This window comes from Natroniella sulfidigena (assembly GCF_023223645.1).
Taxonomy (GTDB): Bacteria; Bacillota; Halanaerobiia; order Halobacteroidales; family Halobacteroidaceae; genus Natroniella; species Natroniella sulfidigena.
The window spans coordinates 1-47837 of sequence record NZ_JALKBY010000018.1 but is presented as its reverse complement, the minus strand read 5'-3'; the positions used below and the strand labels follow the sequence as shown (position 1 = coordinate 47837).

Sequence of the window (47837 nt, the reverse complement as noted above, 5' to 3'; positions counted from 1 at the left end):
CTCCTAACTGGAGTTCTGAATGAAAAGTATTCAAAGAAATTTTTAATTAAATGCGACAACTTACTTGACAAACACCGAAACTAAATTCAATGATACTTGGAATGCAGAACTATTATTCTATGGCTACAATGGTTTCACATGATTTTAGAGATATAGCCTTCTTAGTTAATAAAAATATCGAGAACCGACTTAGCTCGGATTTAAGTGAAAAAGGTATTGAATCAAGAGCTTTCAAAAAGTTTTATGGAAAGTATAACTATAAACCTTATTATGTAGCAGGAATCAGAATATTTCCAATTACAGGTGTAACCTTTAATATTCCTATGCACTTTTCACAGAGAATATGTGATTACACCAAAGAAGGAAGGGAAAAGATACACAAGAAACTTAAAAGTGTATCACCAGTAGTACAAAAATACTTAGTAGAGAATCCAGTAAGAGGTGAAACTACTAAATACAATGATAACCGAATTGCCAGATACTCTGGTCAAAATGGTTGTTGTTTTATTACTAGATTTCCTTTGTTTATTGGAGATATAGAGTGTCATCACAAGAAACCACGAAAATTAGGTGGTAAGGACACTTATAGAAACTTGTGTCTAGTTAAGAAAGATATACACAAGTTAATCCACGCTACTAAAGAAGAAACAATTAAACTCTACTATGATAAGGTGAAAGGGATTCTTGATGAAGATGCCCTGAGTAAACTCAACAAACTTCGAGCTAAGGCAGGAAATGATTGTATCGAACTAACTTAGACTATGATGGAACGCCTAGTGAGTTTGAAAATCTCACGTTAGGTGTGAAGAGGGGGAAAGGCTGGAAATAGGTAATATTACTATTGAAGGCTTACCTATCTCTATTACAATGCTTGAGTATAAAGGGAAATGGTACGATTGTATCATACATAAAGTAGATAGGTTTTTTGGTAGTAGTCAAATTTGTAATGAGTGTGGTACTAAAAATCCAGAAGTTAAAGACCTATCAGTTCGTACTTGGAGTTGTGAGTGTGGTGCAATCCACGATCGGGATGAAAATGCTAGTTTAAACCTTTTAAAGCAAGGCAAATTAGAATTAGGTATAAGATAGTCTATATACTGTCGGGCGGACAGGAATTTACGCCTTTGGAGAGAGCATAAGACCTGCTTAATCTACCATTGGGTATGCTTTAAGTGGGCAATTCTCTACGAATAAGGAATCTGCGTGGGCTTGCCCCGCAGAGCGTCAATAGCAGCAGCTAATCGAATTAAGAATCAATTTATTGGTCAGAAGGTAGACTTATGTTCAATAGTCAATGCTAAATCAGGTAACTGTTCAGAGGATTGTATCTTCTGCTCACAATCTGTTCATTATGATACTACAGCAACTACTTATCCTTTATTAGAAGAAGATGAGGTGTTAGAGCGAGCTAAGAAGATGGAAGAGAGTGGAGCAGAACATTTTGGATTAGTCACTAGTGGGTGAGGTATGATTCAAAAAATCATCATAAATTAGACACGATTTAGCTGAATAATGTATATTATAAATAGAAAATCAGTCTTGACAAACTAAAATTTAACTGTTAAAATAAATAGCAACATAAATGATAATGATTGAGCGAACAAATAAATAATTTAAAAGCGAAGAAGGGGTTAAGTAGATTAAAGGTTTTTCTTGTAGAGAGGAGATGTCATCGGCTGGGAGCATCTCTAAGAAACTTTGATTGAAATTTCGCTCTGGAGCTGTATAACTGAAATTATTAGTAAGTTATACCGGTAATCAAATCGTTACTTAAACTAGTGGATCAATAATTATTGATCAATTAGGGTGGTACCACGGAACTTAAACCTATCTTGTTTCGTCCTATACGGATGGCAAGATAGGTTTTTTGTATTTAGCTCTGAATTAAGACTGGGGTGTTCTTTAATTGTAAATTGTAAACTGTCAATTATAAACTGTAAACTAGTAAAGGGGAGTGGATTAAAAATGTTGAGTAATTTAGAAGTCGAGAATAAATATGATGTGGTTAAGATAGGCAATGATTTGGAGATTGGTGGTAAAGAGTTGGTAGTTATGGCTGGCCCGTGTGCTGTAGAGGGTAGAAAACAGTTATTAGAGACGGCAGAGGAGGTCAAAAAGAATGGAGGACAGATCTTACGAGGTGGTGCTTTTAAACCTCGTACTTCACCACATAGTTTTCAAGGATTAGGTGAAGAAGGTTTAAAATTATTAGCAGAGGCTAGAGAGAAGACAGGGCTTAAGATTGTTACGGAGGTTATGGATTCAGAGGATTTAGAATTAGTTGATGCGTATGCTGATATTTTACAGATTGGTTCTCGTAATATGCAAAATTATGGCTTATTAAAGAAATTAGGGCAGGTAGATACACCTGTGATGTTAAAGCGGGGTTATGCTGCTACGATTAAAGAGTGGTTATTAGCAGCCGAATATATCATCACTCACGGCAATCCGAGAGTAATCTTATGTGAACGGGGGATTAGAACTTTTGAAACTGCCACGAGAAATACTCTTGATTTAAATGCGATTGCTTTAATTAAAGAAGTTACTAATTTACCGATTATTATTGATCCAAGTCATGGAACTGGTAAGAGAAGTTTAGTAAGTCCTTTAGCTAAAGCAGGGATTACTGCTGGAGCAGATGGAATTATTGTGGAGATTCATCCTCATCCTGAAGAGGCTTTATGTGATGGACAACAGTCTTTATTACCACAAGATTTCGGTGATTTAGTTGGAGGATTAAAGAGGGTTGCACAGGCTATTGATAGAAAATTGGTTGGGTAAGGTACTAACCATCAGGGGTAATGAATAAAGATCAGCTATAATAATGTGTCAGTTATGTGTGGGAGTGTGAGTGAGATCAAAGTCATAAAGGATAAGGTTTTTTTTACTCACACACACTTAAGGTTTTTTTTACTCACACACACTACTCACACTGACACTGTATATCAATAAAGGAGGAGTATTTTGCGAGAAATAAGTTATAATGAGTATTTAGAAGAAGCTATGGATGGTTTGGCTAAAGGAGCTTTCTTAACAGTTAAGTCTGGAGATGAATTAAATACAATGACCATTGGTTGGGGAAGTATTGGTTATATCTGGGGCAAACCTGTCTTCACAGTATTAGTGAGGAAATCACGTTATACCTATCAACTACTTGCAGAAAGTGAGCAATTTACAGTCAGTATTCCATTAGGAGAGAAGATGAAGCAAGAGATTAATTTTTGTGGTACAAAATCAGGGCGTGATTATGATAAATTTAAAGAGTGTAATTTAGAAATTATACCTGCTAATAAGGTGAAGGTTCCATTGATTAAAGGTTGTCAATTACATTATGAATGTCAGATTAAATTTAGACAGCAGATGGATGAAGATGATTTAGTGCAAGATTATCAAACCAAATGGTATTCTGATGATAATCAAGATGATTATCATATGCTCTATTTTGGAGAAATTTTAGCTACTTATCTAGATTAAGATTAATTAATTAATTTGTAGAAAGGGGTAAAAAATGCCGATTATAACAGTTGACGGGCCAAAGGTAACTAAAAAGCAGAAAAAAGAGTTGGTAAATTCGTTAACTAAGACTGCCAGTCAGATTCTTGATTTTCCAGAAGAAAGTATCATAGTTTTATTAAAAGAGACTGATCCTGACAATGTTGGGGTAGGAGGTAAGCTAATTTCAGAGCGAGAAGATAATAAAAATTGAAGAAATTTTTCACAAAAGGTAAAGGTTTAGTCCAAATTAAGCCTTTACCTAATTTTTTTAGAAAAATTTGATTTTATTGCAGGAATTATAGAAAGAGTACAGAATAACGTGTAATACAATAAAATTATGGAGGATTGGTCGGAAGGACCGCGTGGGCTCTAACCCCATGCAGCCGGGTGTAACACCCGGATCCTCCTCCAAAGTTATTAGATGGTCTGAGTCACTTTTCATATTTTAAATTTTCAGAATAATCAGAATAATATATATTTCAAATTAGTTTAAAATATCACTAACTGTAACTGTACAAGTACTTAAGTTTTAGAAAGGTGGTGAGATTATAAGCCTAGATAATTAATCAATAAGTTTTAAATTACAATTGATAAATAAAAAGAAAGGGGAGAAATCAAATGACAATAAGAAACTCAAGATGTCACTATCCGCATTAACTACAACTATGCCTGTTATGGAAGATACAGTTAAGTCTTTAGAAGAAGCAGGGATTAGAGAACAAGTAAAAGTAATGATTGGTGGAGCTCCAGTCAGTCAAGATTTTGCTGATGAGATTGGTGCAGATGGTTATGCTGCAGATGGAAGTGCTGCTACTGATTTAGCTAGAGAGTTTGTAAATTAGAGATTAATTTAAATAAGATAATAGATCTTTATGGAGGGTTGAGATAAAGGGGTGCTTACAAATATGAGTCCAAATAAAAAATTTCAACAGCCAAATTCTAATCAGGTGAAATATGTATTTTATAAGAAATCTGATCTATTTGTTCTATTAAAGAAGATTAAATTGTGGCCTTCACGTACTGGACTATTACATGGAATTAAATCAATTAATATTAATGGTAATTATGCTGATATTTTATTACATTGTGGTCATCGGTTGAGCGTTAAAAATTCTAAGAATAGTCGAGCAGCACGGTGGTTAAGAAATAAATGGATGGTTGAAGCGTGTCAGCAGTGTGCTGTTCCTGATTGGAAATTAGATAAGTATGCTAATACGAATTTCAAATAATTTACTGGAGGCAGAATGAATGAAATTTACTCAAACTCAACAACAAAGAATAATTGAATTGGATTTAACAGGTGAATATGTACCTGAAGCTAAAGAGCGAGAATTTACTTCTGTAGAAAAGCGAGAAGAATTTTTTCAGAAAGTAGAGCAGAAGCTGATTGCAATTAATCAGGAACGTCTAATGGACTTTGTTAAACAAAGAGGTCGTTCTAGTTTGAGAAGGACTGAAACTTCATTGGTTGAATTATTAAACCAACTTGATTTTACAGAAGTTACGACACCAATTAAATTAGCTCAAGGTCATTTAAAGAAGATGGGGATTGAGCAAGAAGATCCATTATGGAAGCAGGTTTATTGGATTGATGAAGGGAAGTACTGTCTGCGACCGATGTTGGCCCCTAATTTATATTATCTATTAGGTTATTTTGCTAATTCTTTAGATAAACCTATTAGAATTTTTGAAATTGGCCCTTGCTTTAGAAAAGAGTCAAAGGGGAGTAAGCATCTATCTGAATTTACAATGCTTAATCTGGTAGAATTAGGGCCAACAACTGAAGATTTGACTGCTAGATTAGAGTCTTTAATTGAGCAGATAATGTCATTGTTGGAGTTGGATTATGAGTTAGAAGAAGAAGAATCAACTGTTTATAACAAGACGATAGATGTACTGGTCGATGGAGTTGAAGTTGGTTCAGCTGCAATTGGCCCTCATACGTTAGATCGAGCGTGGAATATTAGTGATCCTTGGGTAGGGGTTGGTTTTGGAGTTGAGCGGTTGGTTATGTGTAAGGAAGAATTTAATAATATTAAACGGATTGGAAGGAGTTTAATTTATCAAGATGGAGCACGATTAAATATTTAGTGATGAAGGTGTGTGAAAATGACTACAAATAATTTAGAGATCAAAAGAATTTTAAATAAAGCTCTAAATCGAGTTGAGTTAAAGCAGGATGAGATTTATCAGATTTTGAATCTTAAAGATCAAAATCTGATTGAGCAGGTATTTGCAACAGCTAGAAAGATCAGAAGCAGTTATTTTGGTAATAAATTATTCCTGTATGGATTTGTTTACTTTTCAACTTATTGCCAAAATGAATGTAGTTTTTGTTATTATCGTAATTCGAATCAACAGAGTCCTCGTTATCGTAAAAGTATAGCAGAAACAGTTGAAATCTCTAAATTACTAGCTGAGTCGGGAGTTCATCTGATTGATTTGACGATGGGCGAAGATCCTATCTTTTACCAGAAAGATAAATTTGAAGATTTATCTCAGCTTGTTCGAGAGATTAAAGTTGCAACAGGATTACCGGTAATGATCTCACCTGGCTTGTTGCCTCGTGATGAAGTATTAAGATTGACTGAAGCAGGTGCAGATCTATATGCCTGTTATCAAGAAACACATAGTCCTGAACTATTTAAGCAGTTAAGGGTTGGGCAGGATTATCAACAAAGATTAGAGATTAAGAAGTTTGCTCAACAAGAAGGGATGTTGATTGAAGATGGAATCTTACTGGGAGTTGGAGAAGGGATTGCAGATCGAGTTAACTCAATCTTAACGATGAAAGAGTTAGGTGTTCATCAAGGACGAGTAATGAGCTTTGTTTCGCAAGAAGGTACACCAATGGAGGATCATCAGACTCCTTCTCGAATCAATGAATTATTAGTAATTGCTGTTTTAAGATTAGTGTTACAGGACAGATTAATCCCAGCTTCCTTGGATGTAGATGGAATTAAAGGATTAAAGGATAGATTAATGGCTGGGGCAAATGTAATTACTTCAATTATTCCCCCTCAAGCTGGATTAGCTGGTGTCTCTAATTCAACTTTGGATATAGAAGAAGGATATCGTACAGTAACAGGAGTTAAGCAGATTATTGAGGACTTAGAGTTAGAGGTTGCTAGTAAGGATGACTATCAACAGTGGATAGCTAAAGAGCAGACCACTGAAAGATATATTAGAAGTTCGAGTTGTTAATGAATTTGGTTGGGAAAGGAGGTCAGTCTGTGAAGATTGCTATAGTTGGTGGAGGTTTACAAGGAATTGAAATTGTTTATTTAGCTCAGCAGGCTGGGTATGAAGTCCTACTAGTTGATAAAGATAAATCTGCTCCAGCATTGAATTTGGTTACAGAATATTTGATCTGTAATCTAGTGGAAGAGGAAGGTCAGTTTTTAGAAGGGGTTAAAGATGTTGATTTAATTTTTCCAGCTACGGAGAACGATGCTGCGTTAGCAACTTTAAGAAGAATTTGCTCTAAAATTGATCTACCTGTTTTATTTGATTGGCAAGCTTATCAGATTTCAAGTTCTAAGGAGCGATCTAAGCAATTTTTTATAGAGAATAATATTCCTCAAAGTAAGTCGTGGCCTGAAGCAGATTTTCCAGTAATTATTAAACCTTCGCAAGCTAGTGGTAGTGAAGGGGTTTATCAAGTAGATAATCAACAGCAGTTAACTGAGGTTTTATCTACCTTAGAAGAACCGATTATTGAGGAGTATTTAGTTGGCCCTTCCTATTCGATAGAAGTGATAGCTATTAGGGGACAAGTTTTTCCTTTAGCAGTTACTTATCTTGATTTTGATCAAATCTTTGATTGTAAGAGGGTTATTTATTCAGGACAGATAGAAGAATGGCTTGAAGATGAACTGGCTAACATATGTACTAAAATTGCTCAAAGACTTTCTTTAGAAGGGATTATGGATTTAGAGGTGATTGTTAGTAAGGAAGGGATAAAAGTATTAGAAATTGATGCTCGTTTTCCTAGTCAGACGCCGATTACTGTCTTTTATGGAACAGGTTTAAATATGGTAGAGATGTTAGTGGAATTAACTGTAGGTCAATATGAGGAAGTTAATCTTACTAATTCTGAACGAGCTGTGATTTATGAACATATTGAGGTTCAAGATAACAGATTGACTGTCTGTGGTGAACATATTATGGCTGAGGCTGATAACTTAATAATCAAAGATGACTTTTTTGGTGCTACTAAGGTGTTAACTAATTATGACCCTGAGGGTGGAGAGTGGATTGCTACGTTGATCTTTGTAGCCGATTCTCTTAATGAAGTATTTAGAAAGAGAAATCAGACTTTAACTGAAATTTTCAACCAACATCAGTTAGAAGAGTTTTCAGATCCAACGATCTTTGATTAAGTAAGAGTTTAAGTTGGGGAGGCGATAAATGTGACTCGATTAGTAACTGCTCAGATAAAGGATATACCAACTACAATGAAAGATTACGATCAGCAATTACAACAGATAACAGGATGTAGTTTATTTGAACTGGCGAATTATGCAGTTGAAGCAAGTTATCAACAGCAGGATTTGGCTGCTAAGAAGGCTGCTGTGATTCCAGTAACTGCGGGAGAGGGGTTGATTGAAGGCTTTAGTGAGGCAGTAATGGCAATTTTAGAGTTTATAGGATTTGAGGCTTTAATTACTGACCAGCCTGATCTTGGTGGTCTTGATCAGGCTTATCAGCTAGGAGCTGATATTGCCTTGATGGCTGATGATGATACTTTTTTAGCTTGGAATTTAGCTAACAGAAAGTGGGCCAACAATGACCGAGCAACTGCTAAAGGATATGTTGCTGCTTTAAATAAGACTAGTGGTGGTTTAACTGCTAAATCAGTCTTAGTCTTAGGTCTGGGATCAGTTGGAGTAGAGAGTGTGAAAGCTTTAAATGAACAAGGGGTTTCTAGCATTGGGGTCTGCGATCTAAATGTTGAAAAGATGGAGAGAATAAAAAAAGAGTTTGGCCCTTCAATAGAGTTAATTAAAGATTTAACTTATGGTTTGCAAAAGTATGATTTGATAATTGAAGCTACTCCAGCAGCTGAGATCATTAGAGCAGATGATGTAGATCAGAAGACGGTTATTGCAGCACCTGGTATTCCATTGGGCTTATCAGCTAGAGCTGTTACTAAAATAGAGCAGGGGTTAATTCATGACCCTTTGCAGCTGGGGGTAGCAGTAATGGGGCTTGAGGTTTTATAAGCAGATGTTATGCTTTGTTAAATTATCAGAAAATTCAAAAAGAAAGCACAGATGAGGACTGATAATAATGAAAAAAGTATTAGGAATTGATACAGGTGGGACCTATACAGATGCTGTGATTTATGATTATCAGACTGAGCAGTTAATTGATAAAAATAAAGCGATTACGACCCACTATGATTTGTTAGAAGGTATTACTGAAGTAATTACAAGTTTAAAGCAAGAGTTATTGTCAGAAATAGAACTGGTAGCTTTGTCCACTACTTTAGCTACTAATGCACTTGTTGAGGGTCAAGGAGCTAGGGTGGGTCTGTTATTGTTAGGTTATGAGCAAGAATATTTAGAGAAGTTTAAGTTTGATCAGCAAATTCCAACTAAAGAGATTAGGGTAATAGAGGGTAAGTTTGATATTAAAGGGATTGAGACAGAGCCACTTGCTGAAGAAAAGATTAAACAAGCAGGAATTGATTGGCAGGATAAAGTTGATGCTATAGCTATTGCAGGTTATATGAGTGTTAGAAATCCTGCTCATGAATTAAGAGCGGAAGAGATTTTAAGTGGATTGGTTGACTTACCGTTAGTTTGTGGACATCGTTTAAGTAGTAAACTTAATTTAATTAAACGAGCAACTACAGTAGTCTTAAATGCTAGTTTAATTCCCTTAATTAAAGAGTTGTGTCAGAAAGTAAAGCAGGTTTTAACTGCTAAGGGGATTGATGCACCGTTAATGATAGTTAAAGGGGATGGTTCAGTAGTTAAAGATGAGGTAATTTTGACTAAGCCGATTGAGACTATTTTATCTGGGCCAGCTGCTAGTATCATTGGTGCTAAGCATTTGAGTAGAATTGATGACTTAGTAGTTGTTGATATGGGAGGGACTACTACAGATATTGCTTTAATAGATGATGGTTCTCCTCAATTAGCTACTGATGGTGCTGAAGTGGAAGACTGGCAGACATGTGTTGAGTCGATTAAATTTAGAACAATTGGTTTAGGTGGAGACAGTGAAATTAGCTTAAATCGAGAATGTGAAATAAAGTTAGGGCCTCAAAGGCTGATTCCTTATGCAGTAGCTGCTACAAATTATGGCTGTATCATAACTGAATTAGAAGATATAGTAGAAAAGAAGTTAGAGTTTAAGCAGGGTCAATTTTTAATATTAAATAGAGATGCAGAGTATTTGGACTTAAATCAGCGGGAAAGAGAAGTTATTGAATTATTAGAGTCTGGCCCTAAATCGTTAGCTCAACTAAAGAAAGAATTAGAATTAATTAATCTGCAATTTTTGGGGGTTGAGCGCTTAGAGAGACTAGAAGTAATTAAGAGAATTGGTTTGACCCCGACTGATATTTTACATGTCTTAGGAGAGTATACTCACTGGAGCCAAGAAGCAGCTCAGTTAGGGTATGAATTACTGTTTTTAGAACTTAAAAATAAACTGCGTTATAGGTTAGCAGTAGGGGAAGCTAATTTAGAAGCAGAAAGATTTGCTATTGAGCTCAAAAATAAAGTAGTCAAGAAGGTAGCCCGAGAAGTTGGATTACAATTAGTTAGACAAAATTCTAAAGTGTCTCAGTACGATAATTTGGGAGAGGTGATAGAGCATTCTTTTGATAAATTTGAAAGATTTAATTGGGATTTTCAATTAGAGATACCAATAGTAACTATTGGTGCTCCAGCCCAAGCATACTTGCAGCACTTATCTCAGTATTTAACAGCTGAAATTATAGTGCCCCAGGATTATGAAGTAGCTAATGCAGTTGGAGCTGCAGTTGCTAAAGTCATTGTAAATGAAGAACTGTTGATTAAGAAGGTAGAAGGAAGTTATATTCTTTATTATAGTCAGGGACGAGAGAAGTTTAGTGGTTTAAATGAGGCACTTACAGCTGCTCAAGAGTTAGGAAAGAAAAAAGTACTTGAGCAAGCAGAGATTTCTGGAGCAAAAAGAATGGAATTTAGTTGTCAAGTACAACGAGAAGGACTTGGTAGTTTAGTAGCAGCCAAAGTAATTTGTAAAGTAGTTGGTGATGTGATTTAAGGATAGAATGGGATTTTAAATTGGTTTATTGAAAGGGGGTGATAAGTAGATTGGAGGTACTTTTTAAGGCTGATGAACTTCGGTTTTAAAAGTAAGATTAAAAAATTAAGTAAAGGAGTGAAATAAGATGGTTCAAACAAGGCTTGGAGATGGTTCAACGATAGAGATGACTGAAGAAGAGATTAAGGCTGATATAGAAAGAGGAATTGAGGATGCTGTTGATCGTGCCAAAGTCGATCCTCTTTCTGAAGATGAAATTGAGAAGTTGACAGATATATATACAAGACCTAGTAAATTTGTCAGTGTTGAGACTGGTAATGAGTTAGTTTTAACCTTTGATGAAGGTTCTGTAAAGTTAAAACGATTGGCTGTTTCAATTGGTAGAATTCCTGATTTACAAATTTATGAAAGGGTTTTTTGTTCTGATACTGCAGAGTTGGCCCATGTTGATTATAGTTTTAAGCCAGTAAAGCCGATTGTTGCTGAAGAACAAATAGAGATGGAACAGGCCTTATTGAGTACTGTCTTACCAATATATTATGGGGCAATGCCCAATCTGTCATTATATAGTCAGCCAGATGGAGCATTTCCAAATCCAGCAGAGTTGTTGCCAAAGGGAAAAATTAAAGAAGCGCGAGAAGCTTATGAAGGTATGATGGAGCATGCAATTAAGGATATGGTTTATGTAGGAAGTAAGATGTATGAAGCAGGAGCAGATGGGATTAACTTTGATACGACTGGCTCGGCAGGTGAGCCTGACTTTTTAGCTACATTAAAGGCAACTGAAAAGTTGAAGGAAAAGTATCCAGATATCAGTATTGAAATGGGAATGTCTGGGGAGTTTGTTTTAGGAATGCATGGTGATCTTGAGTATGATGGAACTAATTTAGCAGGTCTTTATCCTCATCAGCAGGTGAAGATGGCTGAAAAAGCTGGGGTTGATGTCTTTGGCCCGGTAGTTAACATTAATAGTAGTGAAACCATCCCTTGGAATATAGGTAGAACCGTAACCATGATGAAGGCTTGTGCTGAAGCATCTGATATTCCAGTACACGCTAATGTAGGGATGGGTGTAGGGGGTGTACCTATTGTTGAAACCCCTCCAGTTGACTCTTTGAGTAGGGCTTCTGCTGCACTAGCTGAAATTGGTAAACAAGATGGGTTGTAGGTAGGCGTAGGTGACCCTAACGGAATGGTCATCAGTCACGCATTAGCTTCGGGCATGGGCGGAGTACGTACTGCCGGAGATCTGGTAGCACGCATGCAAATGACCCGAAATATGCGTTTAGATGAAGCTAAGGAATATGTTGCTGGTAAATTAGGAGTAGATGTAAAAGAGCTTACCGATCCTGTAATTATGGATGAAGTAAGAGAAGAGTTAAATATTGGGCGAGTTCAGCCTGGTGCTGGTAATGCTAAAGGGATGGAAGCTAAGTTTAATATTGCTAAATTACTTGATATTAAGATTAATTCTGTAGAAAAATTCAAAAGCAAGACATCTTAAATGATAAATAGAGTTAAGTACTCTTTCGGCTTTAATTTTCTGAAAAAACTGATAATTACAAATAAATGTTAGGAGGGATTTTAATGAGTAATGAGTTGTTTGAGAAAGCGGCAGATGCTATTTGTGATGCTGATGTAGAGCGAGCAGAGGAACTTGCTCAGATTGCACTTGATGAGGGAATTGCTCCTTTAGAAATGATAGAAAAGGGATATACTGCTGGAATAAATGAAGTTGGTAGGTTATTTGATAGGGGTGAGTTATTTTTACCACAGTTAATGGGCTGTGCTGAAGCAATGAAGTCAGCTACTGCTATCTTAAAAGAAGCAGCTGCAGAACAAGGTTCAGAATCTGAAGAGAGTATTAAGGTTGTATTAGGAACAGTTCAAGGTGATGTACATGATATTGGAAAGGGAATTGTTGCTTCTATTTTAGAGGCAAATGGAATTGAGGTTCATGATTTGGGAACTGATGTTGCTGTAGAAGATTTTATTGAAACAGCCAAGGAAGTTGATGCAGATATTATTGGAACTAGTGCCCTATTAACTACAACTATGGGTGTTAGTGAAGAGTTATTAAAGACCTTAGATGAAGAGGATTTAAGAGGGGAATTTAAAGTAATGGTTGGCGGTGGTCCAGTTACAAAACGTTGGGCTGATAAGATTGGAGCAGATGGCTATGCAGAAAATGCAAATGAAGCAGTTAGTAAGATTAAAGAATTAGTAGATTAAAATTTAATTTATTTAAAAGATTCAGTGAAAAATTCAAGTAGTGCTAATATTAAATATTGGCACTACTTGTTCTATAATAACAAACTTTAAGGAGGGAGAATAATGATAATTATTGGAGAATTAATCAACACTAGTAGAGATGGATTAGAGTCAGCAGTTAAAGGGCGAGATGTAGAACTGATTCAAGATTTAGCTAAGAAGCAAGAAGAAGCAGGAGCAGATTATATTGATGTTAACTGTGGTACTTTACTTAAGGAGGAGCCTGAAGCATTAGAATGGTTAGTAAATATAGTACAAGAAGTAGTGGATGTGCCATTATGTGTAGATACACCTAACACTAAAGCATTAAAAAGAGGATTAGCAGCCCATGAAGGTAGAGCTTTAGTTAACTCTATTACTGCTGAAGAGGAAAGATTTGCTGAAACTTTAGAAATAATTAAGGAGCATGATGCAAGAGTAGTTGCTTTAGTAATGGATGATGATGGAATGCCTAAGGGAGCAGAAGATAGAATTAAAGTAGGTAGCAAGCTAATTGAAGATTTAACGACTTCTGGAATTGCTGAAGAAGATATTTTTGTAGATCCAATTATTCAGCCAATTGGTACTGATCAAGAAGTAGGACAGCATATTTTAGATGCTGTTGAAGAGATTAAAAAAGATTATGAGGAGGTTCATATTACTTGTGGATTGAGTAATATTTCCCATGGATTGCCTGAAAGACAATTATTAAATAGAACTTTTTTAATATTAGCAATGAGTAGAGGGCTAGATAGTGCTATTATAGATCCATTAGATCCAAAGATTATGGCATTATTAACTGCCGCTGATACTTTATTAGGTAATGATCAGTATTGTGCTAATTATATTCAAACTGTTAAAAGTAAGGAATAGTAAATAAGGGAGGAATGAGATGAAGGTTTTAGGGATTTCAGGAAGTCCTGTCAAGAGAGGAACTCATTATTTATTAGAAGAGGCACTGCAAGCTGCAAATAACCAAGGAGTAGAAACAGATATAATTCATTTGGCTGATTATAATTTAGAAGATTGTCAGGGGTGTAATCATTGTTTGCAAAAGAAGGAGTGTATATTAGAAGATGATTTAGAAGAGTTATCACAAAACGTTATTGAGGCTGATGGATTGTTGATTGCTTCACCATCTTATTTTGGAACGGTAACTGCTATTTTAAAGAATTTTATGGATCGAAGCCGTTGTTTAAAGATGGATGCTCATACTTTAAAGAATACCTTATTAGGAGCACTTGCAACTTCAGGTTTAAATCATGGTGGTGCTCAAAGTACAATTGAGACAATTCATCGTTTTGGCTTATTGCATGGGATGATAATTGTTGGCCCGACTGGTCAAGCTCAAACAGAATCTAATCTGGTAATTGGAACTGCTGAGATAGAAGATGGCTGGAGACAAATTAAAGATGATCATAAAGCGATTAATTTAGCTAAAAATTTAGGGCAGAGATTAGTTTTATTAGGCAATGAAATTTTGAACTGATTAAGTTAATTTTCAAAAGAAGAAAATATATAATAATTGGAATAGCAGTTAAAAGTAGAGGGATTGATTACCTCTACTTTTTTGATTTAATTATGTTATAATAATAGTAAGGGTTTTAAAACAAACTATAATATTTAGTAATTAATTATTGGATAGAAAGGAGAAATAGATGAAACTTGTAGGGAATCTAATCTGGTTTATATTGGGTGGTTGGGCAATCTTACTTGAATATTTAATAGGGGGAATTGCTTTATGCTTGACGGTAGTAGGTATTCCATTTGGGATTCAAGTTATTAAATTATCATTGGTAGCTGCTTGGCCTTTTGGAAAACGAATTGTTCCGACTAGTCATACTACAGGCTTTTTACCATTATTGATGAATTTGGTCTGGTTATTATTTGGAGGGATTTGGACTGCTTTGACCCATTTAATATTAGCAGTTGTATTTGGAATTACTATCATTGGTTTGCCTTTTGCCAAGCAACATTTAAAGCTTGCTTCTTTGGCTTTTACCCCATTTAGTAAAAGTTATAAAAGGTATTAATTTAACTATAAAGGAAAGGAGATAAGTTATGCTAGCGACATTTACTTTGACAGTTCCAGAATCGAAGCGATTGATTGCCAAGGCAGTTAAGGAATTGCCAGAGGTAAAGAAAGCTTTAAAGAGTCATAAAATTATTGTAGCTGGAGGAACAACTAATGGTTATGTAGCAGAAGAGCTAACAGGCAAGAAGTTAAGAAAAGAGTATTATACAGCAGGGACTATAAATCAAGGTCTTTCTTGTGTTACTGATCCTGAACAAAGAGTTAAGCCTCTTACTCTAGAAGCAGGTCAAGCGGGAGAAGAAGATTGGTTAGATTTATTAGATTCTTTTGGGAGTCAAGATGTCTTTATCAAAGGGGCTAACGCCTTTGATGATCAAGGAGTAGCAGGAGTATTAGCAGCTCATCCTGAAGGGGGAACAGTTGGTTTTTCACTAGGGACTTTAGTAGCTAGAGGTGCTCAGTTAATTATCCCAGTTGGTTTAGAGAAGAGGATAGATTCAGTCCAACGAGCCAGTAAAATGGTAGGGATTGAGCAGGTTGACTATTCGTTAGGAATGAAAGCAGGTTTAATTCCAATCAGTAGTGGTAAGATTATTACTGAATTAGAAGCATTGGAGGTCTTGACTGGAGTTAAGGCAGAGCAGATTGCTGCAGGAGGAGTGGGAGGTTCAACTGGAGCAGTGACTTTAGCTGTTGAAGGTTCAGAAGAAGAAGTCAAAGAAACTCTGGCTTTAATTAAAGGGCTCAAAGGGGAGCCAGCATTAAAGGATAATAAAAGGATTTGTAATTCCTGTGATGATCAGTGTAATCGAGTATTAAATATAGAGTGAATGCATGTTTTATTACGATAATGTGGCACTTTTGATATTGTGAAAACGTAAGGTCGACTCTCCGTGGTCGACCGTAGGGACAGGCACAGAGACCTGTCCTTACATGAGATCTTGCCTTTCTCGTAGGGGCGAACCCGTGTGTTCGCCCTTGTTAACCCGTGGTCAGACACATGGGTCTGACACTACATTTCAATTTAAAAAGTGACACTTTATATCAATATAGCTTAAAAATTTATAAAAAGTAAATACTGAGACCAATTAAAGAACAACTCAAAATCAGTTTAAGGTATTTATTATTGAGTCGATGGGCCAAATAACCACCGTTCAAGACGCCGATTAATTCTCCAGTTAAGAGTAAGATTGCTAATCTAATTTTAACGTTGTCTGCTAGCAAGTAGTTAGTTGTTCCAGAAACTGCAGCAAAAACGCTGACTACTTGGCTGACTCCTACTGCTGTTAACATCGGCCAACCTAATAAAACTAGAATGGGAACCAATAAAACAGGCCCTCCTACTCCTAATAATCCAGAGGTGATACCAACGCTGACTCCAAGTAGAGAAAAGGTTACTTTATTTAGCTTAGTAGTTAGTTGAGATGAGTAATTAGAATTTAGGATAGGAAATTTTTCTCTTGAAAGTATACTAAGACCAACTAAAGCTAGAAAAATAGCTAAAATTGACTGTAATACTTTTTCGGAAATAGCTAAATTGAGTTGAGATCCAATTATTGCTCCAATGATGCTAGTACTCCCCAATAATAAAGCAGCAGACCAGTTAATATTTCCTTCTTGATGATAGATATAACTTCCCAATAACCCAGTGCCGATAAAAGTGGCTAAAGAGGTTCCCATAGCAGTTGAGATTGGTAACTCAAGTAACAAGATTAATGTTGGAGTTAAAAATACCCCACCCATACCTATCATGCCAATTGATAAACCAATCAAGATTGAACAGATAAATAGGATGACTAGCATTTTGATCCCTCCTAGAGATTTTACTTAGCCTGTAAATAGAAAGAAAATTATGGGGTTTTAAATAAAAGTTAATTTATTCTTCTAATTCTGCAAGTGCCTGTTCTAAGTAGGACATATCAATCTGTTCTTCTAAATTGAAATCATCTGAAATGATGTCATGTTCTTGTAAGAAGGCAGTACCATCCTCTAAAACTTCTCTGTCTCTATCAGATAAATAAGCATCAACTTCACCAAAAGTCTCTAAACTTCTTTCAGCAATCCAATTAGAGTAAGAAGTATGTGGCTTAGATAGTAATTCAATAGCTTTTTCTGGCTCATTATTAACAATTTCTTGCATCTTTAAATGATTCTTTAACCAAGCAACGACAGTTTCTGGATTATTATCTAAAGTATCTGGATGAGCGACTACTACTGATAGATCTTCAAAATTTGGATAATCTTTTCCAGTGGATAAAACTTCTGCCTCGAAATCAGAAACTTCCTTGCTACGTTCTAGTATTTCAGATACGAATGGCTCCCACACAACTGCAGCATCAATATCACCATTTTCTAATTGAGTTAACATGGTATTAGGAGAACCATCTAATAAGTCATCGGGGTTTAGAACTTCAAACCCTTCATCTTCCATGACATGGAGCATAAAACGATGTGAATAACTGTAATGATTAACTCTGATTTCTGTATCTGAATTATCTAAATCTTTGACAGAGTCGAACTCTCCTTTACGAGTGACAATTGAAGTTGTTGCTCCTGGAGACCAAACATCTTTAGCAACAATTACCCCTTCTAATTGCTCATTATCTGCAGCTACTAATCCAGGCATATCTCCCATATAACCGATTGTTTGATCCTGGGCAATCATACTACTGATCATATCAGAACCGGATAAATAACTGCTGTAATTAACCTCTAGTTCATCATTTAAATGGTCGATATCCTGACTATTACTTAAAATCCCACTTGCAGCAGGATAGTAGTGAGGTTGAAAAGCAACTCCTAGCTCATCTTCAGCAGGTGCTCCACACCCAGCAGCAAGCAATAATCCTACAATTAAGATTAAACTCCACAACAAACTTGATTTATTAAATGAATTAAACATTATGCTCCCTCCTTTAGATAGTAGTCTTAACCAGCTAAAAGAAGAAAAGAATAACTTAAATAATTTGAGCTATCTTTTGCTGAGCAGCAGTTACTGATTCTTCATAAATTGCTTCTAAGACTTCATTTTTGAGGTTTCTAAATTCTTCGGATTCTCTTAATTCAAGATCACGGGGATAAGGCAAATTATTTTCCCAGCTCTGTTTAATAGAACCAGGGTGTGCTGTCATAACATGAATTGATTGGCTTAAAAATACAGCTTCCTCTACATCATGAGTAATAAAATAGATGGTTATATCCGATTCTTGCCAAATCTCAAGTAATTTCTCTTGTAATAATGTCTTAGTTAAAGCATCAAGAGCTCCAAATGGTTCATCCATTAATAATATATCGGGATTATTAGCTAAAGCACGAGCAATCAAGACCCTTTGCTGCATCCCTCCAGAAAGTTGGGCAGGATATTGTTCTAAGTGATCTAACAAGCCTACTAAAGCAAGATTTTTTTCAGCAATCTCTTTAGCTTCTGCAGGATCCTTACCACAGGCTAAAGGGCCAAACATTACATTTTCTTTAACCGTTTTCCATTCAAACAGAGCACTGTTATCTTGAAATACTACAGCACGATTGCTATTAGGTTCGCCAACTGGAGAATCGTCAATTAGAACCTCTCCACTAGTAGGTTTTTCAAATCCAGCTAACATTCTTAAAGAGGTAGATTTACCACAACCACTAGGGCCAAGTATAGTAACAAATTCTCCTTCATTGATTGTCAAAGAGATGTTTTTGACTGCTGGAAATGGCTCACCTTCAGGTGTTTGATAGATTTTATCTACATTTTTAAACTCAATCATAGTTATTTGTCACCTCCCTGAAATTTGGTCCAAGGGGTTAATTTAACTCCTAAATAACGGATGATTGTACTACACAAATAACCCAAGATTCCTAATAAGATCATACCAATTACAACTTGGGAATAATTTAAGGTATTATACATTGACCAGATGAAATATCCTAATCCATAATTTCCTGCAATCATTTCGGCAGCGACGATTGAAATCCAAGCAATTCCCATCCCAACACTTAAGCCAGTAAAAATAGACGGAAGGGCTTTAGGGATTACAACTTCTTTGAAAACCATCATTCCATCAGCACCTAAACTTTCAGCAGCTCGAACTTCAACTTCTTCGACAGAGTGAACTCCTAAAATTGAATTTAAAACGATTGGAAAGAAAGCACCAATGAAAGTAATAAAGATCATAGTAGTATTGGTTCCAAAAGCAATTAAAATTACTGGAATCCAAGCTAAGGGTGGAATAGGTCTTAGGATTTCAATAATAGGAAATGTTAAATCTCTAATGATTTGATTCCAGCCAATACCTAAACCTAAAGGAACGCCTAGAATTGCAGCTAAAATAAAGCCAACTAAGACTCGATATAAAGAACTCCCAATATGCCTAATCATAGTTGAGAGTTGTTCAGTAAGTAGGTTATGGCCAGCTTGAATTACTTGCCAAGCTGTTGGCCAGCGTGTGGTATCAAAGCCTAATAAATCACTTTTAAGACCAACTTCAGCTAATAGCCACCAAATTATAAATAAACAGACAATAGATGTTCCTCGCAAAATATTTTGTTTATACTTCAAAAAAGATTGGTTCATTTTTAAACCCTCCTTTTTTAAAATTAGTACTAACAAAACATTCTATGAGTTAATTAAGTTATTAAGTCAAATTTATTTATTTGACTATTACTGACTATTAAATTAAAAAAATAGATTAAGATTAATTAAGGGATGAATTAAACTCAGAGGATGAGTTAATTATGAAATGAATATGTATAATCAGAAAGACCACTATTGTTGGAAAATAGTGGGTAACAATCCATTAATAATTATAGGATAAAAGAATTTAATTGTCAAATTTTATTGGTGGACCCGGAGGGATTTGAACCCCCGACTAACCGGTTATGAGCCGGTGGCTCTGACCAACTGAGCTACGGGTCCACATTATATTAAGCAGTTTTACTAATCGGCAGTCACTAATCACTAGTCACTAATAAGTGCTTTGATTTCTGACGACATTTATTAGTATAACTAAAATAATTAAGAATGTCAATGAAAAAATCAAAAAAATTAAAAGTTTTTTTAGTTACGCTTCGGACACTTTTTAGTTTGAGTTGGAATATAAATATTAATAGCTTAATAGAAGAAAGGAGGAGAAGTAATGGGTAGAATGAGAGGAGCTTGGAGACGAAGAAGAGTAGCTCGGGCCAACATTAAAGGAGGTCCATTAGCACCACAGATTAGAGGGGTTGCTTACTTTAGGCCAGTAATAGGAGGAACTATGGTTTCAGTTGAGGTTAGAGGATTACCAGATTATCAACCAGCCACAAATGACAGACCTCCTGTTGGCCCGCATGCTTTTCATGTTCATGAAATTGGAGATTGTACAGTCACTGATCCAGATGATCCCTTTCAAGAAGCAGGAGGGCATTATGATCCAGATGATCAACCCCATGGTAATCATGCCGGGGATCTACCAAATCTCTTTTCTAATAATGGTTATGCTAAAATGACAGTCTTTACTAATCGTTTTATAGTTGATGAAGTAGTGGGTAGAGCAGTTATTATCCATAAGCATCCTAATGACTTTCGTACCCAACCAGCAGGAGCAGCAGGGCCAAGGCTGGCCTGTGGAGTGATAAAATACATTTAAATTAGTGACTAGTAATTGGTGATTAGTGATTAGTAATTAGTTGTAAGTTATAATCACTAAATCTCAGTTTTAAATCTTACAGTTTAGGATATACTATTAATTGTTAATCATTAAATATTGAGTAGTAATGGTTTTAAGGTTTCAATTTTATGTTTTTTAATTTAACTGAGATCATTAAAATCTTTTTATGGAGGGGTTAAAGTGTTAAGGAATAGAAAAGTTGATCAACCACAGGTTGCTTTAGGTGAGGGGCTAGAAGGAGATGTAATCTATAATTTACTCGATCTATTAGAGATGGATCAACAGTTAGGACAGTTTGGGCAGCAGGAGACGGTGACGATAATACCAAATTGGGTCAATACTAATGCTCCAGAGACAGGGACGGTTGTTGGCCCTGCTTCTTTACAGAAGTTGATTCAATATGTTAAAGAGCAAACGACAGCTCGAATCGTAGTGGCAGCTGGCTCAGGGGGAGCAGAGACGACTGATGTATTAGAACAGACTGGATATCAAGATATTATTGAACAAGAAGAGGTAGAATTTATTGATCTTAATTATGGACCCTATTTAGAGTTTGAGCTTGAACATGATCGAATTGAGACTATCAAACTGAATAAACTACTAGCTGAAACAGATTTTTTGATCTCTTATACTCAAATTAAGCATCATGAGGAAGCTACTGTTTCGTTAGGAATTAAGAATGTAGCATTATCTTGGCCCCCTGCTGAGCTGCATGGTTTTCCTAAGGCAGGCCAAGGGATTCATGAAGATTTACATCAATTTATCACTGCAATGGGTAAATTAATTCCAATTGATCTGACAATTTTAAGTGGAGATCAGGGAATGGTAGGGACTGGCCCGTCTAAAGGAAAACCGGTCAATGCTGATTTGGTTGTAGCAGGGACTGATCCAGTAGCAACTGATGTAGTAGGAGCAAGATTACTAGGCTTTAGACAACAAGCAGTACATTATTTACATAATCTAATTAAAGAAGAAGTAGGGGAAGGTGATCTTCAACAGATGGAATTAAAAGGGCTGCCCTTAAATCAAGCCGAGAAAAAATTCAGTCAAGCAGCTTATGGGCATGAGATTGTAATCGATAAGGATAAATTATTACCTCTTCATTTGAGGGCCAAGAGTAGTTAATAGCTACTCTTTTTTATCATTGATGATTGTTTCACTTATTCTTAAACTTAGATTTAGCTATGATTAAAGTTTATTTTGTTTTTATTTAGGAGATTATGCTTTTTAGAGGTTGTGGATGATTTTTTAATTTTATCATTTTTGAATTGGTTACTTAGACTCAGACTTAACCTTAACCTAAAATGGGCAATCGCCCATTTTATTCTTGTAGATTAGATAGCACGAAGTTAATCAATTAAGAATAAATATAAAGGGAGGAAGATAAAGGAGAGGAGTAGAAATGCATAAGTTATACTCTGAAGCTGATCTGATAGTTATTGAGGGAGGTGAAATTATAAACGGGAGTGAAGCAAAGGATATTTGTGCTAAGGTAGAAAAGCTATTAGAGCGAAGGGCTGATAAACAGAAATTATTATTAGATCTGAGAGAGGTTGACTTAGAAGAAAGTCAGTTTGATACCTTTATTCAATATTTAACTAAAATTGAGGTAGAGAAGATTGCTTTAGTCTTAGAAGAGTTGATCTCTAAATTCAAGTTTAAATTATGGAGTAGAAGGTATCGGCATTATGTTCAACTAGAGCAGTTTGATAATCTAGAAGAGGCAAAAAAATGGCTGAAGTAAGGAGTTAAGTAAATGATTTTAGTCAGTGCTTGCTTATTAGGAGAAAATTGTAAATATAATGGTAGTAATAATTATCACCAAAGATTATCTAGTCTATTACAGGGCCATGAGGTAATTACTGTCTGTCCAGAAGAGCTTGGTGATTTAGGAACACCTCGTATTCCAGCAGAGATTGTCGGTGGTGATGGAAGAGATGTTCTAAATAGGCAAGCTAAGGTGATCAATCAAGAAGGGGATGATATTACTTCTAATTTTCTTCTTGGAGCTAACAGAGTACTTACTATTGCTAAAAAGGATGAGTGTCGACTGGCAATTTTAAAGGAGCGAAGTCCTTCTTGTGGGAGTAGGTCAATTTATGATGGAACCTTTAGCGGTACTAAGCAACAGGGAGTAGGGGTTACGACAGCAATCTTAGAAAAAGCAGGAATTAAAGTCTACAGTGAAGAAGATATTAATCAGCTTAAAAATATAATTTAATATTGGATAAGATGGAGGGGGAAAAGTTATGAATGTAGTTTTATTTCAACCAGAGATCCCACCTAACACAGGTAATATTGCACGGACTTGTGCTTGTACAGCAGTTGATTTGCACTTAATTAGACCATTAGGGTTTTCTACAGATGAGAAGGCTGTCCGAAGAGCAGGATTAGATTATTGGGATAAGTTGAATATTTATTATTATGATAGCTTAGAAGAGTTGTTTGCTAAATATCCTGAACATAACTTTTATTTTGCTACTAATTTTACTGAGCGACATTATACTGATGTAGAGTATAGTGAGGATGATTTTTTGGTTTTTGGGAAAGAGACTGCTGGTTTTCCGGAGGGGTTTCTAGAAGAGCATGCCGAAAATTGTGTTAGGATTCCTATGAAAGAAGATATTAGATCTCTTAATCTGGCTAACTCTGTAGCAATCGTGTTATATGAAGCATTACGACAAACTGGCTTTAATAATTTAGTTTAATCAGATTGGCTAGGGCTTTTAGGCTCTAGCTTTTTTATTATTAAGGAAACTATGCTTTTTAGAGGTTGTAGATAACTTTTACTAGTTTGTATTTGTTGGTTTTACTTAAACTCAATCTTAGACTTAAACTGAGTTGCCGGAGGCAACTTTTTTATGTATCCAATAAAAAAAGACTGGTTTAATAACCAGTTTGTAATAAATGGTGGAGGGGGAAGGATTCGAACCTTCGAAGGCGTCGCCGGCAGATTTACAGTCTGCTCCCTTTGGCCGCTCGGGAACCCCTCCATATATTCAGTTAATAGATAATAATTAATAGTGAATAGTTTTAAGTTCTTGAATTCAACTATTAGTTATTCATTATTCATTGCTTTTAAATGGAGCTAGCGACCGGAGTCGAACCGGTGACCTGCTGATTACAAGTCAGCTGCTCTACCAGCTGAGCTACGCTAGCACAATGGCGAGGACGACGAGACTTGAACTCGCACTCTCCGGCGTGACAGGCCGGCGTGTTAACCAATTACACCACGTCCCCAGAAAAGCAGTTGATAGATAATAATTAATAGTGAATAGTTTTAAGTTCTTGAATTTAACTATTCTCTGTTCTCTATTCATTATTATCTGATTTAAAGATTGGTACCCCCAAGGGGATTCGAACCCCTGTCGCCAGGATGAAAACCTGGTATCCTAGGCCACTAGACGATGGGGGCCTAAGTTCAATTAATAGATAATAGTTAATAATGATAGTTGAGACCTTAAAATCAATTATTTTAAGTTTTTGAATTACAACTATTCTCTATTCTTTATTCACTGTTATCTGTTTTAATTGGTGAGCCATGGAGGAGTCGAACCTCCGACACCCTGATTAAAAGTCAGGTGCTCTACCAGCTGAGCTAATGGCCCATGAATTCAGTTAATAGATAATAGTTGATAGTGTATAGTTAAAATCTTAAGCTCAAGTTCTTGAATTACAACTATTTACTGTTCTCTATTCACTATTATCTGATTTTAATGGCGCGCCCGGGAGGAATCGAACCCCCAACCTCCAGATTCGAAGTCTGTCACTCTATCCAGTTGAGCTACAGGCGCATAAAATGGTCGGAGCAGCAGGATTTGAACCTGCGACCCCCTGGTCCCAAACCAGGTGCGCTACCAAACTGCGCCATGCTCCGACGTATGCAAGTTATTCATTTGTTCAACAATTGATATTATAACTAATCTCTTTGAAGATGTCAAGAAAAAAATAAAAAAAGATTTTTCTCTCTCAATCGACGCAACACTTAGTAATATATCATTATTTATCTTATTTGTCAAACGAAAATTAAAATTTTTATGGATGAGAACCATCTCATCCATAAAAATTTTGTATGTTAAACAGCTTGTACTTCCTTAACTTCTGGAATCTCTTTTTTAAGTCTTTTTTCGATTCCCATTTTAAGAGTCATCTGTGACATTGGACATCCAGCACAAGCTCCCTTTAGTTCTACTTTAACAATTCCCTCATCAGTAACATCTACTAAATCAACATCACCACCATCTGCTTGGAGGGATGGTCTGATTTTATCTAGAACTTCTTCGACTTTTTCGTTCATAAATTGTCACCTCCTTTAACCACACTTATTACTTCTAGATTAAATTTAAGATTCCTTTATAGATTTAAATTTTTAGTAATTTCTTGTAAAGTTTCTGCCGATTCAAAGAAAGCATCTCTTTCTTGAGGTTGTAAATCTAAATTTAGGACGCGATCAATACCTGACGAATTAACAACAGTAGGAAGACTCAAACAGATATCTTCTACTCCATATTCTCCTTGGAGCAAAGTTGAAACAGTTAAGACGGAATTTTCATCTCGCAATATACTACGAACAATTTTAGAAATTGCTAAAGCTATTGCATAGAAGGTAGAACCTTTCTTTTCAATGATCTTATAGGCAGCTTCTTTAACTTGAGTGGCTATTTGTTCTTGGCTATCTCTAGAGCAAGTTTCTTCACAGACAGGACAATAATCATCCAAATTAGTTCCTGCTATATTAGTTAGACTCCATGCAGCAACCTTGCTGTCTCCATGCTCACCGATAATATAGCCATGTACGTTATTAGCAGCTATATTACAACTTTCACTAAGCAGTGATCTAAAACGTGAACTATCCAAGACAGTGCCAGAGCCGAAGACTCTTTCTTTAGGAAAACCTGATAATTTTAGGGTGATATATGTTAAGATATCGACTGGATTACTGACTACTAGCAGAATACAATTGTCATTATATTCAGTGATTTGTGGAATCATTTCTTTGAAAATTTCAACATTTTTCTCGACTAAATCAAGTCTGCTTTCATCAGGTTTCTGTTTGGCTCCTGCTGTAATAATAATGATTTCGGCATCTTTACAATCTGAATAATCTCCGGCATAAATTTTAACCGGATTTACAAAAGAAGAACCATGATTTAAATCCATTGCTTCGCCTTCAGCTTTTTGCTTGTTGATATCAACTAAGACTATTTCGGAACCTATACCTTTGATCATTAGTGCATAAGCTGTAGTAGCTCCTACTCCGCCAGCACCAATAATTGCAATTTTATTTGGGTCATTGCTTTGTTGTGGACTCATAAATATCCCTCCTACTAGTTAGTATTAACAAATAATTTAATATTACTAATTTAAATTTAATTACAATTATGTGTCACTTTTGATGTGAAGCATGAGGGGTATTTCTCGTTTGGAAAAATTTTTTCTGAGCTTCTAAGATTCGTCTGCGAATAAATAAGAGCAAGCTAATTTAAAAGTAGGAAAATTAGCTAATGCATACTCTTATTTATTTCTCGACTTATCAAGAAGCTAGACGAAAAAATCTAGATGTCACTGCGAAACACCCTTCATTTTAAATGTTTAGATTGTAATGTTTTGATTTACCCGAAGAATTTATGCGATTGCGGTGGAAGTAGAGGAGTTTATACGTGATTTTAATACCTCAAATGAGAATAATTTGATTTTGGTGATTGCAAAAATTCAAATTCTTATTGATTTTTTGGCTACTTTTTTATCAAGAAAAAAGGTAGCACGGAAGAAAGTTTGGTTTTTAACTTTTCCGTAAAATGATTTTGGTTTTAAGGTTTAAATTGTAATTTTTTAATTTTAAAAGTTAAGCTTAATATCAAAATAATTTAAGTCTAAGGTTGAGTTTAAGTCTAAGCCAACCGTTAAAAGTATAAGGTCTTAGGTCTTACTTAAACTTAGATTTGAACTTAAACTTAACTGAATTCAGATTGACAGTTGTCAGAATTATTGCTATAATGTAACTAATAACTATTATTACTATAAAGGATGAGTGAAATGACTAAAAAGAGAAGGATGACTAAACAGAGGAAGAAGATCTTAGAAGTATTAAGGAGTACTACTTCTCATCCAACGGCAGATTGGATTTATGAACAAGTAAAGAAAGAGATTCCTAATATTAGTTTAGGAACTATTTATCGTAATTTAAATGTATTGCGAGAAATGGGCGAGCTTATGGAATTAAATTATGGGAGTAGTTATAGTCGTTTTGATGGCAATCCTGAGAATCATTATCATTTTAGTTGTTTGGACTGTGGTAAGGTGATGGATGTAGATATAGATGTTAAGAAAGAGATGAACCAAAAAGTGGCTAACGTAATTGAAGGAGAGGTTGAGTATCATCGGAGCGAGTTTTTTGGGTATTGCTCGGATTGTAAATAGTTTTGGTTATAAAAGGTATAAGCTAGCTTTGTAGTAAGCTAGCTTATACCTTTTTTGTTGTTTTAAACACCCCAAAACAAGTAGATAAATAGAGGAGTGGCAATGGCTAATAATAATTGCAATGGAGCTCCAGCAATCATAAAATCTTTGAATTTATAACCTCCTGGGCCATAGACCATCAGGTTGGTTTGATAACCTATCGGCGTAAGAAAAGCTGTACTAGCAGCAAAAGTTACTACTAAAATAAAGGAAAAAGGATTTGCTCCTAATTGCAAAGCGGCGTCTACTGCTATGGGAGTCATTAGGATTACACTGGCATTATTACTGATGATATTAGTTAAGAGAGCAGTAAGTATATAAAAGACTCCCAAGGCGATAATTGGAGGGAAGGAGTCAATCATGTTGATTAAGTGCTGAGCAATATATTGAGCTGTTCCAGTTTCTTCTAAAGCAATTCCTAAAGGTATTAGGCTTGCTAATAGGAAAATAACTTCCCAATTAACTGCTTCATACATTTCATTTGGTTTTACACAATCAGTAAGTACCATTGCGATTACACCAGCAATGGCCGAAATAACGATTGGAATAATTTCAAAGACGGCTAGGGCAACTACAGTACTAATAATACCTAGGGCGATTGGAATTTTGGATTGACGATAATCAGTAGGATTTATCTCATAAGCAATAATAAAGTTGCGATTGTGGCGTAATCTTTCTAGGGTCTTTTCGGTAACTAATAGTAATAATACATCTCCAGCCTTAAGGGTGATATCTTCCATTCTGCTATGGGCCAACGTACTACCCCTTCTGATTGCTAGGACCGTGGCGTCATAACGGGCCAAAAAGTTAATTTCAGCCAAGGTTTGGCCCTCGAGAAAGGAGCCATTGGTGATGACTGTTTCTACTAAATTTTGACCTTGGGTTGGACTCTCTAATTTTTCCTCAGTAACTTTAGCTTTATCTGGAATTAACTTTAACCCTTCAGTTTCAATCATTTTAAGTAAGGTTTCACGATTAGTTCTAATTATCAAATGATCTCCTGGTTGAAGGCTTTTGGCATCTAATGGTTCCATAAATTGCTTTCCAGAGCGAATAATTTGGACTAAATCAAACTCAAAGTCAAGTTCTTCAAGGGCTGGGCCAACAATTTTTCCAGCTAGAGGGGAATTTTCTTCAATTACTACTTCCGTTAGATAATCTATCATTTCATACTCTTCAATCAGATCATCATATTGTTCCGGTTTGATCCGTTCTGGGATTAGATGGCGACCTAAAGTAACTAAATAAAGTGAACCAATTACCAAGATTACTATACCTAACTGTGTAAATTCAAACATTGAAAAAGAATGACCAATCAAGCGAGCAGAGATATCACTGGCCAATAAGTTGGTTGAGGTACCAACTAAAGTTAGCATTCCACCCATCATTGAGGCATATGAGAGGGGAATTAATAGTTTAGAAGGGGAGGTTTTGGTCTTACGGGCCAAATTTTTAATCATTGGAATAAAGATGGCAACTACTGGGGTATTATTGATAATACCAGCGATTGGCCCTGCTAGCCCAACAATAATACCTAATTGGCGTGATTCTTTTCCAGATGTTAATTGAACTATTTTATCTCCAAGGATTTGAACTAAACCACTACGTTGAATTCCTTCACTTAGAATAAACATAGCTAATACAGTGATTGTAGCTGGATTAGCAAACCCTGATAGTGCTTGGTCAATATTAATCTGACTCCAAGGTTCTAATAAGACTAGAATTATTGGAATTGTAAGAGCAATGATATCTGCCCTAATAGGTTCCCATAAAAATAACAAAATAGCTAAGATAACTAAACTACTAACAATTAACATATTAATATTAAACTCTTGATTGTCAGCAAAAGTAGTCTCTATTTCACCTTCTTGATCAATTTCTAATTCAACTGCATTAGCTTGTGGTGCAATCCAACCAATAATTAAAGTTGATATAACTAATAAAATAGCAAGATAAAGCAGTTTCTTTCGTGAAATAAATATCAATTATATCCCTCCTTTTTGGAACAACTGTTTGTTAAAGTTGTTTTTTTGATTGTTTGCTTAACCTTAAATTGAGTTGCCGGAGGCGACTTTTTTAATTGCCTGCTTAGTAGAAGAGAAGATCTGTTGGTCAGCTAAAAAGACATTCTCCTTGTTGACTTTATCAAGGGTTCCTGCCTGTTGTAATGCTTTCAATAATTCTTCATCAACTCCACAGAGTAAGACTTTTCCTCCATGATCATAGACTTTATCAATAAATTTTTCTAGCTCTTGGATTGAAGTAATATCAATATGATCAAGGTATCTAGTTCTAATTACGAAAGCTTTATTTTCAGTGAAACTTTGATTTAATTTATCCTTTAAGTTTTCTGCGGAATTAAACTGTAAATTTCCAGCTAGATTGATCAAAATATAATCATCCTCTTTGATGTTAGTAAGCTGTTCTTGATTTGAAAAATCTCCTTTTCCTTGCTGTCCATAACTCATATGAGAATATTGGACACCACTTGCATTTTTTAAAAGGATGATGATTGAAACTATAACTCCTACATAAATTGCATAATCTAAGCGAGGAGCTAGAATTGTAGTGATAAATGTTACCGAGAACATGATAGCATCAGCGGTAGTAGTTTTAAAACTCTGTACTATCTCTTTTCGCTCAATCATTGAACAGGCTACTACAATCACTAGGGCAGCTAAACTAGAAATAGGAATATATCTGACTACTGGATTGAATAATAAGATCACAAGAATGAAAGAAAGACCAGTAATTAATTGTGAAATTCTTGTTTTGGCCCCAGCACTATAGTTGATGAATGACTTGGTAAAAGATCCAGAAATAACAAATCCACTGAATAATGAACAGCAGATATTGATCAATCCCTGTCCAATAAACTCTTGATTTAATTTAACTTGTTGTTCACTCTTTTTTTCTAAAGATTTGACTATAGAAATAACTTGAATAAACCCTAAGATTGCTATTGACAAGGCTGAACTGAATAACTGTTGCACCAGATTAAAGTTGAGTTTAATAGGTCTAAATTCAGGTAAAGAAGCAGTAAAATTACCAACGACAGCTAGTGATTCCCTAAGATTAAAAATATAAACTATACAGATAGAGATTATGACTCCCACCAAGTAGGAAGGAAGTCCTAAATTACTCTTTTTAATAATCGCGATTATAGCTATAGTTAAAGCTCCTATTAAGAAAGAGTAAAGGTTGGTCTGCTCTAAATTAATAATTATATTATAGAATGTTGAGAAGATATTAGCTCCCATTTCAATTTCTAGACCTAATAAGTTGTCTAATTGACCAATTCCAATAATTAAAGCTACTCCAAAGGTTAATCCAGTAATTACAGGGTGTGAGACGTAAGTTACTAAATCACCTAAACGAAGCATCCCTAATAAGACTTGAATGACTCCTACCAGAAAAGTTAATAATAATACGCCTTCAAGATAACTAACCTCCTCTAATGAAGTTAAGTTACTGGCAATCGCAAGTGACATCATGTTGGTTGGCCCGGCGATCATATAATTAGAAACTCCTACAAATGTAGCAGTAATCATAGCTACTATTGAAGTGTAAAGACCATAAATTGGGTTGACTCCAGCAATTAAAGCATAAGCCATACTTTGTGGCAAAGCAACACTTGCAACAGATAAACCGGCTGATAAGTCATCCTTAAAAACCTTAAAATTATAATTCTTAATCATCTTAAAAAAACTTGTAAACATTGCTCTTAGCTTAACTCCCTCCTAGGAAGAATTTTATTTAATTTTATCAACCACTTTTGTTAATACTAGTATTAATAATAGTGGTTAAATGTTAAATCAAGATGTAATTATATTATAGTTAATTTTAAAATCAAATTCAAGGAAGCTTATAGATTAATAAGGTATAAAATTGAATTTAGGGATAAATAATAGTCAGGAGGCTCTTTATGAATCAGCAACCGACTGAAACAATTGAAGAGATATTTATTAATCGAGGAGAAGAGGAGCAACATCAGCAGTTAGAAGATTTATTGGAAGCTGCTGAAGAGGGTAATTTGAATTTAATTGCCATCCTACATCAAGCACAAAATATATTTGGCTATCTACCACGGAGAGTTCAAGTCAGGATAGCGGAACGATTAGAAATTCCTTTTAGTAAAGTTTATAGTGTGGTCAGTTTTTACTCACTATTCTCGACAACTAAAAGGGGCAAATATACAATCGAAGTCTGTACAGGAACTGCTTGCTATGTTAAGGGCAGCCAGGATATATTAGATAAAATAAATGATGAGTTGGATATTGAACCCGGCCAAACAAGTGAAGATGATAGGTTTACTTTACAGGATACACGCTGTGTTGGAGCTTGTGGAATGGCTCCAGTTGTGATTATTGGTGATGATGTTCATGGCCGAGTCAAGCCTGAGCAACTGCCGGAGTTGTTGAGGCAATATGAGTGATTACAATATTGTGGCACTTTTGTGCCACAAAGCTGTGAGCTATGAGTTGTGTGTCGTGAGCTAAAATCAAAAGCATAAAATCAAATTCAAAACAAGCTTTAAGCTTTTGATTTCAAGGAGTTAAGTGATTTTAGGTTTTGGTTTTAAAGATTTTGAACTGGCTCACAGCTCATAGCACACGACTCATAGCTAGTGTCAGGGAGTGACACTTAATATCAAGTAAGCAATATTTTGATTTTAACTGTCAACCGTCAACTGTAAATTGTACACTAATTAGAACGGGGAGGGATAAAATGCAGAATAAATATGAAATACTGCTTTGTGCTGGAACGAGTTGCAATTCCTCAGGCGGGCCAACGATTTATCAGAATCTAATAGCTGAATTGAAAGAGCATGATCTCTTTGCCGAAACTAAAGTAACTCAAACAGGTTGCTTTGGTTTTTGTGAATTAGGGCCAATTATCACTATCCATACTCAAAATGAAGCAGATGAAGTATTTTATTGTCAGGTTGAAGCAGATGATGTCCGACAGATTGTACAACAACATTTATTGAATGGTGAAATTATAGATGATCTGCTTTATATAGATCCGGAGACTGAAGAGAAGATTGCTAAAAAGGAAGATATGGATTTTTATAAGTATCAAAAGAGGATTGTCTTAGATAATTGTGGGAAGATAGATCCTCTAGAAATAGAAGAATATATGGAACAAGGAGGGTATCAAGCTCTCAAGAAGGCTGTAACAGAGTTAGAGCCTGAAGAAGTAATTGCAGAGGTTAAAGAATCAGGTCTACGAGGGAGAGGGGGCGGTGGATTTCCAACCGGTATCAAATGGGAAATCACCCATGACAATCAAGAAACTCCTAAGTATATAATCTGTAACGCAGATGAAGGTGATCCTGGTGCCTTTATGGATCGTAGTATCTTAGAAGGAGATCCCCATAGTGTACTAGAGGGGTTGGCCCTAGGTGCTTATGCAATTGGGGCTGAACAGGGTTTTGTCTATGTCCGGGCTGAATATCCATTAGCAGTAGAGCGGTTAGAAAGAGCAATCAAATCAGCTAGAGAAGAGGGGCTGTTAGGTGATAATATTCATGGTAGCCAGTTTAGCTTTGATGTCGAGGTTAGAATTGGAGCAGGAGCCTTTGTCTGTGGTGAAGAGACGGCTTTGATTACTTCGGTAGAAGGCTATCGTGGTGATCCACAATCTAAACCTCCTTATCCAGCCCAGGATGGTCTATGGGGCCAACCAACCTTAATTAATAATGTAGAGACTTTAGCTAATGTTCCAATTGTTATTAGGGAAGGGGGGGCATGGTATAAAAAGCTCGGTACTGAAGATAGTACAGGAACTAAAGTATTTGCCCTAGCTGGGGATATTAATAATACAGGATTAATTGAAGTACCAATTGGAATCAGTATAGGTGATGTAATCTTTAAACTTGGTGGAGGAATTCCAGATCAAAAAGAGTTTAAAGCAGTTCAAACTGGTGGGCCATCAGGAGGCTGTTTGCCAGCAGACTATTTAGATACCCCATTAGAGTATGATGCATTATTAGAAGTAGGTTCAATGATGGGTTCAGGTGGCTTAATCATTCTAGATGAGACAAGCTGTATGGTTGATGTAGCTCGATTCTATTTGGATTTTACTCAAGATGAAGCCTGTGGCAAGTGTGCTCCAGGAAGGATTGGGACTAAGCGATTATTAGAGATTATGGATCAGATAGTAGAAGGAGAGGGGAGAAGAGAGGATTTAGAGCGATTAAAGCATCTCTCACATACAATTAAACGGACTGCTTTGTGTGGTCTCTGTAAATCTGCTCCTAATCCAGTCTTAAGTGCTATTGAGCATTTTGAGGGTGAATATTTGGCCCATGCAGAAGATAAATATTGTCCAACAGGGGTCTGTAAAGGATTACAAAAATACAAAATCGATTCAGAGTTATGTAAAGCTTGTGGTAAGTGTGAAACTGCTTGTCCTGCTCAAGCAATCAAAGGAGAAGTCGGTGAAACCTACGAGATAGATCCTGAAGCTTGTACAGCCTGTGGTGTTTGTGAAGAAGAATGTCCTTTTGAGGTTATTTCTAAAGGGTAGAATTTGTTAAGGAGGAATGTTGATGGTAACTTTGACAATAGATGGACAGGAAGTTGAGATTGAAGAAGGAAAAAGTCTAATTGATGCTGCCAATAAAGCCAATATAGATATCCCTACATTATGTTATTTAGAAGGGGTAAATGAGCCAGCAGCCTGTAGAATTTGTGTTGTAGAGATAGAAGGAGAGCGGAATTTACAGCCAGCTTGTACATATCAGGTGAGGGATGGATTAGTAGTTAGGAGTAATACTCCAGAGATTTTAGATTATAGAAAGACAGTTTTGGAGCTGTTATTATCTGATCATCCCTTTGACTGTTTAACCTGTGCTGCTAATTTAAATTGTGAATTGCAAGCTTTAGCTGACCAGTTTGGGGTTAGACAGGTAAGTTATCAAGGTAAGAAGAATGAATATCCAGTGGATGATCTATCTCCATCATTAGTACGAGAGCCAAGTAAATGTATTATGTGTCGCAGATGTATCAATGTCTGTTCTAAAATTCAAGAAGTTCATATTTATGATGTACTGGAAAGAGGATTCCCAACAGTTGCTGGCCCTGCTTTTAATGATAGTTACTTAGATACCCCATGTATTACTTGTGGACAATGTATTTTAGTCTGCCCGACAGGGGCTTTACATGGCAAAGATAATAAAGGAGAAGCGTGGCAAGCTTTAAAGGATCCTGATAAACATGTTGTCATTCAAACAGCCCCAGCAATTAGAGTTACAATCGGTGAATTATTTGGAATGGAGACAGGGAGTCTAGTAACTGGTCAATTAGTAGCAGCATTAAAGAGGCTAGGCTTTGATAAGGTCTTTGATGATTGCTTTGGAGCCGATGTTGTAGTTATGGAAGAAGGACATGAATTGATGGAGCGATTAGAAAGTGATCAAGATCTACCACAGTTTACTTCCTGTTGTCCAGGGTGGGTTAAATTCTGTGAAAGCTTTTATCCAGAATTAATTCCTAATTTATCCTCTTGTAAATCTCCTCAACAGGTTTTTGGAGCTTTGGTTAAAACTTATTATGCTCAAGAAGCAGGAATAGACCCTGAAGATATATATTCTGTGTCAGTAATGCCTTGTGTAGCTAAAAAGTATGAAGCTGCTCGACCCGAAATGAATGACAGTGGACAAGACCGAGATGTAGATCTTAACTTAACGACTCGGGAGTTAGCTGAAATGATCAAAGAAGCTGGATTGGACTTGACTACATTAGAAGAGGAAGAGTATGATGAGCCAATGGGTTATGCTTCAGGAGCAGGGGTCATCTTTGGCTCGACTGGAGGTGTCTGTGAAGCAGCACTGCGGACAGTTTATGAAAAGTTAACGGGAAGAGAGCTTGACAAACTGGAATTAAAAGAGGTCAGAGGGAAGGATTTTAAAGAAGGGGAGCTTGAATTAGATGATGGTAGAACTATCAAAGCAGCAGTAGCACGAGGAACAGGTAATGCCAGAAGGTTGATTCATCGGTTACAGACTGGAGAACGTGATTATGATTTTGTAGAGGTGATGGCTTGTCCGAATGGAGGGTGTGTTGGAGGGGGAGGCCAGCCAGTTTATGCAGGATATGATAATTGGACTAGAATGGGGGAGGCCTATGTTAGTAGAGCAGAGGGGTTATTTACTGCTGATCGCAACAAAGAACATCGCAAAGCCCATGAAAATCCATTTGTCCAGAGATTATATGACAGATTTTTAGGTCAACCGCATGGTGAAAAATCACAAAAATTGTTACATACAGGGTATGTAGATCGGAAATTGTATACTTATCAGGAGCAGGCAGAAGAAAAAAAGCAAGAAAAGAAGGAAAAAGAGTAAGCAAAGTAGAATAATAAAAAAGAGAAAGCAGTATTTCAGGGATACTACTTTCTCTGTAGAGTGGGTCACTATTTAGTTGTAACAATATTTCTTAAAGACTATGAATCATTCCATGAACCAGCTTTTGACTGGAACTTGGTTTATCTATTTGAAAAGGTAGGAGGGCAGTATTTCAGGGATACTGCTCTCCTAGTAGAGTGGGCTAAGTTTAACCATTAAGTGCTTTTTCTTCAGGCCCATGAACCAATTCCATGAATTCATTTACATCAGCTGGAATCTTATCATCAATTAATGAAACTACTACATTAGCAATAACTGCTAACGGTAAGCTGACTAAACCAGGATTCTGAAGGTGTAAGAATGATGGGAGAAAGTCAGCAAAGAAGATTAAGCCAACAGAAGTTATTAGACCAACAAGCATACCGGCAATAGCTCCGTTAGCAGTGGCTCGCTTCCACCAAATACCTAAAGCTAAGACAGGGAAGAAGGTACTAGCTGCAACGGCAAATCCTAAACCTACCAGAAAAGCAACCTGAGCTCCTTCTGCCATTATACCAATTATAGTTACTAAAACACCGATGATCAAAGTAACAATCTTACCTGTTAATACCTGTTGTTCTTCTGAAGCGTTAGGATTGATTAAGCTTATATATAAATCATGAGCTAATGCTGAAGTCAAAGTGATTAATAAACCACTAACTGTAGCTAAGATTGCAGCAACTGCTCCAGCAATTGTAAGCCCTAGCATTGCTTGCCCGCCATAGAAATCACCCATAATTGGAACGGCCAAGTTATTTCCTCTTTCTACTAATGAACTAGACATATATGGTGTCAGAGCCTCACCATGTTCAATCATGGTATAACGAGCTACTGTACCAACATATGGTGCTGCGATATAGAATAGACCAATGAATATCAATACGCCCATTACTGACCATTTTGCTTTAGCACTGGTTGGATTGGTATAGAATCTAGCTAAGATATGAGGTAATCCAGCAGTTCCAAAGCAGAGTCCAACCAATAAGGACATGGTATCTGTAAAGTCTAACCAGTTATGTGGGGCAGTCCAGGCACCTCCAGCAAAATCGAAGGATTCACCACCAGGGAGTGCAAATGAACCTTCAGCAGCAGCGAGGGTATCTAACATTTCTCCATAGCCAACACCTCTTCCCATAGCTAATGCTGCTAAAACAATGATAGCACCGAATAGAACGAAGAACTGAACCACCTGATTTAGAGTAGTTCCTTTCATACCACCAAAGGCAACGTAAATAGTAATTATAATTCCAGAGGCTATTACTCCTGTATTATAAGGAATACCAAGTAATAAGCTCAATACATCACCGGCTCCTACCATCTGTGGAGCAGTATAGAACATAGAGATTGTAATTACACAAATGATTCCCATGATTCTAGCTCGCTTTGAATGGAAACGAGCAGCAACGAAATCTGGAATCGTATACTGACCAAACTTCTTGAGTGGGCCAGCGATAAATGCTAATAATAAAACATAACCTAAGAAGAATCCATAAGCATAGAGCACTCCATCATAACCATGTAAAAAGGTTGCTCCAGCTACACCTAAAAATGAAGCTGCACTTAAATAGTTACCAGAGATAGCAGCAGAGTTCTGGAATACACTAACTCCTTCACCAGCAATATAATAATCCGAACTCGTTCGAGTCATTCTAGTCGTAAAGATAGTAACACCAACAGAAAATAAAACCATAGCAGCTACCAGGACGATAGCTAAAATCGGTAATTCAGTCATTTAATATCCCTCCATTGCTCGTTTTCTATTGATAGATTCTTCAATAGGATATTGAAGATATTCTTCTTCAATTGTTTCATAAGATGTAGATACTTCAGGTAATAAACTTTTTTCTTCCGTTTCAAGCAAGTTTTTAGCGTGGGAGAAAGAAAGGATCCAGGTACTGATAGCATAAACAAACACAGTAGCTACCAATCCAATAGATAAAAGTGGTAATTCAGTCATTTGAAATGCCTCCTTTTTATAATTGATTTTAGTTAACTCTAATTAACGAACAAACTGTAATATAACCGAGGTATCACCTCCTTAGTTTAGTTAATATTTTAAATATTCAGAATATTTAAAATATTAAAAATAGAACTCCCGATCAAGCAAAAAGTATATAGAAGATCCAGTAGGGGAGTTGAATTTAAGATTTTATATAATAAGTAGGCTAAAGTTCTATAGGGAGTTATTCAACTTTTTTTCGTTCAACGTAACCATATAAACCTAAGCAAATTTGTTCTACATTTCCATATGAATCTATACAGTTGGTGTTATCTTCATCTTCAACTAATGAAAAGTCATCATTTTCTAATAATGCCTTTAAGAAAAATCTTCCTTTATGAGTAAAAGTAAATCTTTGTTCCAAGTAAATTTCATCAATTTGGTTAATAGCTTGGATCAATCCTTTTTCTGTACATTTTTCTATTGCAGTAAAGATTTCTTTTTTAGAGTAGCCTAACTTTTCTATTTGTTCAAATGACATAATTCCATTTTGATTTGTTTGATAAGCTGCTAGTAGGAATTCTTCTAATGTCTCATTCATGATGGAGTCCTCCTTAAGTAGTAAGATGTTTATAAGTATTATTTGTAAAAACAATGATATTATACTTAAAATTATCAATTAATTCCAATATATTCATAATATTCTGAAAATTAACTGTAATTAAAAAACGTTTGGAGCAATTGGAGAAATAAGATTTAATTTATTTTAGGATAAGTGTACTAATTATTATATAGCATTAAGGTTTAGATGTCAAGGGTAAATTGAAAAAGATTTAAATTAATATTAAAATTGAAATAATTATGTTATAGTATTATATGGTCATTAGCTATATTTATATTTATGCGAGCAAGTAATAAACTGTTCAAACTTTTTATTTCTTTTTTGAGAATCTTAAAATCTAATATAGCTTATACTTATGTAAAAAGACAAATAGTATGCTATTTAAAACAATGCTCTGCAGGAATAATTAATTAAATTGAGAATTAATGACTAATGATTAGTAATTAGTAATTAGTAACTAGTAATTAGTAAAAGTCAAATGCGGACAAAAACACTAGATAATAAAAATAGTTAGAAGTATAATTTCTTCAATCTTTATTTTAATTTTAAGCTTGTGGTTTATATCATGACAAGGAGGGGTTAGAAGTGTTAAAGCAATTTTCAGTTAAGAGTACTCAAAAGACTGAGTTGGTTGATTTAACTGCTAGAGTGAAGAAGATAGTTAAAGAAGTAGGTATTAAAAGTGGATTATGTACTATTTATATACCTCATACTACTGCTGGGATTACAATTAATGAAAATGCTGATCCTACTGTTAAAGAGGATATCTTAAAACAAGTAAATACGGTAATTCCCTTTGAAGATAATTATCAACATTTAGAAGGGAATTCAGCTGCTCATATTAAGGCGACATTATTTGGTTCATCGGAACAGATTATTATAGAGCAAGGAGATTTGTTACTGGGAACTTGGCAAGGGATTTATTTTGCTGAGTTTGATGGGCCAAGAACGAGGAAAGTACATATTAAATTAATAGAAGGGTAGGGGATTAAGATGTTAGTAGATTATCATATTCATCCATTAGGGCATCAAGATAGAGCTATGACAGCAAAGAATCTGAAGGGATTTATGGAGGAAGCAGTTAAAAAAGGCATAGCAGAGATAGGATTTGCTGATCATAATCGTTATTATCAGCAGTTTGATTTTGAATTAATTCGTCAGGTAGCAGAAGATTTTTCTGAGTTAAAGGTTAGGGCTGGAATAGAGATGGATTATACTCCAGGAGAAGAATTAGAAATCAAGGATTTTTTGGAGCAGTTTGAATTAGACTATGTAATAGGTTCAATCCATTATCTAGATGGGTGGATGTTTGATCATCCAGATTATAAAGCTGAATATCAAAATTGGGATCTAGCTGAGTTGTATCAAACTTATTTCAATTATATTAAACAAGCAGCCCAGTCTGGTTTATTTGATTTCTTAGGTCATTTAGATCTAATTAAGATCTTTAATTTTAAGCCTGAGGGTAATATTTTAGAGATTGTAGCTCCTGTATTAGAGGTAATTGCAGAAAATGATCTAGCGATTGAGATCAATACTAATGGATTAAATAAGCCTGTCGGGGAATTCTATCCTAGTAAGAAGATTCTAGAAAGAGCTTATCAATTAGAGATTCCAGTAACCTTAAGCTCTGATGCTCATATTGCTCAGCGAGTAGGGGAGAATTTAACTGAGGTCAGAGATTTATTAAGAGGGATTGGTTATAGAGAAGTTGCTACTTTTAAAAGTAGGGAGCGAAAGATGGTTGAGTTGTAACTAGTAATTAGTGACTAGTGACTGGTGATTAGTAGCTTAAGTCAAATTTTAGAAAACTTAATTTTGTTGACAAGCAATGTTAAATATTATAATCTAGACTATATGTTAAGCTTAAGTCTAAATTTAAGTTTAAGTCTAAGTAAAATCTGAACCTCAGTCTTGAACTTGAATTTGTTTACTTTAAAAGGAGGATAAAATGACAGTAAGAGAAGATATTAGAAATATAGCAATTATAGCTCATGTTGATCATGGGAAGACGACTTTAGTTGATGGAATGTTGAAAGAGAGTGGTATTTTTCACGCTAAGCAGGAAGTTGAAGAGCGGGTTATGGATGATAATGATTTAGAAAAAGAACGAGGGATTACAATCTTATCTAAGAATACAGCTGTTGATTATCAAGGGACTAAGATCAATATTATTGACACACCTGGTCATGCAGATTTTGGAGGAGAGGTAGAGCGGATTTTGAAGATGGTTGATGGTGTTTTATTGGTTGTTGATGCTTTTGAAGGGCCAATGCCCCAGACCAAGTTTGTTTTGACTAAAGCTTTGGAGTTGGATCTAACCCCAATTGTAGTGATTAATAAGATCGATCGACCGAAAGCTAGACCGGAAGCTGTTGTAGATGAGGTATTGGATCTATTTATTGATTTGGGGGCGACAGAGGAGCAGATTGAATTCCCAGTGATCTATGCTTCAGCTTTAGAAGGATTTGCTCAAGAAGATTTAGCTGTTGAAAATGATAATTTGGAGCCGTTATTTGAAGCGATCCAAGAGTATATCCCAGGTCCAGAGGGAGAATTGGATGCTCCTTTACAAATGATTGTGACTACTATTGAATATAATGATTATGTAGGACGGATGGCTCTAGGTAAGATCAATCGTGGTCAACTAACAGAAGGTGAGCAAGTAGCTATCTGTAAGCGAGATGGTGAAGTTGATTCCAAGAAGATCTCGAAATTATTTACATATCATGGTTTGGAGAGGAAGGAAGTAGCTGAAGCTAAGGTAGGAGAAATTGTAGCTGTAGCAGGTTTGGAAGGGATTAATATTGGAGAGACGGTTGCTGATTTAGAAGAGCCAGAAGCTTTGCCTTTTGTTAAGATTGAGGAGCCGACAGTAGCAATGACCTTTACAACCAATGATAGTCCCTTTGCAGGTCAAGAAGGTGATTATGTTACTTCTCGTAAGTTAAAGGAGCGGTTATTGGATGAACTAGAAAGAAATGTTGCCTTACAAGTTGAGGAGTTGGCCCCTGATACTTTTAAGGTTTCAGGTAGAGGTGAGTTACACTTATCCATCTTAATCGAAACGATGCGTCGGGAAGGGTATGAACTTCAAGTTTCTAAGCCAGAAGCAATTATTAAGGAAGAAGATGGTCAGAAGCTAGAACCGATTGAAGAAGTTACTATTGATGTTCCAGAGGAATTTATGGGGACAGTAATTGAACAGTTAGGACAACGGAAAGGCCAAATGCAAGAAATGACTCATTTGAGTGAAACTAGAGTTAGATTGGTTTTTGAGGTACCAGCTAGAGGTTTGATTGGATTTAGATCTGAGTTTCTAACCAAGACTAAAGGAGAAGGAATTTTAAATCATAACTTCTCTTGTTATGATGACTATCGAGGAGAGATCTTTACTAGAAAGACGGGATCAATAGTAGCTGATCGGCAAGGAGAGGTTAGTAGGTATGGTATCTTTAATGCTCAAGAAAGAGGGACTATATTTGTTGAACCTGGGGTAAAGGTCTATGCAGGAATGATCGTTGGTTCTAATTCTAGAGAGCAGGATCTAGATATTAACATCTGTAAACAAAAGAAGCTAGATAATATGAGATCAGGTTCTGCTGATGAGGCAATGATTTTGACTCCAGCAACTGAATTGAGCTTAGAGGAAGCTTTAGAATATATTACTGAAGATGAGTTAGTAGAGGTAACGCCTAAAAATATTAGATTACGCAAAAAGATATTAAATAAGAAGCAGAGGATTAAGAAGAATAGAGATTAGTGATTAGTAACTAGTGATTAGTGACTAGTCACTGGTAAATAGAGGAGGGAGAAGAAAGGATGGTAGAGTTATCAACACGAATTAGTCAAATTCAAGCTTCGCCGACATTAGCAATCAGTGCTGAGGCTAAGCGGTTAAAAGAAGAGGGGAGAGATATAATTGGTTTGGGGGCTGGTGAGCCAGATTTTGAGACTCCCCAACATGTAAAGCAAGCAGGTATAGAAGCAATTCAAGAAGGTTTTACTACTTATACTGCTACGGTGGGAATTAAGAAATTGCAGGGAGCTGTCTGTACTAGATTCAAGGAAGATAAAGGGTTAGAGTATCAGACTGACCAGGTGATTATTTCTACTGGTGCTAAACAATCTTTATTTAATGCTTTACAGGCTATAATAAATCCTGGTGATGAGGTAATCTTACCTGTCCCTTATTGGGTCAGTTATCCAGAGCAGATCAAGTTTGCAGGGGGCAGACCTGTCAAGGTTAAGACTGCTGAAGAAGATGGTTTTAAATTAACTGCTCAGCAGCTTAAAGAAGCAATTACACCTCAGACTAAGGCTATAATTATTAATAGTCCTAATAATCCGACTGGAGCAGTTTATACTAAACAGGAGTTAGTTGAGCTTGCTGAGGTGATAGTTGAAGAGGATATCTTAGTGATTGCTGATGAGATCTATCAAAAGATAAGTTATGAACAGGATGCTATCAGTATTGCTGCTTTAGGGCCAAAGATTAAAGAGCGAACAGTTGTGATTGATGGTGTTTCTAAAGCTTATGCGATGACAGGATGGAGGATTGGTTATGCTGTTGGCCCGCAAGAAATTATTGCAGCTATGGGAAGATTGCAAAGTCACAGTACTTCTAATGCCAATTCAATTGCTCAAAGGGCAAGTATAGCAGCTTTATTGGGCACTCAAGAGCCGACTCTTGAGATGAAAGAAGCCTTTGATCAACGGAGAGAAATTATAATTGAGGGTTTAAATCAGATTTCAGGGTTAAAAGCAATTAAGCCTGCAGGGGCTTTTTATCTCTTTGTTAATATCACAGGATTAGTAGGGAAGACAATAGCAGGTCAAGAAGTGACTGATGATCAAAAGTTAGCAGAGTTATTATTACAAGAAGCAGGAGTGGCTACGATACCAGGCTCTGCTTTTGGTCAGCCAGGATATTTGCGGTTATCTTATGCTGCTAGTGAAGAGCAGATAACAGAAGCAATTAAGCGGATTAATAGCTTACTAAATAATTAAAATAATCTTTGAGAGTTGAATAAAGTTGCCAGCTGGCAACTTTATTCTTTTTTGATTTCAAAAGAGACTATAGCTTCAGGCTGGATCATAAACCAGAGTAGATCTAGTTGATATTCATTACCCTCGATGATTATAATTCTTCCGTCAAGGGTTTCAGCTATTAAGTTACCGTCGATTGTATCTATTTCACGACCGATTAGACTTTTAAGGAGATTGAAGATCTTCTGTTTTAATTCTTGGGTGATATGTTTGTCTAAATCTGTTTCAATTTTGACTTGTAGCTTTTGGATGATCTTCTTTCTTTCTTCAGCTAAGCTTTCTTCTAATTGTTCTAATTGAGCTGTCTGGTTTTTTAGGTTGCTCTTTAATTCTTCTTTTTCGTAGATTAGCTGATCAATTTGGTGCCCTACAAAGAGGTTAAGTAAGGTAGCTCCAATAATAACTCCCAAGATAAAGCTGGCTATTAGGCGTGTTAGTTCAGTTTTGGTCAAGGTTAAAAAGTTAAATCCCATCTTAATTTCCTCCAGTGAGGATGGTAATTAGCCAGATACCAAGTTGGGCTCCTATAAAAGCAGCGGTTAAGAGGACAAACTGTCTGATTAAGACACCAACTTTTCCTTCAAAGACTCCTCCTTCAATAATCCTTAAAGTACTAAATGTTCCACCAATGGCGGTGACTACGGCCCATAATTTAATCTCCTGGCTTAATTGAGTCATTGCTTTAAGTGGTGATTCCCCAGTCAGGGTTGCTCCTACACTACCAATAATTGCCCCTCCTAAGACTACTCCTAGGGCGATAAAAAAGACTAAAATCAGTCGGTTCATACAATCACCTACCAGATTAAGTTTATACGAGTATCTGTATTGTTTGTATGATGGAATTATGTCTAATTTAATCACAATTAAGTTTAAGTTTGAGTCTAAGTCTAAGTAAGAGCTAAGCCCTTATGTTTCTAGTGATTGACTTAAACTCAACCTCAGCCTTAAACTTAAGCTATTTATCAATTAAGCTTAAATTTCTTTGATTTTAAACTTGAATAGCTATATTATAAAGGTAGGATAAGTTGCTAATTAATTGGGAAAAATATGAAAGATATTGTTGATGGTTTTTATCTTTTTAATTGTACATTGTAAACTGTAAATTTAAAGTGTCAGGAGGTGAGAATATGAGCCAATTTGTACATCTTCATGTTCATACAGAATATAGTCTCTTAGATGGAGCGGTCAAAACTGAAGAATTGATTGCTCAGGCTAAAAAGGAAGGTATGCCAGCGGTAGCGATGACCGATCATGGGGTGATGTATGGAGCAGTTGAGTTTTATCGGCAGGCTAAAGCAGCAGGGGTCAAGCCGATTATTGGTTGTGAGGTCTATATTACTGATAATCGCTTACAAAAGGATGTTAATAATAAGAAGTTGGCCCATCTGGTCTTATTAGCTGAGAATAATGTAGGTTATCGAAACTTATTAAAATTGGTCTCTCAAGGTTATACAGAGGGTTTTTATTATAAACCACGAATCGATCAGGAATTATTAAGAGAAAATAGTGAAGGATTGATCTGTTTAAGTAGTTGCTTAGCGGGGGAGATTTCTACATTATTAGCTAATGAGCAGACTGAGCAAGCAGAAGAGATAGCTTTAGCTTATCAAGATATTTTTGGCCCAGGCAATTTCTTTTTGGAATTACAAGATCATGGTTTAAAAGAAGAAAAGAGGGTCAATGATGGCTTAGTGCAGTTAAGTAAAAGACTAGAGATTCCTTTAGTAGCAACTAATGATGTTCATTATCTGACCCAAGATGATGCTAAGGTACATGATATTTTACTCTGTATTCAAACTGGTAAGGATGTCAATGATCAAGATCGATTACAATTTCCTAATGATCAATTTTATTTTAAGAGCTCACAGGAGATGGAACAGTTATTTGCTGATTATCCGCAAGCGATTGCCAATACTGTTGAAATTGCTGATAGATGTGAGGTTGATTTAGACTTTGAGCAGATCTTATTGCCGCATTATGAAGTGCCAGCAGGAGAAACGGTTGAATCTTATCTAAGGAAGTTGACTTATCAAGGTGTTGAGAGGAAGTATGGAGAGTTAACTTCTGAGGTTGAAGAGAGGATTGAACATGAACTAGGGATAATTAATCAGATGGGTTATCCAGCTTACTTTTTAATCGTGAGGGATTTTATTAAGTATGCTAAGGATGAAGAGATTATTGTTGGCCCGGGGCGAGGTAGTGCAGCTTCAAGTATTGTTTCCTATCTATTGGATATTACAGAGATTGATCCATTAGAGTATAATCTATTATTTGAAAGATTTTTAAATCCTGCTCGTGTGTCGATGCCTGATATCGATATTGATTTTTGTTATGAGCGACGGGATGAAGTAATAGATTATGTAACCGAAAAATATGGTGCTGATAAGGTAGCCCAGATAATTACCTTTGGTACAATGGCTGCTAAAGGGGCTGTTCGTGATGTAGGACGAGTATTAGGGATCAGTTATGATAAGACTGATAAGGTAGCTAAGGCTATTCCTAATTCACTAGGAATTACCTTAAAAGATGCTCTAGAGGAGTCAGATGAGTTACAGAAATTGTATAACTCTGATAGTGAGGTTAAGGAGTTAATTGACTACTCGCAAAGGATTGAAGGATTAAAACGCCATGCCTCAACCCATGCAGCTGGAGTGGTGATTACTAAAGAGGAGTTGACCAATTATACGCCTTTATACCAGAGTAAAGGTGAGGTTACGACTCAATATGATATGGATACCCTAGAACAGTTAGGGTTATTAAAGATGGACTTTTTAGGTTTGAGAACTTTAACAGTGATTGATAAAGCATTGAGTTTAATCAATGAAAATCGGGCCAACGATTTAACGCCAGGAGATCTTTCTTTTGATGATCCAGCAGTCTTTGAGTTATTGGGCCAAGGGTTAAGCTTAGGAGTCTTTCAGTTAGAAAGTGATGGTATGAGAAGGTTGATTAAGCAGCTAAAGCCAGAGAATATTGAGGATATTATTGCTTTACTTGCTTTATATCGTCCAGGGCCATTAGGCAGTGGGATGGTTGATGACTTTATTGCTCGCCGTCATGGGGAGCAGGAGGTTGAATACCCTCATCCTGACTTAAAGGAGATTTTAGAGCCGACTTATGGGGTGATTCTTTATCAAGAGCAAGTAATGCAGATTGTGCAGCAAATAGCAGGTTATTCGCTTGGTGAGGCCGATATTTTACGTCGATCCATGGGGAAGAAAAAGCCTGAAGTGATGAAGAAACATCGTTCTATCTTCATTAATGGTAATGGAGATATTCCAGGAGCAGTCAATAATGGCTATAGCCAAGAGTTGGCTGAGGAGTTATTCGAATTAATTGAATATTTTAGTGGGTATGGCTTTAATAAGGCTCATAGTACGGCCTATGCCTATGTCTCTTATCAGACTGCTTACTTAAAAGCACACTATCCAGTGGAATTTATGGCAGCTTTATTGACCAGTATTATTGGTAATAGTGATAAAGTAGCTGAGTATATTCTTGAAGCAGAACGAATGGAGATTGAGATCTTACCACCAGATGTCAATCACAGTCGGATCGCTTTTACGGTGGAAGGAGGAAAGATTAGATTCGGTTTAAAAGGGATCAAAAATGTAGGACAGAAGGCGATTGAGGAGATCATTGCTGTCCGGGAGGAAGAGAAGTTTAGCGATTTATTTGATTTCTGTCAACGGGTTGATTTAAGTAAGGTTAATAAAAGAGTAGTAGAAAGTTTAATTAAAGCTGGAGCTTTTGATTCTTTAGGTAATTACCGTTCTCAATTATTGAAGGTATTGCCTGATGCTTTTGCACAAGCCCAAAGAATTCAACAAGAAAGAAGTAATGGTCAGACTAGCTTTCTAGATTTATTTGAGCAGACTGATGATTTCATGGTTGATCAAGTTGAACTACCTGAGATAGAAGAGTTTGATCAACAGAAGCTGTTGGCTTTAGAAAAGGAGATGTTGGGGCTTTATCTATCAGGGCATCCACTAGAACAACACTTGGATAAGTTGGAAGAAAAGAGAAATAAAACCAGCCAAGAGATTAAAGAAGGTAAAGAAAGAGCAATCCTAGGAGGATTAATTACTAATAATCGAGAAATAATAACTAAGAACCAACGTCAGATGTCTTTTTTGACTGTAGAAGATGAAGTTGGTGATTTTGAGGTGATTGTCTTTCCAGATACTTATCAACGGTATCAAGAATTTTTACTAGAGGATGAACCAATTTTAGTAACAGGCAGAGTCAATCAAGAAGGTAAGGTTATAGCTGATAAGATAGGAAGTTTAACAACAGGTGATTTTTCTTCTTCTAGTAAAAAGGAGCCATTCCATTTACAATTAAAGGAGTTTGATCAGCAAAAGCTAGTAGAATTAAAAGATCTGTTAATTGATTTTTCTGGGATGAATCCAGTCTATTTACATTTAATAATTGAAGGCTATCGAGTAAGTATTAGGCTCGCAGCTAAATATAATTTAAATGTAACGCCTAAACTAAGACAGAAGTTGAGTGAATTAAAAGTAAAACACTCTTTTTAGTAGTAATGCATAGTATATTATATGTAGTAATTGGATCTTAATAGAGGGATTAAAAAAGTTAATTGTACAAGTTAAAGGTTCTATTAATATCACTAGCGTTGCATCGTTTTTTATAAAAAGTTCTTGAAAAAATAAAACTCCTTTGATTAAATGGATACGTACTCC

Annotated in this window: 45 protein-coding genes, 8 tRNA genes, 1 pseudogene and 1 other annotated feature; of the genes and pseudogenes, 33 read left to right on the top strand and 21 right to left on the bottom strand. The window is 35.9% G+C overall.

What is annotated here, in order from left to right:
* Positions 1–119 precede the first annotated feature (119 nt).
* The 19 genes and pseudogenes from MWH28_RS11360 to MWH28_RS11270 all read left to right on the top strand — a co-directional run bounded on the left by MWH28_RS11360 (position 120) and on the right by MWH28_RS11270 (position 15873).
* Positions 120–758: an HNH endonuclease signature motif containing protein gene (locus tag MWH28_RS11360; protein ID WP_248619493.1), complete on the top strand. Its 639-nt coding sequence runs from the start codon at positions 120–122 to the stop codon at positions 756–758.
* A 109-nt stretch (positions 759–867) separates the two neighbouring features.
* Positions 868–1089, top strand: a complete 222-nt coding sequence (locus MWH28_RS11355) for a zinc ribbon domain-containing protein (RefSeq protein WP_248619492.1) — start codon at positions 868–870, stop codon at positions 1087–1089.
* A 120-nt stretch (positions 1090–1209) separates the two neighbouring features.
* Entirely contained in the window at positions 1210–1464 is a 255-nt protein-coding gene (locus tag MWH28_RS11350; RefSeq protein WP_248619491.1) for a biotin synthase BioB, read from the top strand.
* A gap of 149 nt (positions 1465–1613) precedes the next feature.
* Positions 1614–1848: a binding site (T-box leader), on the top strand.
* 117 nt (positions 1849–1965) lie between these two features.
* Positions 1966–2781: a 3-deoxy-7-phosphoheptulonate synthase gene (gene aroF, locus MWH28_RS11345; protein WP_248619490.1), complete on the top strand. Its 816-nt coding sequence runs from the start codon at positions 1966–1968 to the stop codon at positions 2779–2781.
* Positions 2782–2964: 183 nt separating this feature from the next.
* On the top strand, positions 2965–3474 hold the full coding sequence (locus MWH28_RS11340) for a flavin reductase family protein (RefSeq protein WP_248619489.1): 510 nt from the start codon (positions 2965–2967) through the stop codon (positions 3472–3474).
* Positions 3475–3508: 34 nt separating this feature from the next.
* A complete protein-coding gene (gene dmpI, locus MWH28_RS11335; protein WP_248619488.1) occupies positions 3509–3706 on the top strand; it encodes a 4-oxalocrotonate tautomerase DmpI in 198 nt (65 codons plus the stop codon).
* 427 nt (positions 3707–4133) lie between these two features.
* Positions 4134–4337: a cobalamin-dependent protein gene (locus MWH28_RS11330; protein ID WP_248619487.1), complete on the top strand. Its 204-nt coding sequence runs from the start codon at positions 4134–4136 to the stop codon at positions 4335–4337.
* Between the two features lie 63 nt (positions 4338–4400).
* Positions 4401–4724, top strand: a complete 324-nt coding sequence (gene pylSn / locus MWH28_RS11325; protein WP_248619486.1) for a pyrrolysine--tRNA(Pyl) ligase small subunit — start codon at positions 4401–4403, stop codon at positions 4722–4724.
* Positions 4725–4743: 19 nt separating this feature from the next.
* A complete protein-coding gene (gene pylSc, locus MWH28_RS11320; protein WP_248619485.1) occupies positions 4744–5586 on the top strand; it encodes a pyrrolysine--tRNA(Pyl) ligase large subunit in 843 nt (280 codons plus the stop codon).
* An 18-nt stretch (positions 5587–5604) separates the two neighbouring features.
* The gene (gene pylB / locus MWH28_RS11315; RefSeq protein WP_248619484.1) at positions 5605–6699 is read left to right on the top strand and encodes a methylornithine synthase PylB; all 1095 of its coding nucleotides are present in this window, start codon (positions 5605–5607) and stop codon (positions 6697–6699) included.
* A 29-nt stretch (positions 6700–6728) separates the two neighbouring features.
* Complete coding sequence (pylC, locus tag MWH28_RS11310; protein WP_248619483.1) at positions 6729–7877, top strand: 3-methylornithine--L-lysine ligase PylC; 1149 nt, start codon at positions 6729–6731, stop codon at positions 7875–7877.
* 30 nt (positions 7878–7907) lie between these two features.
* Positions 7908–8720 (top strand): 3-methylornithyl-N6-L-lysine dehydrogenase PylD, encoded by an 813-nt coding sequence (pylD, locus tag MWH28_RS11305; RefSeq protein WP_248619482.1) that lies wholly within the window; start codon positions 7908–7910, stop codon positions 8718–8720.
* 67 nt (positions 8721–8787) lie between these two features.
* Positions 8788–10758 (top strand): hydantoinase/oxoprolinase family protein, encoded by a 1971-nt coding sequence (locus tag MWH28_RS11300; protein ID WP_248619481.1) that lies wholly within the window; start codon positions 8788–8790, stop codon positions 10756–10758.
* A 127-nt stretch (positions 10759–10885) separates the two neighbouring features.
* Positions 10886–12262: pseudogene (mtbB, locus tag MWH28_RS11295) on the top strand ([dimethylamine--corrinoid protein] Co-methyltransferase).
* Between the two features lie 83 nt (positions 12263–12345).
* Positions 12346–12990 (top strand): corrinoid protein, encoded by a 645-nt coding sequence (locus MWH28_RS11290; RefSeq protein WP_248619480.1) that lies wholly within the window; start codon positions 12346–12348, stop codon positions 12988–12990.
* A 102-nt stretch (positions 12991–13092) separates the two neighbouring features.
* Positions 13093–13881 carry a methyltetrahydrofolate cobalamin methyltransferase gene (locus MWH28_RS11285; RefSeq protein WP_248619479.1) on the top strand — a complete coding sequence of 263 codons (789 nt, stop codon included), beginning with the start codon at positions 13093–13095 and terminating at the stop codon, positions 13879–13881.
* 19 nt (positions 13882–13900) lie between these two features.
* Positions 13901–14497: a flavodoxin family protein gene (locus MWH28_RS11280; protein ID WP_248619478.1), complete on the top strand. Its 597-nt coding sequence runs from the start codon at positions 13901–13903 to the stop codon at positions 14495–14497.
* Positions 14498–14666: 169 nt separating this feature from the next.
* Entirely contained in the window at positions 14667–15041 is a 375-nt protein-coding gene (locus MWH28_RS11275; protein ID WP_248619477.1) for a YccF domain-containing protein, read from the top strand.
* Positions 15042–15069: 28 nt separating this feature from the next.
* Complete coding sequence (locus MWH28_RS11270) at positions 15070–15873, top strand: hypothetical protein (protein WP_248619476.1); 804 nt, start codon at positions 15070–15072, stop codon at positions 15871–15873.
* Positions 15874–16105: 232 nt separating this feature from the next.
* Here the strand turns inward: MWH28_RS11270 and MWH28_RS11265 are convergent, their stop codons facing one another.
* The 5 genes from MWH28_RS11265 to MWH28_RS11245 form a co-directional block, all read right to left on the bottom strand.
* Positions 16106–16846, bottom strand: a complete 741-nt coding sequence (locus tag MWH28_RS11265; protein ID WP_248619475.1) for a sulfite exporter TauE/SafE family protein — start codon at positions 16844–16846, stop codon at positions 16106–16108.
* Between the two features lie 73 nt (positions 16847–16919).
* Entirely contained in the window at positions 16920–17945 is a 1026-nt protein-coding gene (locus MWH28_RS11260) for an ABC transporter substrate-binding protein (RefSeq protein WP_248619474.1), read from the bottom strand.
* Between the two features lie 55 nt (positions 17946–18000).
* Positions 18001–18795, bottom strand: coding sequence for an ABC transporter ATP-binding protein (locus MWH28_RS11255; RefSeq protein ID WP_248619473.1), 795 nt, complete (start codon positions 18793–18795; stop codon positions 18001–18003).
* A 2-nt stretch (positions 18796–18797) separates the two neighbouring features.
* On the bottom strand, positions 18798–19601 hold the full coding sequence (locus MWH28_RS11250) for an ABC transporter permease (RefSeq protein ID WP_248619472.1): 804 nt from the start codon (positions 19599–19601) through the stop codon (positions 18798–18800).
* 265 nt (positions 19602–19866) lie between these two features.
* Positions 19867–19943 (bottom strand) — tRNA-Ile (locus MWH28_RS11245).
* A gap of 220 nt (positions 19944–20163) precedes the next feature.
* On the opposite strand from MWH28_RS11245, the gene MWH28_RS11240 reads away from it, so the two are divergent.
* The 5 genes from MWH28_RS11240 to trmL all read left to right on the top strand — a co-directional run bounded on the left by MWH28_RS11240 (position 20164) and on the right by trmL (position 23384).
* Complete coding sequence (locus MWH28_RS11240) at positions 20164–20655, top strand: superoxide dismutase family protein (RefSeq protein ID WP_248619471.1); 492 nt, start codon at positions 20164–20166, stop codon at positions 20653–20655.
* Positions 20656–20856: 201 nt separating this feature from the next.
* Positions 20857–21801, top strand: coding sequence for a DUF362 domain-containing protein (locus MWH28_RS11235; protein WP_248619470.1), 945 nt, complete (start codon positions 20857–20859; stop codon positions 21799–21801).
* 277 nt (positions 21802–22078) lie between these two features.
* A complete protein-coding gene (locus tag MWH28_RS11230) occupies positions 22079–22420 on the top strand; it encodes an STAS/SEC14 domain-containing protein (RefSeq protein WP_248619469.1) in 342 nt (113 codons plus the stop codon).
* Positions 22421–22432: 12 nt separating this feature from the next.
* Positions 22433–22897 carry a 2-thiouracil desulfurase family protein gene (locus MWH28_RS11225; protein ID WP_248619468.1) on the top strand — a complete coding sequence of 155 codons (465 nt, stop codon included), beginning with the start codon at positions 22433–22435 and terminating at the stop codon, positions 22895–22897.
* Positions 22898–22925: 28 nt separating this feature from the next.
* On the top strand, positions 22926–23384 hold the full coding sequence (trmL, locus tag MWH28_RS11220; protein ID WP_248619467.1) for a tRNA (uridine(34)/cytosine(34)/5-carboxymethylaminomethyluridine(34)-2'-O)-methyltransferase TrmL: 459 nt from the start codon (positions 22926–22928) through the stop codon (positions 23382–23384).
* A 200-nt stretch (positions 23385–23584) separates the two neighbouring features.
* On the opposite strand, the gene MWH28_RS11215 is transcribed toward trmL, so the two are convergent.
* The 9 genes from MWH28_RS11215 to MWH28_RS11175 all read right to left on the bottom strand — a co-directional run bounded on the left by MWH28_RS11215 (position 23585) and on the right by MWH28_RS11175 (position 25989).
* Positions 23585–23669 (bottom strand) — tRNA-Tyr (locus tag MWH28_RS11215).
* A 90-nt stretch (positions 23670–23759) separates the two neighbouring features.
* A tRNA-Thr gene (locus MWH28_RS11210) sits at positions 23760–23835 on the bottom strand.
* A 4-nt stretch (positions 23836–23839) separates the two neighbouring features.
* Positions 23840–23916, bottom strand: a tRNA-Asp gene (locus MWH28_RS11205).
* 99 nt (positions 23917–24015) lie between these two features.
* Positions 24016–24091: transfer RNA gene (locus MWH28_RS11200), tRNA-Glu, on the bottom strand.
* Between the two features lie 117 nt (positions 24092–24208).
* Positions 24209–24284 (bottom strand) — tRNA-Lys (locus MWH28_RS11195).
* Between the two features lie 109 nt (positions 24285–24393).
* A tRNA-Arg gene (locus tag MWH28_RS11190) sits at positions 24394–24470 on the bottom strand.
* A 6-nt stretch (positions 24471–24476) separates the two neighbouring features.
* Positions 24477–24553, bottom strand: a tRNA-Pro gene (locus MWH28_RS11185).
* Between the two features lie 198 nt (positions 24554–24751).
* Positions 24752–24973, bottom strand: coding sequence for a NifU family protein (locus tag MWH28_RS11180; RefSeq protein WP_248619466.1), 222 nt, complete (start codon positions 24971–24973; stop codon positions 24752–24754).
* Between the two features lie 56 nt (positions 24974–25029).
* Positions 25030–25989: an L-lactate dehydrogenase gene (locus MWH28_RS11175; protein ID WP_248619465.1), complete on the bottom strand. Its 960-nt coding sequence runs from the start codon at positions 25987–25989 to the stop codon at positions 25030–25032.
* A gap of 714 nt (positions 25990–26703) precedes the next feature.
* On the opposite strand from MWH28_RS11175, the gene MWH28_RS11170 reads away from it, so the two are divergent.
* A complete protein-coding gene (locus MWH28_RS11170) occupies positions 26704–27096 on the top strand; it encodes a Fur family transcriptional regulator (RefSeq protein ID WP_345894772.1) in 393 nt (130 codons plus the stop codon).
* A 62-nt stretch (positions 27097–27158) separates the two neighbouring features.
* On the opposite strand, the gene MWH28_RS11165 is transcribed toward MWH28_RS11170, so the two are convergent.
* Positions 27159–28952 carry an SLC13 family permease gene (locus MWH28_RS11165; protein WP_428323578.1) on the bottom strand — a complete coding sequence of 598 codons (1794 nt, stop codon included), beginning with the start codon at positions 28950–28952 and terminating at the stop codon, positions 27159–27161.
* Positions 28953–29183: 231 nt separating this feature from the next.
* Complete coding sequence (locus MWH28_RS11160; RefSeq protein ID WP_248619462.1) at positions 29184–30854, bottom strand: SulP family inorganic anion transporter; 1671 nt, start codon at positions 30852–30854, stop codon at positions 29184–29186.
* Between the two features lie 206 nt (positions 30855–31060).
* On the opposite strand from MWH28_RS11160, the gene MWH28_RS11155 reads away from it, so the two are divergent.
* The 3 genes from MWH28_RS11155 to MWH28_RS11145 all read left to right on the top strand — a co-directional run bounded on the left by MWH28_RS11155 (position 31061) and on the right by MWH28_RS11145 (position 35485).
* Entirely contained in the window at positions 31061–31570 is a 510-nt protein-coding gene (locus MWH28_RS11155) for an NADH-quinone oxidoreductase subunit NuoE family protein (RefSeq protein WP_248619461.1), read from the top strand.
* Positions 31571–31863: 293 nt separating this feature from the next.
* The gene (locus MWH28_RS11150) at positions 31864–33666 is read left to right on the top strand and encodes an NADH-quinone oxidoreductase subunit NuoF (RefSeq protein ID WP_248619460.1); all 1803 of its coding nucleotides are present in this window, start codon (positions 31864–31866) and stop codon (positions 33664–33666) included.
* Between the two features lie 22 nt (positions 33667–33688).
* Positions 33689–35485, top strand: a complete 1797-nt coding sequence (locus MWH28_RS11145) for an NADH-dependent [FeFe] hydrogenase, group A6 (RefSeq protein WP_248619459.1) — start codon at positions 33689–33691, stop codon at positions 35483–35485.
* Positions 35486–35693: 208 nt separating this feature from the next.
* On the opposite strand, the gene MWH28_RS11140 is transcribed toward MWH28_RS11145, so the two are convergent.
* From MWH28_RS11140 to MWH28_RS11130, 3 genes are all read right to left on the bottom strand, one after another.
* Positions 35694–37256: a solute symporter family protein gene (locus MWH28_RS11140; protein ID WP_248619458.1), complete on the bottom strand. Its 1563-nt coding sequence runs from the start codon at positions 37254–37256 to the stop codon at positions 35694–35696.
* A complete protein-coding gene (locus tag MWH28_RS11135) occupies positions 37257–37481 on the bottom strand; it encodes a hypothetical protein (protein WP_248619457.1) in 225 nt (74 codons plus the stop codon). It lies immediately after the preceding gene.
* A 226-nt stretch (positions 37482–37707) separates the two neighbouring features.
* On the bottom strand, positions 37708–38064 hold the full coding sequence (locus tag MWH28_RS11130) for a hypothetical protein (RefSeq protein ID WP_248619456.1): 357 nt from the start codon (positions 38062–38064) through the stop codon (positions 37708–37710).
* A gap of 606 nt (positions 38065–38670) precedes the next feature.
* Here MWH28_RS11130 and MWH28_RS11125 point away from each other — a divergent pair.
* From MWH28_RS11125 to MWH28_RS11110, 4 genes are all read left to right on the top strand, one after another.
* Entirely contained in the window at positions 38671–39069 is a 399-nt protein-coding gene (locus tag MWH28_RS11125) for a secondary thiamine-phosphate synthase enzyme YjbQ (RefSeq protein WP_248619455.1), read from the top strand.
* A gap of 9 nt (positions 39070–39078) precedes the next feature.
* Positions 39079–39840, top strand: a complete 762-nt coding sequence (locus tag MWH28_RS11120; RefSeq protein WP_248619454.1) for a histidinol-phosphatase HisJ family protein — start codon at positions 39079–39081, stop codon at positions 39838–39840.
* A gap of 196 nt (positions 39841–40036) precedes the next feature.
* Positions 40037–41848 (top strand): translational GTPase TypA, encoded by a 1812-nt coding sequence (gene typA / locus MWH28_RS11115; RefSeq protein ID WP_248619453.1) that lies wholly within the window; start codon positions 40037–40039, stop codon positions 41846–41848.
* A gap of 59 nt (positions 41849–41907) precedes the next feature.
* A complete protein-coding gene (locus MWH28_RS11110; protein ID WP_248619452.1) occupies positions 41908–43095 on the top strand; it encodes a pyridoxal phosphate-dependent aminotransferase in 1188 nt (395 codons plus the stop codon).
* 41 nt (positions 43096–43136) lie between these two features.
* Here MWH28_RS11110 and MWH28_RS11105 read toward each other — a convergent pair whose 3' ends face one another.
* Positions 43137–43607: a sporulation membrane protein YtrI gene (locus tag MWH28_RS11105; protein WP_248619451.1), complete on the bottom strand. Its 471-nt coding sequence runs from the start codon at positions 43605–43607 to the stop codon at positions 43137–43139.
* Between the two features lies 1 nt (position 43608).
* Positions 43609–43920: a YtrH family sporulation protein gene (locus MWH28_RS11100; protein ID WP_248619450.1), complete on the bottom strand. Its 312-nt coding sequence runs from the start codon at positions 43918–43920 to the stop codon at positions 43609–43611.
* Positions 43921–44261: 341 nt separating this feature from the next.
* Here MWH28_RS11100 and MWH28_RS11095 point away from each other — a divergent pair, with 341 nt between their 5' ends.
* A complete protein-coding gene (locus MWH28_RS11095) occupies positions 44262–47672 on the top strand; it encodes a DNA polymerase III subunit alpha (protein ID WP_248619449.1) in 3411 nt (1136 codons plus the stop codon).
* Positions 47673–47837: the final 165 nt, after the last annotated feature.

Bases quoted from the DNA above. Each gene is read 5' to 3' on its own strand.
- MWH28_RS11360 (WP_248619493.1), top strand. From the start codon at position 120: ATGGCTACAATGGTTTCACATGATTTTAGAGATATAGCCTTCTTAGTT.
- MWH28_RS11355 (WP_248619492.1), top strand. From the start codon at position 868: ATGCTTGAGTATAAAGGGAAATGGTACGATTGTATCATACATAAAGTA.
- aroF (WP_248619490.1), top strand. From the start codon at position 1,966: ATGTTGAGTAATTTAGAAGTCGAGAATAAATATGATGTGGTTAAGATA.
- dmpI (WP_248619488.1), top strand. From the start codon at position 3,509: ATGCCGATTATAACAGTTGACGGGCCAAAGGTAACTAAAAAGCAGAAA.
- MWH28_RS11330 (WP_248619487.1), top strand. From the start codon at position 4,134: ATGTCACTATCCGCATTAACTACAACTATGCCTGTTATGGAAGATACA.
- pylSn (WP_248619486.1), top strand. From the start codon at position 4,401: ATGAGTCCAAATAAAAAATTTCAACAGCCAAATTCTAATCAGGTGAAA.
- pylSc (WP_248619485.1), top strand. From the start codon at position 4,744: ATGAAATTTACTCAAACTCAACAACAAAGAATAATTGAATTGGATTTA.
- pylB (WP_248619484.1), top strand. From the start codon at position 5,605: ATGACTACAAATAATTTAGAGATCAAAAGAATTTTAAATAAAGCTCTA.
- MWH28_RS11300 (WP_248619481.1), top strand. From the start codon at position 8,788: ATGAAAAAAGTATTAGGAATTGATACAGGTGGGACCTATACAGATGCT.
- MWH28_RS11290 (WP_248619480.1), top strand. From the start codon at position 12,346: ATGAGTAATGAGTTGTTTGAGAAAGCGGCAGATGCTATTTGTGATGCT.
- MWH28_RS11285 (WP_248619479.1), top strand. From the start codon at position 13,093: ATGATAATTATTGGAGAATTAATCAACACTAGTAGAGATGGATTAGAG.
- MWH28_RS11280 (WP_248619478.1), top strand. From the start codon at position 13,901: ATGAAGGTTTTAGGGATTTCAGGAAGTCCTGTCAAGAGAGGAACTCAT.
- MWH28_RS11275 (WP_248619477.1), top strand. From the start codon at position 14,667: ATGAAACTTGTAGGGAATCTAATCTGGTTTATATTGGGTGGTTGGGCA.
- MWH28_RS11270 (WP_248619476.1), top strand. From the start codon at position 15,070: ATGCTAGCGACATTTACTTTGACAGTTCCAGAATCGAAGCGATTGATT.
- MWH28_RS11265 (WP_248619475.1), bottom strand. From the start codon at position 16,846: ATGCTAGTCATCCTATTTATCTGTTCAATCTTGATTGGTTTATCAATT.
- MWH28_RS11260 (WP_248619474.1), bottom strand. From the start codon at position 17,945: ATGTTTAATTCATTTAATAAATCAAGTTTGTTGTGGAGTTTAATCTTA.
- MWH28_RS11255 (WP_248619473.1), bottom strand. From the start codon at position 18,795: ATGATTGAGTTTAAAAATGTAGATAAAATCTATCAAACACCTGAAGGT.
- MWH28_RS11250 (WP_248619472.1), bottom strand. From the start codon at position 19,601: ATGAACCAATCTTTTTTGAAGTATAAACAAAATATTTTGCGAGGAACA.
- MWH28_RS11240 (WP_248619471.1), top strand. From the start codon at position 20,164: ATGGGTAGAATGAGAGGAGCTTGGAGACGAAGAAGAGTAGCTCGGGCC.
- MWH28_RS11230 (WP_248619469.1), top strand. From the start codon at position 22,079: ATGCATAAGTTATACTCTGAAGCTGATCTGATAGTTATTGAGGGAGGT.
- MWH28_RS11225 (WP_248619468.1), top strand. From the start codon at position 22,433: ATGATTTTAGTCAGTGCTTGCTTATTAGGAGAAAATTGTAAATATAAT.
- trmL (WP_248619467.1), top strand. From the start codon at position 22,926: ATGAATGTAGTTTTATTTCAACCAGAGATCCCACCTAACACAGGTAAT.
- MWH28_RS11180 (WP_248619466.1), bottom strand. From the start codon at position 24,973: ATGAACGAAAAAGTCGAAGAAGTTCTAGATAAAATCAGACCATCCCTC.
- MWH28_RS11175 (WP_248619465.1), bottom strand. From the start codon at position 25,989: ATGAGTCCACAACAAAGCAATGACCCAAATAAAATTGCAATTATTGGT.
- MWH28_RS11170 (WP_345894772.1), top strand. From the start codon at position 26,704: ATGAGTGAAATGACTAAAAAGAGAAGGATGACTAAACAGAGGAAGAAG.
- MWH28_RS11165 (WP_428323578.1), bottom strand. From the start codon at position 28,952: ATGTTAATTGTTAGTAGTTTAGTTATCTTAGCTATTTTGTTATTTTTA.
- MWH28_RS11160 (WP_248619462.1), bottom strand. From the start codon at position 30,854: ATGTTTACAAGTTTTTTTAAGATGATTAAGAATTATAATTTTAAGGTT.
- MWH28_RS11155 (WP_248619461.1), top strand. From the start codon at position 31,061: ATGAATCAGCAACCGACTGAAACAATTGAAGAGATATTTATTAATCGA.
- MWH28_RS11150 (WP_248619460.1), top strand. From the start codon at position 31,864: ATGCAGAATAAATATGAAATACTGCTTTGTGCTGGAACGAGTTGCAAT.
- MWH28_RS11145 (WP_248619459.1), top strand. From the start codon at position 33,689: ATGGTAACTTTGACAATAGATGGACAGGAAGTTGAGATTGAAGAAGGA.
- MWH28_RS11140 (WP_248619458.1), bottom strand. From the start codon at position 37,256: ATGACTGAATTACCGATTTTAGCTATCGTCCTGGTAGCTGCTATGGTT.
- MWH28_RS11135 (WP_248619457.1), bottom strand. From the start codon at position 37,481: ATGACTGAATTACCACTTTTATCTATTGGATTGGTAGCTACTGTGTTT.
- MWH28_RS11130 (WP_248619456.1), bottom strand. From the start codon at position 38,064: ATGAATGAGACATTAGAAGAATTCCTACTAGCAGCTTATCAAACAAAT.
- MWH28_RS11120 (WP_248619454.1), top strand. From the start codon at position 39,079: ATGTTAGTAGATTATCATATTCATCCATTAGGGCATCAAGATAGAGCT.
- typA (WP_248619453.1), top strand. From the start codon at position 40,037: ATGACAGTAAGAGAAGATATTAGAAATATAGCAATTATAGCTCATGTT.
- MWH28_RS11110 (WP_248619452.1), top strand. From the start codon at position 41,908: ATGGTAGAGTTATCAACACGAATTAGTCAAATTCAAGCTTCGCCGACA.
- MWH28_RS11105 (WP_248619451.1), bottom strand. From the start codon at position 43,607: ATGGGATTTAACTTTTTAACCTTGACCAAAACTGAACTAACACGCCTA.
- MWH28_RS11100 (WP_248619450.1), bottom strand. From the start codon at position 43,920: ATGAACCGACTGATTTTAGTCTTTTTTATCGCCCTAGGAGTAGTCTTA.
- MWH28_RS11095 (WP_248619449.1), top strand. From the start codon at position 44,262: ATGAGCCAATTTGTACATCTTCATGTTCATACAGAATATAGTCTCTTA.